The following is a 56,058-nucleotide window of genomic DNA, read 5'->3' on the forward strand; positions in this document are numbered from 1 at the left end:
CTCGCCGCCCGCGTTGGCGCCGAGCACGATCAGCACGGCGCCGATCGCGGTGGTCGCGGCACCGAGGGCGTTGCGCACGACGAGCGACTTGGCGTTCGGGGTGGCGTGGACGCTGTTCATGGCGGCGACCGGCGGGATCTTCGCGGCGCGGCGGCCGGGCAGCCAGGCGGCCAGCATGGTGATGACGACGCCGACGCCGAGGGAGGCCAGGACCGGGGTGGCGCCGAGGACCAGGTCGCCGTCCGGGACCTTCATCTCGAAGGCTGCCATGCCGGAGCGCAGGCCGATGGCGAGCCCGATGCCGAGGAGGTAGCCGACGGCGGAGGCGACGAGGCCGACGATGCCGGCCTCGGCCAGGACGGAGCGGGTGATCTGCTTGCGCGAGGCACCGACCGCGCGCATCAGGGCCAGTTCCTTGGTGCGCTGGGCGACCAGCATGGTGAAGGTGTTGGAGATCAGGAAGATCCCGACGAAGAGCGCGATGCCGGCGAAGCCGAGCAGCATCTGGTTGAGCGCGCCGAGGCCGGACTCGATCTGCCGGGCCTGCTCGTCGGCCAGGTCGGCGCCGGTCTGGGCGGTGGCGGCCTTCGGGACGACCTTCAGGACCGCGTCGCGGAGCTTGTCGGCGTCGGCGCCGGGGGCCGCGGAGACGTTGAGGTCGGTGTAGTAGCCCGGCTTGAGGAAGAGCTTCTGGGCGACCGGGGCCTGGAAGACGACGAGGCTGCCGCCGGCGTTGACGGCGCCGTCCTCGGTGGTGAAGACACCGGAGAGGGTGTACTCCTTCACCGGGCCGTTGGTGGCGACGCGGACCGGGTCGCCGACCTTGTACCCGCCCTTGTCGGCGGTCTCCTTGTCGAGGGCGATCTGACCCGCCGAGGCGGGGCCGGCGCCGGTGGTGAAGGCGAGGGCCGGGTCCTTGCCGTCGGGGCCGGGGGCGAAGTTCGTGCCCTTGTTGGACCAGCCGCTGCCGATCAGCTTGCCCTTCGCGTCCGGCACGCCGGCGAAGCCGTCGACGCGCGGCTGGACGCCGGTGACGCCGCCGAGCTTCGCGACCTGGTCGACGGTGGCCTGGGAGAGACCGGGGTTCTTCGCGGCCTCCTCCGGGGTCGGCCGCAGGCTGACGGCGACGGCCACGTCGTCGTAGCTCTTCGCGGACTGGTTGCGGAACGCCTGGGAGAGGGTGTCGGTGAAGACGAGGGTGCCGGAGACGAAGGCGACGCCGAGCATGACGGCGAGCACGGTCATCAGCAGCCGCGCCTTGTGCGCGAGGACGTTGCGCAGGGCGGTACGGAACATGGGTGAGGTCCTGGAGGAAGGCGGGACGGAGGTCGGATGCGGGGCCGGGGCCCCCGGAGCGTGCGGCGCGGCGCGCTCGCGTCAGCTCGTACGGCCCTTGGCGTCGAACGCCTTCATGCGGTCGAGGACGCCGTCGGCGGAGGGGCGCAGCATCTCGTCGACGATCCGGCCGTCGGCCAGGAAGATCACGCGGTCGGCGTAGGAGGCGGCGACGGGGTCGTGGGTGACCATGACGACGGTCTGGCCGAGCTCGCGGACCGAGTTGCGGAGGAAGCCGAGGACCTCGGCGCCGGAGCGCGAGTCCAGGTTTCCGGTGGGCTCGTCGCCGAAGATGATCTCGGGCTGGGAGGCGAGGGCGCGGGCGACGGCGACGCGCTGCTGCTGGCCGCCGGAGAGCTCGGTGGGGCGGTGCTTGAGGCGGCCGGAGAGGCCGAGCATGTCGATGACCTTCTGGACCCACGCCTGGTCGGGCTTGCGGCCGGCGATGTCCATGGGGAGCGTGATGTTCTCCATGGCGGTCAGGGTCGGCAGCAGGTTGAACGCCTGGAAGATGAAGCCGATCTTGTCCCGGCGGAGCTGGGTGAGCTGCTTGTCCTTGAGGGTGGACAGCTCGGTGTCGCCGATCCGGACGGAGCCGGAGGAGAAGGAGTCGAGGCCGGCGACGCAGTGCATGAGCGTCGACTTGCCGGAGCCGGAGGGGCCCATGATCGCGGTGAACTCGCCCTGGCGGAAGTCGACGCTGACCCGGTCGAGCGCGACCACCTGGGTCTCGCCCTCTCCGTAGACCTTCGTGAGCTCCGTGGCGCGGGCGGCCACCGCGGTGGTGCGGGGCACGGTGGGGGTGGTGGTCACGAGGGGACTCCTGTCACGACGGTCGAGCGGATGAGCGGCAACCCGGTGTTCCGGGAACCACTCCATCGTTTCGAACGTTCTCGTCCCGGTCGTCCGTCCACGTGCCCGTTCCCAGGGCCCTCTCGGGTCGGACCGCGGAGCCCGCGCCTCCTCCTCTGGTATGACGGCGACCCTGATGGCGGACGTGACACACCTGCGGCGAGATCTGGTCAATCCAGGGGTGACCGCTTTGCGCCTGCGACCCCGGTCACAGTTCGCGAAAACCCCGCTCACCTGGGCTGACGCACCCTCAGACGTCAATAAAATAAGACAACATCGGGCGCTCGTTCCGCTGAACGAGGGAAGGGCCCCGATAGGCTCCTGTGCCAACGCGGAGCTTCGCGGCAACGCCCGGATGGTGGAATAGCAGACACGGCGAGCTTAAACCTCGCTGGCCTTCGGGCCGTACCGGTTCAAGTCCGGTTCCGGGCACCACCCGGGCCCCAGGCGCACGCCTGCGGCCCGGCGGACCGCCCCTTCCTCCTCCTTGGCCACTTCTGCCCGCAAAAGATCCTCCCCGAGCACTAGAGAGTTTCTTTTGCCTACGCATTACCCTTGACGCAAGGCCGCGCAGTGCGGCCGTCCATGGAGGAGTGAGATGAGGAGCAGCAACCCGGTCTTCTCGCGACGGGGGTTCAGCCGCGACAACGGCTACGCGGGCTTCAACGCGCAGCAGCCGCAGGCCGGGGGCCCCGCCGTCGGAACGAACCCGTACGCGACCGGCAACCCGTACGCCGAGGGCGCCACGGCCAACCCGTACGCGACCAACCCCTACGCGCCGCAGGACGTCCAGGCGGGCGCCACGCAGCAGGCGCGCGGCAATGTGATGACGATCGACGACGTCGTGAGCCGTACGGCCATGACGCTCGGCACGGTCGTGCTCACCGCCGTCCTGTCCTGGCTGCTGCTGCCGGTCGACCCCGCGAACCTCGGCAAGTCGTACGGCATCGCCATCGGCGCCGCGCTGATCGCGCTCGTCCTGTCGCTCGTGCAGTCCTTCAAGCGCAAGGCGTCGCCGGCGCTGATCCTGGCCTACGCGGCCTTCGAGGGCGTCTTCCTCGGAGTGATCTCGGCCGCCGTCTCGACGTACATCGCCGACGGCGTGGTCATCCAGGCGGTGCTCGGCACGATGGCGGTCTTCGCCGGTGTGCTGACCGCCTACAAGATGGGCTGGATCCGGGTCAACCGCCGCTTCACCGGCTTCGTGATCGCCGCGGCCATGGGCTTCATGCTGCTCATGGTGGTGAACCTGCTCTTCGCGGTGTTCGCCGGCGGTGACGGCCTCGGCTTCCGCAGCGGTGGCCTCGGCATCCTCTTCGGTGTCATCGGCATCATCCTGGGCGCCTGCTTCCTGGCCCTCGACTTCAAGCAGGTCGAGGACGGCATCACCTACGGTGCGCCGCGCGAGGAGGCGTGGCTGGCGGCCTTCGGCCTCACCATGACCCTGGTGTGGATCTACCTGGAGATGCTGCGTCTGCTGTCGATCCTCCAGGGCGACGACTGACGCACCCCGTGACTCGGGGGAAGGGCCCGTCCGGCACTCGCCGGGCGGGCCCTTCCGCGTCCCTGCCCGGGGCCCCGGTAGGGTCGGCCGGGTGCTGGATACGAGTGAACTGACCGCCGCCGTGGAACGCTTCGCCGACCGATTGCGGGCGGCCCCGCAGAGCCGCCTCCAGCGGGGCGCGGCGGCCGAGGGCCTGGCCCTCGCGAGGGAGCTGGCGGTCCGCGCCCAGCGCGCCGAGACCCCCGACCGTGAACCGAGGACGATCCCCGACGCGGGCGTCTTCACCGTCGCCGACCAGCTCTCCGTGGCCGGCAACGACCTGGCCGAGATCCTGCGGACCTCCCCCACCGCCGCCCGGGAGCGGGAACTGACCGAAGCGGTGAGGCTGGTACGGGAGTCCCGCGACCGCGCGGGGCTGTAGGAGGGCTCTGCGCCGGGCCTGGGGCCCCGTACGGGCAACCCAGGTCTCCGAGGACGCCGGGCGGGCCTGAGAGGCGCGGAGCGGGCGCCGGGGGCGCGGGCCGGGAAGTCGTCACCGGCCAAAGGCGCCGAGGCCCCTGGGGGGCCTCGGGATGCGGGGTGCGTCGGGAGCTAGAGGGAGGCGATGACGCGGTCGGCGAGGATGTAGACGTTCTCCTCGTCGGACTCGCCGTAGGAGAAGGTCAGGGCGAAGGCGCCGGAGACGCCGGAGCCGCCGAGGAGGACCGGGGTGCGGCCGTCGCGGAGGGCTTCCGCCAGGCGCTCGGCGGTCTCGCGGTGGCCGGGGGTCATGCAGAGCGTGGTGCCGTCGGCGAAGACGTACACGTCCAGCGTGCCGAGCGGGCCGGGGCGGACGTCCGTCAGGGCCGTGGCCGTGTCGGCCAGCTCCTCCAGGCGCGCCACCGTGCGCTCGTGATCGGTGACCACCGGCGTCTGCACCGGCACGAAGTCCGGGTGCGAGGGGTGCCGGCGGCGGGCGGCGGCCAGCTCGGCCGAGTCCTCCGGGTACTCCGGGAAGTCGTCCACCGGGTCCATGACGCCGTCGAGCGCGGCCGCCTCGGCCTCCATGGCCTCCAGGGCCATCGCCTCCAGGCCCACGAAGTCCGTCTGGCGCGGCACGAAGAGCCCGGTGGACTCCTCGCCGCCCAGACCGCCGAGGAGGGCGGAGGGCGCGTCGGCGGCGTCCCGGGCCTCCTGCGCGGCCCAGAAGGCCCGCGCCTCGGCGAGCTCGCGCTCGCGCTCCTCGGCCAGGGCCTCCGCGACCGCGGCCCGTATCTCGGCGGCGGGCGTGGCACGGGCCGCGGGGACCGTCACGCCGCGACCGGCGGCGAGCTCGGTGCGCAGGGCGGTGACCTCCTTGCGGAGACCCCGCACGTGGTGCAGGGCAGCAGCGCCCACGGCCGTGGCAGCGGCCGTGGTCAGCAGCAGGGCAAGAGACATGGCGCTCACTGACGTACTCCCGATTCGAGTCGATCCCCCGACTTCCTACATCAGCTTGTCGCGGGCCGGGACCCCCTGTCAGTGCATTACGTCACGAAACGGACAGGTATTTCGGCTGGGTGTTTAGTCCCGGAACCACTCTGACCTGCGAAAACGAACTCCCCCGGGATGTATGTCACATCCTGGGGGAGATTCGGTCACGGCTTGGACGCGAGGAGGTTGACGCGCTCGGCGCATGGAGAGCGCGGCCCCTCCGCGGACTAGCTCAGGCGCTCGATGACCATCGCCATGCCCTGGCCGCCGCCGACGCACATGGTCTCCAGGCCGAACTGCTTGTCGTGGAACCGGAGGCTGTTGATCAGGGTGCCGGTGATGCGCGCGCCCGTCATGCCGAAGGGGTGGCCGACGGCGATGGCGCCACCGTTGACGTTCACCTTGTCCAGGTCCAGGCCCAGGTCCTGGTAGGACGGGATGACCTGCGCGGCGAACGCCTCGTTGATCTCCGCGAGGTCGATGTCGCCGATCGTCAGGCCGGCGCGCTTCAGCGCCTGCTTCGACGCCTCGACCGGGCCGAGGCCCATGATCTCGGGGGAGAGGCCGGAGACGCCGGTGGAGACGATCCGGGCGAGCGGGGTCAGGCCCAGCTCGCGGGCCTTGGTGTCGGACATGATGACGAGCGCGGCGGCGCCGTCGTTCAGCGGGCAGCAGTTGCCCGCGGTGACCAGGCCGTCGGGGCGGAAGACCGGCTTGAGGCCGGAGACGCCCTCCAGGGTGACGCCGGCGCGCGGGCCGTCGTCGGTGGAGACGACGGTGCCGTCCGGGAGCGTCACCGGGGTGATCTCGCGCTCCCAGAAGCCGTTCTTGATGGCCTGCTCGGCGAGGTTCTGCGAGCGGACGCCGAACTCGTCCATCTCCCGGCGGCTGATGCCCTTCCAGCGCGCCAGGTTCTCCGCGGTCTGGCCCATGGCGATGTACGCGTCGGGGACGAGGCCGTCCTCGCGCGGGTCGTGCCAGGCGGAGCCCTCGGACGCGGCGACCTCGGCGGTACGGGCCTCGGCGCCGGCGAAGTACGGGTTGTGCGTGTCCGGCAGCGAGTCCGAGTTGCCCTTCACGAAGGAGGAGACCATCTCGACACCGGCCGAGATGAAGACGTCGCCCTCGCCCGCCTTGATCGCGTGCAGCGCCATCCGGGAGGTCTGGAGCGAGGAGGAGCAGTAGCGGGTGACGGTGCAGCCGGGCAGGTGGTCCATGCCCATCTGCACGGCCACGATCCGGCCCAGGTTGTTGCCCTGCTCGCCGCCGGGGAGGCCGCAGCCCAGCATCAGGTCGTCGATGTCGCGCGGGTCGAGCTGGGGCACCTTGGCGAGCGCGGCCTGGATGATCGTGGCCGTGAGGTCGTCGGGGCGCAGGTCCTTCAGGGAGCCCTTGAAGGCCCGGCCGATGGGGGAACGGGCGGTCGAGACGATCACGGCTTCGGGCATCACGGCTCCAGGAGGGCTGGTGGGCGGTCGGACTCAAGGGGAAGTTACCTGCACGTACCGCACGGGGTCACCGGGATCGTCGTGTGATGCGGGCCTCTTTTCTAAGCGCTTGCTCAGGAGTGCGGGGAGTCGTGCGGCATCGGCTCCCCCCGCCCCTCGGGCGCCTCCACGACGGCCCCCGGCGCGGCTTCCTCCGACGTCCCTGGTCCGGGTCCCGGGGCGGGGCCGCTCCCGGACCCGCTTCCGTTGCCATTCCCGTTGCCGTTCCCCGTGCCCGCCTCCGCCGGTTCCGTCAGCCGCCGCCGGCGCCGGTGCTTGAGCAGCGCCCAGGGGGCCCGGGCCCCGGTCACCTCCGTGCCCGCCTGCTTCGCCGCCTCGGCCGCCGCCTTCGCCACCGGCAGCATGTCCTCCTCGCGGCCCGGCTCCAGCCGGTCCGGCTCCGGCCACACGCCGAGCGAGGCGCACAGCGTCGGCAGCACCGCCATCGCCGCCGTCGCGTACCCCTCCGCCGACGGGTGGAAGAGGTCCACCCCGAACATCTCCCGCGGGTTCGCCGCGAACTCGGGCCCCAGCAGGTCGCCCAGCGACACCGTCCGCCCGCCCTGCTCGACCACCACGATCGTCTGCGCCGCCGCGAGCTGCCGGGAGGCCCGGCGGGCCAGCCAGCGCAGCGGCTGGTAGACCGGCTCGATCGTGCCCAGGTCCGGGCAGGTGCCGACGACCACCTCCGCGCCGGCCGTCCGCAGCCGCCGCACCGCCGCGGCCAGGAGCCGTACCGACTCCGTCGCCGGCATCCGGTGCGTCACGTCGTTCGCGCCGATCATGATCACGCAGACGTCCGGCGGGCCGAGCGGCTGGGCGAGCAGCAGCGACACCTGCCGCTCCAGGTCGTCCGAGCGGGCCCCCGACAGCGCCACGTTCTTCAGCGCGACCGGGCGCTCCGCGACCGCCGCGAGCCCCGAGGCGAGCAGCGCGCCCGGCGTCTGACCCGCCCGGCGCACCCCCTGGCCCGCCGCCGTGGAATCACCCAGAAGGGCCAGCCGGAGCGGGTCCTCCGTGCCGAACGCCCTCCCGTACAGACCGTCCGTCGCCGGCGGCAGCGGAGCCGTCCCCGTGCCCACCGTCCGCTTCGCGAGCTGTGCCTCCGCCAGCAGCACCCCGACCGCGGCCACGCCGATCAGGCCGATGCTCCCGCCGCCGTACGCCGCTCCCGCCGCGATCCGGCGCGCCACCCTCGCCCTGGACATCGGGGGCGTCACCTCCTTCGAGCCGTACAGGTCCTTCAAGCCGTTCAGGGTCTAACTGCCCCGAAAGGCGTCCCGACTACGCATACGCTGGCCACACCATTACGGAGACCCCGGAGAACACGGTGCAATTCCACGACTCGATGATCAGCCTCGTCGGCAACACCCCGCTGGTGAAGCTCAACAACGTGACGGCAGGCATCCAGGCCACCGTCCTCGCCAAGGTGGAGTACTTCAACCCCGGCGGGTCGGTCAAGGACCGCATCGCCCTGCGCATGATCGAGGCGGCCGAGCAGAGCGGCGAGCTCAAGCCCGGCGGCACCATCGTCGAGCCGACCTCCGGGAACACCGGTGTCGGTCTGGCGATCGTGGCCCAGCAGAAGGGCTACAAGTGCATCTTCGTCTGCCCGGACAAGGTGTCCCTGGACAAGATCAACGTGCTGCGGGCCTACGGTGCCGAGGTCGTCGTCTGCCCGACCGCCGTCGACCCCGAGCACCCGGACTCGTACTACAACGTCTCCGACCGCCTCGTCCGCGAGACGCCCGGCGCCTGGAAGCCCGACCAGTACTCCAACCCCAACAACCCGCGCTCGCACTACGAGACCACCGGTCCCGAGCTGTGGGAGCAGACGGAGGGGCGGATCACCCACTTCGTCGCGGGCGTCGGCACCGGCGGCACCATCTCCGGCACGGGCAACTACCTCAAGGAGGCGAGCGACGGCCGGGTCAAGGTCATCGGCGCCGACCCCGAGGGCTCCGTCTACTCCGGCGGCTCCGGCCGTCCGTACCTGGTCGAGGGCGTCGGCGAGGACTTCTGGCCCACCGCCTACGACCGGAACGTCACGGACCGCATCGTCGCGGTCTCCGACAAGGACTCCTTCCAGATGACCCGCCGCCTCGCCAAGGAGGAGGGCCTCCTCGTCGGCGGCTCCTGCGGCATGGCCGTCGTCGCCGCCCTGGAGGTCGCCAAGGAGCTCGGCCCCGACGACGTCGTCGTCGTCCTGCTGCCGGACTCGGGCCGCGGCTACATGTCGAAGATCTTCAACGACGAGTGGATGGCGGACTACGGCTTCCTGGAGGACACCTCCACCGCCACCGTCGCCGACGTCCTGCGCCACAAGTCGGGCGGTCTGCCCTCCCTCGTCCACATGCACCCGGACGAGACGGTCGGCCAGGCCATCGAGGTGCTGCGCGAGTACGGCGTCTCCCAGATGCCGATCGTGAAGCCCGGCGCCGGCCACCCCGACGTGATGGCCGCCGAGGTCATCGGCTCGGTCGTCGAGCGGGAGCTCCTGGACCACCTCTTCACCCAGAAGGCGAAGCTGGAGGACCCGCTGGAGGACCACATGTCCTCGCCGCTGCCGCAGGTCGGCTCCGGCGAGCCGGTCGCCGACCTGATGTCGGTCCTCGGTGACGCCGACGCGGCGATCGTCCTCGTCGAGGGCAAGCCGACCGGTGTCGTCAGCCGCCAGGACCTGCTCGCCTTCCTGGCGAACGGCGGCGCGAAGTAGGACGCCTCCGGGTGCGGCGGGGGCCCGTGCGGGCGTTCGCGCAAACGGTACGAGCGCGTCACGTTCGCGCAGCACCCGCTTAACACGGGTCCGGCAGAGTGTTCCTCGTCGGCGTCACAGGACTTCCGGAGCGGCTCCCGGACCTCTGAAGACGCCGCGGACGCGGAGACCGGCCCTGAACCCGGGCCCGTGTCCCCCGCGGGGACCGCCGTCGTCCCGCCCCCCAGCGATGGGGGTGCGGCGGTCCCCGCGCCACTCTCCTCCCGGCTCAGAGCTGGGTGATCGGCCGCATCGCCAGGCCCTCGGTGCCCGCCCAGCCGTTGACGCGCGCGGCGTCGTCCACGGAGACGGTGTCGAGGCCGTCCGGCAGGTCGAAGATGAGCGTGCCGGCCAGTTCGGTGCCCTCGCCGGCGATCAGGGTGGCGGTGAAGCGGTCGGACTGGTCGTACACCGCCTCGCCTCCCTCGTCGTTCCCGAAGACGTACAGGCCGGCGTACGCCTTGCCGCCGCCCTCGACGACGACGGGCTCGGTGTCCGACTCGTCGAGGGACTCGACGATCGGGGCGTCGTTGCCGGCCTTGAGCCGCAGGATCGGCGCCTCGTTGAGGACGCACGGCGTCTTCGAGCCGTTGGTGACGGTCAGCAGGAAGCGGCGGGGGGTCTCCCCGGCGGGGTCCTGGAGCTCGACCGCGGTGGTGAGGCCGTCGGCCTCGCAGTCCTCGTACCGGGTGCCGTTGCCGCCGCCGGTCTCGCCGCTGTCCCCGGTCGCCGACGCCGAGGCCGACGGGGTGCTGCCGGTGCCGGAGTCGCCCGAGGAGGGCGAGGCGCTCTCCGGGGTGCCGCCCCCGGCCGAGGCGGAGCCCGAGGGCGCGGCCGACGACGGGGCGGGAGCGGTGGCGCTCGGCGGCGCGGCGACCTGGTCGTCGCCCTGGCAGGCGGTGGTCGTCAGCAGGGCCGCCGCCATGGCCGCCGTCAGGACGGTGCCGCGCAGGCCCCGACGCGCCGAACGGGCTCTCACAGTCTTCGCGTTCATGCCGTTCCCTCTTCCCCCGTGACCGACCCGAGGTCGGTCCGCATGTCAGTCGACAGGGTTATTGTCGCCACGCGTGCGAGCGGGTTCACGGGCGTCCCGGCTTTGTTACAGCCCTCGCACGAAGCAGACGCCATGGCGTGACCATGACGCCTCGGGCGGTCCTGCGCCGAGCGCTTCTGCATATCCTTATGCAGAACGGGTTCCGGATGAATGGGATGAAGGGGGACGGCATGAGCGACAGCCCGGCCGGGCGGCTCCAGGCGCTCTTCGAGGGGCACCGGCTCACGCCCACGCAGCGGCGGATCGCCCACTGCATGGTCCGGCGGGCCGCCGACGCGCCCTTCCTCTCCAGCGTCGAGCTCGCCGAGCTGGCCGGCGTCAGCCAGCCCTCCGTGACCCGCTTCGCGGTCGCCCTCGGCTTCGACGGCTACCCGGCGCTCCGCCGCCACCTGCGGGAGGTCGCGCCCCCCGAGCGGCCTGCGGCCGCGCCCGGGGAGGACGCCGGGCACAACGCGTACCAGCAGGCCGTCCTCGCCGAGATCGAGAACCTGCGGCACCTCGCCGGGCTGCTCGCCGACCCCGCGCCCGTGGAGCGCGCCGGACGGCTGCTCGCCGGCTCCCGCCCGCTGCTCGTCCTCGGCCTGCGCGCCGCCTCCTCGCAGGCCCGCGGCTTCGCCTACTTCGCCGCCAAGGTGCACCCGGACGTCCGGCTGCTCGACGAGGGCGGCTCGATGCTCACCGACCGGATCGACGCGGCCGTACGGGCCGGGGCCACCGCGCTGCTCTGCTTCGCGCTGCCCCGGCACCCGCGCGAGGTCGTCGAGGCGCTGGAGTACGCGAGGGCCGCCGGGCTCACGGTGGTGACCGTGGCCGAGTCGGCCTTCGCGCCCGTCGCCGCCCACTCCGACCTGCTCATCCCGGCCGCGGTCGGCACCGGGCTCGCCTTCGACACCGCCTGCGCGCCGATGCTCCTCGGCCGGGTCCTCCTGGAGGCCATGGCGGACGGGCTGCCGGACGCGCAGGCGCGCCTGGAGGAGTTCGACGCGAAGGCGGCGGAGCGGGGGCTCTTCGTGGAGTGAGGCGGGGACTCTTCGTGGAGTGACCCGGCGGGGCTCAGACCTCCAGCTCCGCCTCGATCTTCTTCAGCTGGTGGCGGGCCATCGCCAGGTTGGCCCGGTCCTTGGAGAGCGCCAGGTAGAGGAAGAGGCCGTTGCTGCCGCGCGACTTGAGCAGCCGGATGAGGTGGTACTGGGTGCCGAGGGTGATCAGGATGTCCTCGATGTCCTCCTGGAGGCCCAGCATCTCCATCGTCCGGAGCTTGGCGCGCACCACGTCGGTGTTGCCCGCGGCGGCGACGGTGAGGTCGAGCTCCTTGCTGCCGCCCATGGTGCCGAGGGCCATGCCGCTGGTGTAGTCGACGAGGGCCGCGCCGACCGCGCCCTCGATCGTGAGCGCTTCCTTGAGGGCGCCTTCGGTGTTCGCCATGGTGTGCACTTCCTTCCGTTCGGGTTCGGATTGCTTGCGGGGCCGGGTCAGAGGAGGTCCCGGCGCTCCAGCGCGCCGTCGACCAGTTCGCCGATGCGGACGCTGGAACGGCGGGCCTCCAGGTGGAGCCGGCCGACGTTGATGCGGGGTTCGGCGAGCAGGGTGAGGACGGCGGAGCCGCCGGCCGCGTAGGTGGCCACGTAGCCGGCCTCGCCGCGCACCAGCAGTTCGCGGAAGCCGCCCTGGCCGGTGGACTCGGTCAGCCGCCGGCCGACGCCGAGCGCGGCGGCCGTCAGCGCGGCCACGCTCTCCGAGGCGCCGTCCACGGTGTCGTGGGCGAGCACGAGGCCGTCGGCGCTGGCCGCGAGGGCACCGGTGAGCTGGGGCAGCCGGGCGCGCAGGCGTCTGAGCTCGCCGAGCACCTCGGCTTCGGCTGTCATCAACTGTCTCCTCTCGGCGCGCAGGCGCAGAGCACGCCTCATCACAGGTGTGCCTCCAGGGCGTCACGGAGCCGGCGCAGCAGGGCGATGTCGGGGTCGGCCACCGGGGGGACCGGGGAGAAGGCCGGGGAGGGTGGTGCGGGGGTGGCGTCGGGGGTGGCCTCGGGGGCCGCGTCGAGCGGGGTCTCGACGAGTCCGGCGGCGGCGAGCCTGCGGACGTCGAGGAGGGTGTGGAAGGCGGGGCGGCCGAGGATCCGGGCCAGCTCGGCGGGGGTGCGGACCCCGTCGGCGGCGGCGAGCAGGGCGCGGCGGCGGGCGCCGACGCCCTGGCCGGGGGCGGCCGGGCGGGGCACGACGGGGGCGGTGTCGACGGAGGCGTACGGCCAGACGGCGTCGAGGAGTTCGCGGCGGCGGAGGGTCTCGCGCTCGACGGCCTCGGCGGAGACCGGGCGGACGGTGCCGAACCAGTGGCCGACGCCGTACCGGAAGCGGGTGGGGCCGCTGGTGGGGGAGAGGGCGAAGAAGGCGGCGTCGAAGACGGCGCCGAGGTGGCATATCTCCAGCTCGCCGTCGCCCAGCCGGCCGCTGTCGACGAGGAAGCGGCCGACCGCGCGGTGGGCGCCGGCCCGGTCGACGGCCTCGTCCCAGTTCTCCCGGGGGAGCCGTCCGGCGGTGGTGAGCAGGACGTCCATGCCGGGGGCGGCGGGGCTCTCGGCGTGCACGACGCGCCCGTCGACGAGGTAGAGGGTGCCGTGGTCGCGGAGCAGGGCGCCGGTGGCGCGCTCCGCCGCGAGCCGGACGAGCATGGGGGAGACGCTCATCCCAGGACCAGGCGCTCGGCGAGGTCGCCGAGGCGTATGCGGGCGAGGGCGAGGTTGCCGGTCTCCCGGTCGAGCCAGAGGTGGAGGAAGACGCTGCTGTCGAAGGAGGTACGGACGAAGCGCAGGACGTGGTAGCCGGCGCGGGTGGTGACGATCAGGTCCTCGACGGGCGGCTGGCCCTCGGCCCCCGCAGCGGCCTCCGGTTCGTCGCCGGGGGCGGTGAAGGAGTCGAACTCGGCGGCCGCGCGGGCGAGTTCCGCGGTCTCGGCGGCCGTCGTCTCGTGGTCGCCGACGGGCGACTCGCCCGCGGTCCCGAGTGCGAGGCCGCTGTTCCAGTCGACCAGGGAGGCACCGCGAGCACCCGGCAGGGTCATGGCCTCCATCAGGCACTCGTCGATTCCGGGCACGCGGGTTCCCCTCCCGATACGGCGTGCGAGCAACGGCAGTGACGGTGACGTTACTGAACGGGGCGCTCCAGGGAGGGGGTTCTGGCATTTTCCATCGGAACATGCCCACGCGCGTCCGGATTTGGTCGAGGATGGAGGGTCGTCCCGCGCGCGGGAGGCCGGTATGGAGGTTGGTACAAGGGTCGGGCGGAGCTCAGTAGCGGCTCTCGACCGCCCTCGCGATGTCGTCCAGGTCCTTCGCGAGCGCCTTGGAGACGGCCTTCGCGCCGAAGCGGGCGAGGAGGCGGGAGAGCAGGTTCTGCCGGCGGCCCGGCGCCGGGCTCGCGGAGAAGCGCATCCGCAGCACGCTGGCGTCCGGCCCGTCGGCGTGCAGCGAGAGCTCGGAGACGTAGTGCATGCCGTGCGAGTCGGCGACCGTCACGTACCGGTCGGGCGGCTCGCACTCGGTCACGGTCATCTCCTCCGTGGCCTCCTTGCCCAGCATCTTCCGGGTCTCCCGCCAGCGGGTGCCCACGCCGAAGCCGCCCTCCGTGAGGACCTCGACCTTCTCGACGCCGGACAGCACCCGTGGCATGTCCGGCAGGTCGGTGATCGCCTCCCAGACGCGGCCGGGCGAGGCGGCGACCCGGCGCTCCACGACGACGGTAGTGGTGGTGGTCATGGCTCCATCGAAGTGGCTGTCCCGGCCCGCCGCTACCGGACGAGCGCGTCGGCGTGCGCGCCGCCCGCCTCGGCGACGATCTCCTCCGGGGTCTGCGCGGCGCGGACGGTGGCGAAGGCGACGGCGCCGTCGCCTCCGACGGTGAAGCCGTGCACGGCGGGCCGGGGCAGGCTGTTGTAGGCGTAGTGGTGGGCGAAGGCGTACGCGCCGGTGTCCGGGACCGCGACCACGTCGCCGGGGTGGAGCAGCGGCAGCGCGCGGCCGGTGGCGAGCAGGTCGCCCGCGAAGCAGGCGGGGCCCGCGACGTCCTGGACGACGGCCTCGCCGGCCCGGGGGCGGCCCTCGGAGTCGTACGGGAGGATCCGCAGCGGCCATGCCAAGGGGGCGTACACCGTGCGGGTGGCGAGCTGCACGCCGGCGTGGGTGACGGCGATCGGGCGGCCGCCGGAGGTCTTGGTGTACTCGACGCGGGTGAGGACCGTGCCGTGCTTGGCGAGCAGGGAGCGGCCGAACTCGGTGACGAGGCCGTAGCGCCCGTCGAGGAGGCCGGGGACGGTGGCGGCGAGCAGCCCGGCGTACGCGGCGTAGGTCGGGGTCTCCTCGTCGGAGGCGAAGTTCACCGGGAGGCCGCCGCCGATGTCGAGGGTGTCGATCTGGGGGCGGCCCGCCTTGGCGTTGATCTCCTCGGCCAGCTCGTACGCGGCGGCGACGCCTTCGGCCATCAGGGTGAGCGGGACGCCCTGGGAGCCGGTGTGGGTGTGCAGGCGGGTGAGCCAGGGGCGGTCGAGGTACGCCTGGACGACGGCCTCGCGGGCGCCCTCGTCGCGCAGCGCGACCCCGAACTTGGAGGTGGCGGTGGCGGTGGACAGGGCGCCGATGGCCCCGGCGCCGACCTGCGGGTTGACCCGGAGCCCGAGCGGCGAGGCGGTGGGGGCGGAGGCGACGAGGGCGTCGATCCGGGCCAGCTCCTGGAGGTTGTCGGCGTTGACGGCGATCCCGAGCGCGAGGGCCTCGCGCAGTTCGGCGGGCGTCTTGGCGGGCGAGTCGAGGACGGTACGGGACGGGGGCAGCCCGGCGGCGCGGGCGAGGGCCAGCTCCCCGGGGCTCGCCACCTCGGCGCCGATCCCCGCGTCGGCGAGGAGACGCAGGACGGGGACGAGCGGCGCGGCCTTCACGGCGAAGGCGTGCAGCACGTCGGCGCGGGTCACGGCGGCGAAGGCGCTGGTCAGGGCGGCGGCGGAGGCACGGATCCCGGCGGTGTCGAGCAGGGCGACGACCGGGGCGTCGGAGGTGAGGAGTCCTTGGGCGACGGCGGCTCGGACGGCGAGGTCACGGCGGTAGGAGGCCATGGGCCCCATCCTGGCGGGCCCGGAGCGGGCCGTCACGGGGGCCGTGCGCGGGGTGCACGCGGGCGCGTGCGGGGGTGCGGCGCGCGACGGGGAAGGCGTCCGGGTCCCGTACGTGTCCGCCGCGCCCTGTTGACTACAACTATTCATCAGGCCAGGATGTGAATATCTGAACGACATTCGAGGAGGCACGCCATGTCAGGACCCCGCCCCGTACGGGCCCCGCGCGGTACGGAACTGAGCGCCCTGGGATGGCAGCAGGAGGCCGCCCTCCGGATGCTCCAGAACAACCTGGACCCCGAGGTCGCCGAGCACCCCGACAAGCTCGTCGTCTACGGCGGCACCGGCAAGGCCGCCCGCGACTGGCGCTCCTTCGACGCCATGGTCCGTACCCTGCGCACCCTCAAGCAGGACGAGACCATGCTGGTCCAGTCCGGCCGCCCGGTCGGCGTCATGCAGACCCACGAGTGGGCGCCCCGCGTCCTCATCGCCAACTCCAACCTCGTCGGCGACTGGGCCAACTGGGAGGAGTTCCGGCGCCTGGAGGCCCTCGGCCTCACCATGTACGGCCAGATGACGGCCGGTTCCTGGATCTACATCGGCACCCAGGGCATCCTCCAGGGCACGTACGAGACCTTCGCCGCCGTCGCCGCGAAGAAGTTCGGCGGCACCCTGGCCGGCACCATCACCCTCACCGCCGGACTCGGCGGTATGGGCGGCGCCCAGCCCCTCGCCGTGACGATGAACGACGGCGTCGCGATCTGTATCGACGTCGACCCGCGCGCCATCGAGCGCCGCATCGAGCACCGCTACCTGGACGTGAAGGCGGACAGCCTCGCCCACGCCCTCCAGCTCGCCACCGAGGCCCGCGACGCCCGCCGCCCGCTCTCCATCGGCCTCCTCGGCAACGCCGCGGAGCTGGTGCCGCAGATGCTCGCCGAGGGCGCGCCGATCGACATCGTCACCGACCAGACCTCGGCCCACGACCCGCTGGCGTACCTCCCCGTCGGCATCGCCTTCGAGGACATGGCCGACGCCGCCGCCAAGGACCCGGCCGGCTTCACGACCCGCGCCCGCGAGTCGATGGCGCGGCACGTCGAGGCCATGGTCGGCTTCATGGACGCCGGCGCCGAGGTCTTCGACTACGGCAACTCGATCCGCGGCGAGGCCCAGCTGGCCGGCTACGACCGTGCCTTCGCCTTCCCCGGCTTCGTCCCGGCCTACATCCGCCCGCTGTTCTGCGAGGGCAAGGGCCCGTTCCGCTGGGCCGCGCTCTCCGGCGAGGCGTCCGACATCCACAAGACGGACAAGGCGATCCTCGACCTCTTCCCGGAGAACGAGTCCCTGCACCGCTGGATCAAGATGGCCGGCGAGCGCGTCCACTTCCAGGGCCTCCCGGCCCGCATCTGCTGGCTCGGCCAGGGCGAGCGCGACAAGGCCGGCGACATGTTCAACGACATGGTCGGCAACGGCACCCTCGCCGCCCCGCTCGCCATCGGCCGCGACCACCTCGACTGCGGCTCGGTGGCCTCCCCGTACCGCGAGACCGAGGCCATGCTCGACGGCTCCGACGCCATCGCCGACTGGCCGCTGCTCAACGCCATGGTCAACGTCGCCTCCGGCGCCTCCTGGGTCTCCCTCCACCACGGCGGCGGCGTCGGCATGGGCCGCTCCATCCACGCCGGACAGGTCTCGGTCGCCGACGGCACCAAGCTCGCCGGCGAGAAGATCCGCCGCGTCCTCACGAACGACCCGGGCATGGGCGTCATCCGGCACGTCGACGCCGGTTACGACATCGCCGAGCGCGTCGCCGACGAGAAGGGCGTCCGCGTCCCGATGCGCGAGGGCTCCGACGACGAGGCGTCCGCGTGAGCGAGACGTTCCACGCCATGTGGCGGTCGCTGCGGCCCCTCGGCCGCAGCGCCGCCTCGGGCGGCTACCGCCGCTTCGCCTGGACCGACGCGGACGCCGACTGCCGGCTCTGGTTCCGGATGCAGGCCGAGGCCCGCCGCCTGGACGTCGAGACCGACCGCAACGGCAACCAGTGGGCCTGGCTCGGCGACCCCACCGCGGGCGACGCCGTCGTCACCGGCTCCCACCTGGACTCCGTCCCCGACGGGGGCGCCTTCGACGGCCCCCTCGGCGTCGTCTCCGCCTTCGCCGCCCTCGACGAACTCCGCGCCCGCGGCGTCTCCTTCAAGCGCCCCCTCGCCATCGTCAACTTCGGCGACGAGGAGGGCGCCCGCTTCGGCCTCGCCTGCGTCGGCTCCCGCCTCACCTCCGGACAGCTGACCAAGGAGAAGGCGTACGAGCTCCGCGACGCCGACGGGATCTCCCTCCCGCGGGCCATGGAGGCCGCCGGGTACGACCCCGAGCGGATCGGCCCGGACCCGGAGCGGCTCGGCCGCGTCCGCGCCTTCGTCGAGCTCCACGTCGAGCAGGGCCGCGCCCTCGACCTCTCCGGCGACGCCGTCGGCATCGCCTCCGCCATCTGGCCGCACGGCCGCTGGCGCTACGACTTCGCGGGCGAGGCCAACCACGCAGGCACCACCCGGCTCGTCGACCGGCGCGACCCCATGCTGACGTACGCCGAGACCGTCCTCGCGGCCCGCCGCGAGGCCGAACTCGCGGGCGCCGTCGCCACCTTCGGCAAGATCTCCGTCGAGCCCAACGGCGTCAACGCCATCCCCTCGCTGGTGCGCGGCTGGCTCGACGCCCGCGCCGCCGACCAGGAGTCCCTGGACGCGGTCGTCACCGGCGTCGAGACCGCTGCCCGCGACTACGCGGCGAAGCACGGCATCGACCTCGCCGTCGTCCGCGAGTCCTTCACCCCGGTCGTCGACTTCTCACACGCGCTGCGGGACGAGCTGAGCCGCGTGCTCGGGGAGAAGACCCCCGTCCTCGGCACCGGCGCCGGACACGACGCGGGTATTTTGTCCGCTTCGATCCCGACCGCCATGCTGTTCGTACGGAACCCCACCGGCGTCTCGCACTCCCCGGCCGAGTCCGCCGGCGAGGACGACTGCGTGGCCGGGGTCCGCGCCCTCGCCGACGTACTGGAGGACCTGGCGTGCCGCTGACGACGACGTACTGGCTCGAACACGCCTGGCTCGGCAGCTACGCCGAGCCGGGCGTCGCCCTGGAGGTGAGCGACGGGCGGATCACCGCCGTGCGGACGGGTGTGGACGCGCCGCCGCCCGGCGCGGTCGTCCTGCGCGGCTTCACGATCCCGGGCCTCGCGAACGCCCACTCGCACGCCTTCCACCGGGCGCTTCGCGGCACCGTCCAGGTCGGCTCCGGCACGTTCTGGACCTGGCGCGAGGTCATGTACACCGTCGCCCAGCGGCTCACCCCGGACAGCTACTTCGCGCTCGCGCGGGCCGTGTACGCCGAGATGGCGCTGGCCGGCATCACGGCGGTGGGGGAGTTCCACTACCTCCACCACGCCCCCGGCGGCGCCCCCTACGCCGACCCCAACGCCATGGGCGAGGCGCTCGTCGCGGCGGCCCGCGAGGCCGGCATCCGGATCACCCTCCTCGACACCGCCTACCTCTCCGCGGGCTTCGGCGCCGCCCCCGAGCACCACCAGCTCCGCTTCTCCGACGGCACCGCCGAGGCGTGGGCCGAGCGCGTCTCGGGCCTGAAGGACCGGGACGGCGTACGCGTCGGCGCGGCGATCCACTCCGTCCGGGCCGTCCCCGCCGACCAGCTGGCGACGGTCGCCCGCTGGGCCGAGGAGCGCCGGGCGCCCCTCCACGTCCACCTCTCCGAGCAGACCGCCGAGAACGAGGCGTGCCACGCCGCGCACGGCGTCACCCCCACCCGGCTCCTCGCCGAGCACGGCGTCCTCGGCCCCCGGACCACCGGCGTCCACAACACCCACATGACGGACGCCGACATCGCCCTCATCGGCTCCACCTCCACCGGCACCTGCATGTGCCCCACCACCGAACGCGACCTCGCCGACGGCATCGGCCCCGCCGTCGCCCTCCAGAAGGCCGGCTCCCCGCTCTCCCTCGGAAGCGACAGCCACGCCGTCATCGACCTCCTGGAGGAGGCCCGCGCGATGGAGCTGAACGAGCGCCTGCGCACCCACATCCGCGGCCACTGGACGGCCGCCGCCCTGCTCCGCGCCGCCTCCGCCGACGGCCACGCGGCCCTCGGCTGGGCCGACGCGGGCGCCCTGGAGCCGGGAGCCCTCGCCGACTTCACCACGATCGCCCTGGACTCGGTCCGCACGGCCGGCCCGGTGCCGCGCCTCGCCCCGGAGACGGCCGTCTTCGCGGCGACGGCGGCCGACGTCCGCTACGTCGTGGTCGGCGGCCGCACGATCGTCCGGGACGGCGCCCACGTCTCCGTACCGGACGCGGCGGGCTCCCTGGCCGCCGCGATCGCCGCACTGAGGGACTGATGGAACAGCCACCCCCCACCGGAGAGCACCCATGACGACCACGGTCATCACGCACATCGGCAGCCTGGTCACCAACGACCCGGCCCTCGGCGAAGGCCCCCTCGGCCTGATCCAGGACGCCGCCCTCGTCCTGGACGGCGACCGGGTCGCCTGGGCGGGCCCCGCGGCCCACGCCCCGGACGCGGACGCCCGGGTCGACGCGGAGGGCCGCGCCGTCCTCCCCGGCTTCGTCGACTCCCACTCGCACCTCGTCTTCGCCGGCGACCGCACCGCCGAGTTCAACGCCCGCATGTCCGGGCAGCCCTACAAGGCGGGCGGCATCCGCACCACGGTCGCAGCGACCCGGGCCGCGAGCGACGCCGAACTCTCGGCGAACGTGGCCCGCTTCCTGCGCGAGGCCCTGCGCCAGGGCACCACCACCTTCGAGACCAAGTCCGGCTACGGCCTGACGGTCGAGGACGAGGCCCGCGCGCTGCGCATCGCCGCCGAGCACACCGACGAGGTGACCTACCTCGGCGCGCACATCGTCTCCCCGGATCTCGCCGACGACCCGGCGGCCTACGTCGACCTGGTCACCGGCGAGATGCTCGACGCCTGCGCCCCGTACGCCCGCTGGATCGACGTCTTCTGCGAGAAGGGCGCCTTCGACGGCGACCAGGCCCGCGCGATCCTCACCGCGGGCGCGGCGAAGGGCCTCCTCCCGAGGATCCACGCCAACCAGCTCTCGTACGGCCCCGGCGTCCAGCTCGCGGTCGAACTGGACGCGGCCAGCGCCGACCACTGCACCCACCTCACGGACGCGGACGTCGACGCGCTGGCCTCCGGGAACACGGTCGCCACCCTGCTCCCGGGCGCCGAGTTCTCCACCCGCGCCGCCTGGCCCGACGCCCGCCGCCTCCTCGACGCGGGCGTCACCGTGGCCCTCTCCACGGACTGCAACCCCGGCTCCTCCTTCACCTCCTCCGTCCCCTTCTGCATCGCCCTCGCCGTCCGCGACATGGGCATGACCCCCGACGAGGCCGTCTGGTCCGCCACCGCCGGCGGCGCCGCGGCCCTCCGCCGCACCGACATCGGCCGCCTGTCCGCCGGCGCCCGAGCCGACCTCACGCTCCTGGACGCCCCCTCCCACGTCCACCTCGCCTACCGCCCGGGCGTGCCCCTGGTGGCCGAGGTGTGGCGCGCGGGCGTCCGGACGGTCTGACGGTCTGACGGCAGGTCACGGCAGGGGGCGCGTACTCCCGTCGATCACAGGGAGCGTTGAGTACGGGTACTCATGTGGGCGGGACCCGGCCGCTCGCATGATGCCCGTATGCGAAAGACACAGCGCCTCACCAAGTCCGTCCTGGCCGTCACGCTCGGCAGCGCCCTTGCTCTGACCCTCTGCGCCACCGGTTCCGCGAGCGCCGCCACGCCCGTCGGCAAGGCCGCGCCCGTCGGCAAGACCGCGACCGGGTTGGATCCGGTCCCGGTGCCTGAGGACCCCGGGCCGGAGATGGACTTCCAGGTGTGGGCGGGGAACGTCCTCGAATCGTGCCTGCCGGTCCCGCCGTCGGGTGCGGGCGCGCGGACCGCCGCCGCCCGGGCCGCGGCCGCGAAGAGGGCGGCCGTGGCCTCCTCGGTCGTGAAGAAGGTGACCGTGGCTCCCGGCGCGAGCGTCGGCGAGGTGCGGCTGAGCGAGGTCGGGCGGTGCGTCGGAGCCGTCCACCAGCAGCGCATCACCGGCGCCTTCGCCGAGGGCCCGGCCGACTACCGGCAGCTGCGCGCCCAGCTGATCGCGCTCGGCTACCCGTCGGCGCGCATCCACCGGATGCAGGAGCACCACGGGCAGCCCATGGCCCGGATCGACCTGCGCCTCGGGCGGAGCGACGGCAACGTGGCCGTCGACGTGACGGCCTACCGGTACGTGGTGACCGCCTCGCCGTTCGGGGTCCCCGCGTCACCGCAGGTGGACGTGACCAAGGTGCGGAGGAAGCTCGTCCTGTCCAGGACGATGTCCTGACCCCTCCCTCACCCCGCCAGCGTCCGTACCAGCTCCTCCGCGCCGTCGAGCGCGGCGAGCTCCGCGTCCGTCAGATTCGGGTCGTCCGCGCGGAGGCGGCGGGCCTCCGGGAGGAGGAGGGCGGGGGAGTCCGCCAGGAGGGCGGCCAGACCGGCCCGGGCACCCTCGGCGTACGGGGCCGGGGAGACGGCCACCTCGGCGAGGAGCAGCGCCGACATCGCGCGGTCCAGAGCCGGGTCGGCGCCCTCCCTCGCCGTGCTCCAGTCGATGACGACCGGGCCCCGGTCCTCGGTCAGCACCACGTTCCCGGGGTGCAGGTCCAGATGGACCAGGCCGCCCGGCAGCGCGTGCAGGCGGTCGAGGAGCCCGGCGATCAGCCGCCCGGCCGGCTCCGGCGCGTACGTCCCGGCCAGTAGCGCGTCCAGCAGCGAAGGCCCCCGCAGCCGCTCCAGCACCAGATCGCGCCCGGCCGCCTCCCGTACCGCCGGGACCGGATAGCCCGCCCCGGCGAGCCGGCTCATCAGACGCGCCTCCCGGGCGGTATCCCGGTCGGCGCGGTAGCGGCGCAGAACCCAGGCCCCGTCCTCGCCGAGCGCGTACACGTCCGCGGAACGCCCCTGCCCCACACGTATCTTGCTCACCCTCGTCCCCTCCGTGATCCAAAGGGCGAGTATGCCTGCCGGGGAGGGGTTCGGGCCGGTACCGTCCTGTCCTGGCAGTGCGCAGGGGGATGGGCCGGGGGACGACCGGGGGGTCACTAGGTGGGTGCTTGGCGTGTGCGGATCGTGCGGCCCGGGGAGCTGGGCGAGCGCGAGATCGAGGCGTGGCGGGAACTGAGGGCCAAGTCCGGCGCGCCCGCGAACCCCTTCATGGAACCGGAGTTCACCCTCGCCGTCGGAGCCGTACGGCCCCGCTCGCGGGTCGCGGTCTGGTGGGAGGACGGCGAGCCCGTCGGCTTCTTCCCGTACGAGAAGGGCCCGCTGGGGCGCGGCAGGGCCATCGGCTTCGGCGTCTCCGACAGCCAGGGCGGCGTCTTCCGCCCCGGACTGCGGCCCGGCGCCCGGGCGTTGCTGCGGGCCTGCGGGCTCGTCTTCTGGGAGTACGACAACCTGGAGACCGGGCAGCCCGTCTTCGAGGGCGCCGCCGACGAGTCCTTCGCCTCGCCCGTCATCGACGTCGGCGAGGGATACGAGGCGTACGAGGCGCTGCTGCGCGTCCAGTCCCCGAAGTTCCTCAAGACCACCCTCGCCAAGGACCGCAAGCTGGCCCGGCAGGCCGGCGGCGAGGTCCGCTTCGTCTTCGACGAGCGCGACCCGGCCGCCCTGCGCACCCTCATGGAGTGGAAGTCCGCGCAGTACCGCAGGACCGGCCGCGGCGACCGCTTCGCCCAGGAGTGGATCAGCGCCCTCGTCCGCCGCCTCCACGAGCAGCGCACGCCGGGCTGCTCCGGCGTCCTGTCCGTGCTGTACGTCGGCGACCGCCCGATCGCCGCCCACTTCGGGCTGCGCTCGGCGACCGTGCTGTCCTGCTGGTTCCCCGCCTACGACCCCGAGTTCGCCAAGTACTCGCCCGGCCTCGTCCTGCATCTGCGGATGGCGGGCGGCGCGGCGGAGGCCGGGATCGGGATGCTCGACCTCGGGCGGGGCGCGGCCGAGTACAAGGACTCCCTGAAGACCGGCGAACTCACCGTGTACGAGGGCGCCGTCACCCGGCCCGACCCGCGCACCGCCCTCCACTGGCTGCGCCGCGAGCCCGCCCGCGCGGCCCACGCCTACGTCCGGAGCCGTCCGGCCCTGGCGGCCCGCGCCCGCGAGGCCCTGAACACGGTGGCCCGCCTCCGCGGCGACCGCTAGCCGCGCGCGTACGTCTCTTGGGGAAGAACGAAACCGATGAACCAGCAGCAGCAGACAGAAGAACAGCAGCGGCGGGAACGGGAAGCTTCCATCGCCGTCGCCGAGCTGGAGCTCGACGCGGCCGGCGCCGCCGTGGAGCTCCGGCCCGCCCCCGGCGCCCCGGCGGTCGTGCCTGGTGACGTCTACGCCCTCGTCCGGGTCGACGGGCGTCCCGTCGCCACCGTCCTCGGCCGGTACGCGGAGGGCGAGGACCCCGCCGGGGTGCTGGCCGCCCTCGCGGCGGAGCGGCTGATGGAGAGCGGCACTTTCCACGCGGACGCCGAACGGCTCGCGGCGGCGGAGGAACAGATACCGCCACTCCCCATACCGGGCCCAGCCCCCCGCCCCGCCCCGCCCCGCGCCTCCGTCGTCGTCGCCACCCGGGAGCGCCCCGCCTCCCTCGCCCGCGCGCTCGACTCGCTGCTCGCCCAGGACCACCCGGACCACGAGCTGATCGTCGTCGACAACGCGCCCCGCACCGCCGACACGTACGAGCTGGTCACGAAGGAGTACGCGGGCCGGGTCCGGTACGTGCGGGAGGACCGGCCGGGTCTGGCCGCCGCGCACAACGCGGGGGTCGCCGCGGCGGGCGGCGAGGTCCTCGCCTTCACCGACGACGACGTGATCGCCGACCCGCGCTGGCTGAGCGCGCTCGCCGCGCCCTTCGCCACCGACCCGGGGCTCGGCTGCGTCACCGGGCTCATCCTGCCCGCCCGGCTCTCCACGCCCGCGCAGATCCTCCTGGAGTCCCACGGCGGCTTCGCCAAGGGGTTCGCGCCCCGCCTGTACGACCCGGCCCGGCCGCCCGCCGACGAGCCGCTGTTCCCGTTCACCGCCGGCAGCTTCGGCTCCGGGGCCAACATGGCCTTCCGGGCCTCCGCGCTCCGCCGCGCGGGCGGCTTCGACCCGGCGACCGGCACGGGGACGGCCGCGCGGGGCGGTGACGACCTGTACGCCTTCGTCGCCGTCCTCGCCGCCGGTCACCGGCTCCGCTACACGCCCGACGCCCTCGTCTGGCACCACCACCGCGAGACCTGGCAGGACCTGAGGAACCAGGCGTACGGCTACGGCGCCGGGCTCACCGCGTACCTCACCGCGACGCTGGTCCGCCGCCCCGCCCTGCTGCCCGCGCTCCTCGCCCGGCTGCCGCGCGGCCTCGCGCACGCGCGGACGATGACCGCCGAACGGGGCGGCGGGAGCGACGGCGTGCCCGGCGAGCACGGCACGCAGAGCCACCCGTGGCCCGCCTCGCTCTCCCGGCTGGAGCGGCGGGGGATGCTGTACGGCCCGGTGGGCTACCTCAAGGCGCGGCTGAAGGGGGCCTCCCGATGAGCGGCGCCCCCGTGCCCACCCGCATCCCGGTCCTCCTCTACCACCCGGTGATGGACGACCCGCCCGCCTGGATCGCCGAGTTCACGGTCACGCCCCGGCAGTTCGCGGCGCACCTCGACGTGATCACCGGCAGCGGCCGCACTCCGCTGACCGTCGGCGCGCTCGTCGGGCACCTCGCCGCGGGGACGCCGCTGCCGCCGCGGCCGGTCGTCCTCACCTTCGACGACGGCTTCGCCGACCTCGTGGGGCCGACGGCGGAGGCGCTCGCCGCCCGGTCGCTGCCCGCCACCGCGTACCTCACCACCGGCGCCCTCACCCCCGGCCGGCCGTGCCTCCTGCCGCCCGCGCCGATGATGAGGCTGGCGCAGGCGCCGCGCCTGGAGGAGTACGGGATGGAGGTCGGCGGACACACCGTCAGCCACCCGCAGCTCGACACGCTCCGGCCGGGCGTGCTCCGCAGCGAACTGCGGGACTCCAAGGCGGAGCTGGAGGACGTCCTCGGCCACGAGGTGCGGCACCTCGCCTACCCGCACGGCTACAACAGCCGCGCGGTGCGGCGCGCCGCCGAGGCCGCCGGATACGCCTCCGCCGTCGCCGTCCGGCACGCCCTCAGCTCCCCGTCCGACGAGCTGTTCCGCATCGCGCGCCTCATCGTCCGCCGCGACCACACCGCCGCCGACGTGGAGACCTGGATGACCGGCCGCGGCGCCCGCTCCGCCCCGTACCCCGACTCCCTCCCCACCCTCGGCTGGCGGCTCTACCGCAGGACCCGGGCGCTGGCGAAGGGCCCGGAGTTCGCGGGCTGAACAAAACCGACAAGATCGACAAACCCCGTGCGTGAGACGGGAGTTGTGTACCGGGACAGAACCGCAGTACGTTCCCTTGCTTCGTCCAGGGGGATGGTGAGGGGAGAAGGCGTCGTGCGACAGCACCACCAGGAGCCGGCACCGGTGAGCGAGCCGGCACCCGCGAGCGAGGGGACGGTACCGGCGCAGCCCGCCGCCCCCGCCGCGGAGGGCGGCGGCGGCGCGCGGGGCCGCGCGCCGGGCCCGCGGCGCACCGCCGTCCCCGCCCTCACCTGGCTTCCCCCGGCGCTGCTGGTGCTCGGCCTCGGCCTGTGGGGGATCTCGCTGCCGCTGGTCGACTTCCGCTCCATGGAGGACTACGGGCTCCTGGACCGGCTGCCGGTCCTCTTCTACGTCTCCCTCGCGGTGCTCACCGCCGGGTTCCTGGTGGCGCTGCGCCGGGCCGGGACCTCGCCGGGCTGGCCGCTCGTCTACTGCGTCGGACTGCTCGTCGCCCTCAAGGCGGCGCCCGCCGTGCTCTACGACTCGGTGCGCTACCCGTGGGCGTCCAAGCACGACGCCGTCGTCAACACCATCCTCGGCGCCGGTGAACTCCGCCCGCACGCCGCCCTGTCCGGCAACATGTCGGCCTACGACCAGTGGCCCGGCTTCTTCACCCTCAACGCCGCGCTCGTCCGCGCCTTCGGCGTCGAGTCCACCGCCGTCTACCTCAACTGGGCGCCCATCGTCCTCGGTCTGATCCTCCTCCCGGTGCTCGTGCTCCTCTACCGCATCTTCACCGAGGACTGGCGGCTCGTGTGGACCGCCGTCTGGATCTTCCAGCTCGCCAACTGGGTCGGCCAGGACTACCTCGCCCCGCAGGGCCTCGCGTACGTCCTCCACCTGACCGTGCTCGCCGTCGTCCTGCGCCACTTCGTCCGCCCCGGGAGCGCCGGGCGGCTGCGCGACCAGACCGTGCTCGATCCGGCCGCCGCCGCCGTGCCGCCGTCCACGAGCACCCGGCAGCGGGCCGTCGGGGTGCTGATCCTGTCCCCGCTGATCCTGGGGATCAACGCGGTCCACCAGCTCACCCCGGTCATGCTCTGCGTCGTCCTGGCCGCCCTCTGCCTCACCCGCCGCTACCGCAACCTCGGCCTGCTCGCCGCCACCGGCCTGATCATGCTGGCCTGGAACCTCACCATGGGACGCCCGCTCTTCCTGGAGACCCTGGGCACCCTCAAGGACTCCCTCGGCCGGCTCACCCAGAACTCCCGCGCCGGATACACCGGGCAGCTCACCGGCCCCGGGCCCGAACTCGCCGGCCAGGCCGGCATCGCCATGGCCCTCGCCGTCGTCCTCTTCGCGGGCATCGCCGTCCTCGCCCGCCGCCGGCTCACCCGCGGCGCCCTCCCGCTGCTGCTCGCCTCGGCCGCCCCGCTGCCGCTCTTCGCCGTCAACGACTACGGCGGCGAGATGCTCTTCCGCGTCTACCTCTTCGGACTGCCCGGCGCCGCGTTCTTCGCCGCCGCCGCGCTGGTGCCCGCCGCCGGAGGCGCCCGCCGCAGCCGCGCCGCCGTCGTCCGCCGCCGGGTCGCCGCCGTCGCCCTGCCGTCCGTCCTCCTCGTCCTGACCGCCGGCTTCCTGCCCGCCTACTACGGCAAGGACGCCATGTACTACACCCCGCCCGCCGAGTCCGCGCTGGTCACCCGCGCCATCGACCGGATGCCGGCCGGCGGGCTGCTCCTCGCCACCTCCGGCTCCTTCCCGCAGGCCCTGCACCGCTACGACGAGGTCGAGCACTGGTGGTTCTGCGAGCAGGAACCCACCGAGAACGAGAAGATGCTCGCCGACCCGGCCCGCTACCTCGCCGACCGCATCCCGCGCGGTGTCACCGCACACGTCGTCCTCACCCGCACCCAGGACATCTACACCGCGGGCGAGGGCCTGCTGCCGGCCGGCGGCTTCACCCTCCTGCGCGACCGGCTCAAGGGCTCCCCGCTCTTCGAGACCGTCGAGGAGACCCCGTACGGGATCGTCCTCGCCTACACCCCGTCGACCACCACCTCAGGCGGTGCCTCGTGACCACGCCCCCGAACCGGGTCAGGGCGGTCGTCGCCGCCTCCGGCTGGCTCGCCCTCGCGGCGACCCTGCTCCCCGACGGCTTCGCGCTCCGCTGGCCGCCCGTCCTCCTCTTCGTCTGCCTCGGACCCGGCCTCGCCCTGCTCCACCCGCAGCCGCGCGGGCTGCGCCCCGGCGCCCGCCTGGAGGCGTTCGCGCTCGCCGCCCCGCTCAGCCTCGCGCTCGCCGCGCTCACCGCCACGTTCCTCTTCCTGATCGGAGGTTTCTCCGTGCCCGCCTTCCTCGTCCCGCTCGCCGCCTTCACCACGGTCGCCGCCTTCCTGCCCGGCCTTCCGCTGCCCGCCGCCACCAGAGGCGCCGTCGAGCGCGACGGGGCCGAGTCCTTCCTCTCCCGTGAACGCGGGCCCGGTGGGGGCCGGTGAACGGGCGGCACACCCGGGGCACCCCCGCCGGACGGCTCGCGGTGGCCCTCGCCGCCGTCGGCGCGCTGACCGCCGGGATAGGGGTGTGGGCCACCGTCGCCGAGGGCGGCGACCGCTGCGTCCCCGACACCCGGCTCGTCGCCCCCTGCGGCGCCTGGTGGGGCGCGTACATCCCCTACGACCAGGACAGTTCGCTCACCCGGCCGGTGTACGCCTTCGAGCGGAAGATCGGCCGCAAGCTGGACCTCGTGTACACGTACCACGACATGTCGGGCAACGCGCTCGACGGGACCCTCCTCACCGACGACGAACGCGAACTCGGCCGCGACCGGCTGCTGATGCTCGCCTGGGAGTCCACCGTCTGGAAGGAACCCCACCACGCCGGCTGGACCGAGACGCAGCTCGGCTGGAAGAACATCGCCTCCGGGCAGTACGACGCCGAGATCATCGACCCGCAGATCCGCCGCGTGAAGTCCTACGGCAAGCGGGTCTTCCTCTCCTTCGACCAGGAGGTCGACGCCCGGATCAAGGAGGGCGCCGGCACCCCCGCCGAGTACGTCGCCGCCTACCGGCACCTCCACGACCGCTTCCGGAGGCTCGGCGCCGACAACGTCGTCTGGGTGTGGACGGTCTCCGGCTACCTCGGCATGGCCGACGAGATGAAGCGGCTCTACCCCGGCGACCGGTACGTCGGCTGGATCGGCATGGACCAGTACAACTACTACCTCTGCCACGGCACCGACACCTGGCGGGACTTCGAGGACAGCCAGCGCCCCACCTACGACTGGCTCCGCGAGAACATCACCGACACCAAGCCGGTCATGCTCGCCGAGTTCGCCACCGCCCCCGACCCCGACCGCCCCGACCGCCAGCGCGACTGGTACGCGCGGATTCCCGAGGTCGCGCCCAGCCTGCCCGAGGCGAAGGCGTATGTGCACTGGAACCGGGCCGTGCCGGGGCCGGGGTGTGATCTGACCGTCGACGCGGGGGCGGGGCTGGAGGGGTATCGGGTGGCGGGGCGGGATCCCTACTTCCGGCAGCCGTTGCCCCGGGGGTGAGGGGGTAAGGGGGGTCAGGCGCGGAGGCCGCGGATCGCGTAGGCGGCCATCGTGATGCCGGCGAGGCCCAGGAGGGGCGGGAGGGGGGCGGTGGCGAGGAACTGCTGGCCCGCCCAGCCCGCCCACACCAGCACCCACAGGGCGCCGGCCGTGATCCGTCCGCTGGTGCCCAGGACCCGCAGCAGCGCTCCGGCGATCAGCAGGCACAGGGCCTGGGCCACCACCGGGGCCACCCACGTCGCCGGGCCCGTGCCCAGCAGCTCCGAGCCCGGGCCCGCGGCGGCCGGCGGGAGCAGGCCGAGCAGCGGGGGCGCGGTGTGCAGGGCCAGGAAGGTGGCCAGCAGCACGGCCGAGGCGTAACCGCCGCGGAAGACGCGCCGGCCCACCGCCGCGCCCTGGAGCGCGACCAGCACCAGACCCGCCGCCAGGGCCGGCATCGGCAGCGCGGCCAGCAGGCCCGTACCGGAGAGCCGGGCCACGTCGAGCGGGTCGGCGAACCCCAGCGGCGGCCAGAACGCCACCGCCGCCACCCCGAGCAGCGCCCAGAGGACGGGCCCGTGGCGGTCCGGTACGGGGGGAGGCGGGGCAGGGGCCCGGCGCACTGGGGGCGGAGCGGGATAGGGGCGCTGCGCCGGCACGTAGACCGGGATGCCGAACGCGGGCGTCACCGTGTCGTGCGCCGCCGTGCCCCGCAGATACGCGGACTGGCGCGCCCAGTTGGTGCCGTAGTCGTCGTCGACGGCGGCGGCGCTCGCGGCGGGCGTCCGCGCGGGCACCGGCGGCTCCACGGCCACCCGCTCCGGCTCCCGCCCCTTGAGCACCGCCCGCAGCCCCGGCACGCACACCAGGCCCATCACGGTCATGCCGCCGAGCACCGCCATCCCGGCGCCGCTGATGCCGTACGGGCCGAGCAGCACCGCCGCGCTGCCCAGCACCAGGACGCACATGCCGCCCTGGACCGCCGCGAGCATCCCGGTACGGCCCTGGACGCGCAGCACCCCGATGTACAGCTCGACCGCGACCCGGGGGAGCGCCCCGGCGGCGAGCAGCCGCAGCACCGTGGAGCCGTTGTCGGTGTAGCTCTGGCCGAAGGGGGAGAGGATCAGCGGCGCGAACAGGACGAGGACGAGGACGACGGGGACGAGCAGCAGCACCATCCGGCGCAGCGCGCCCCGGACGCCCTCGGCGAGCGACTCGGGGCTGTGGGAGGCGTGCGCGGTGAGGGAGGAGGCCATGTTGATGGCCATGAACTCCATGGTGCCGCCGACGGTGTACGCCGTGTAGAAGAAGGCGTTGTGCGCGGCGTCGAAGCGGACCGCGACCATGACCGGCAGCAGGCTGATCATGAGGAGGCTGAAGCAGGCGCCCACCGCGTCCCCGGCGACGAAGCGCCCGATCTCGCGGTACGTGGGCGGCTCGCGGTCCTTGTCGGCGCGGGCCTGCCGCGGGATGAGCCGGCGGAAGACCAGCCAGGCCAGCGGGATCGTGGAGAACGCGATCGCCGCCGCCCAGGAGACGAAGACGCCGAGGACGGGCAGGGCGGCGGCGAGGACGACGAGCAGGACGAGCTTGCCGACGGAGAAGACCGCGTTGCCGATCGGCACCCAGAAGGCTTGCCGCAGGCCGGTGAGGACCCCGTCCTGGAGGCTGAGCAGCGCCCAGCCGACCGAGGAGAGGGTGAAGAAGATCCCGGCGGAGAGGGTGCCGAGGGGGGCGTACGAGGGTCCCCACCAGTCCAGGGTGAGCAGGAAGATCCCGGAGGCGGCGGCCACCACGACCGTGCTGAGGAGGTAGAGGCGCAGCACGAGCGGGCCGGTGGCGCGGCCGGCCCGGGGGACGTAGCGGACGATCGCGCCGGCGAGGGTGGTCGCCGTGATGGAGGCGAGCATCCGCTGGGCGGCGATGGCGGCGGAGCCCTGCCCGACGGCCTCCTCCGTGTAGTAGCGGGCGGCGACCAGCCAGAAGCCGAGGCCGAGGGCGGCGGAGACGCCGGTGGAGAGCATGAGGGCGTAGGCGTTGCGGAAGAGCGAGTCCTCGCCGTGGGAGTCCTGGCCGTGGGAGTCCTGGCCGTGGGAGTCCGCGCCGCCGCCCTTGGCCTCGGTGGCTCCGGTGCCGGGCGTGCCGGGGGCGTCGGGTTCGGCGCCCGGCGCCCGTACGGTGTCGGTCATCGGGCGCCGCCGAGGGCGGGCGAGGGCACGGCGGGGCGGGCGCCGGAGGCGCGCAGCGCGGCGAGGGCCTCGTCGGCGCGGCGCGGGTCCACGGGCAGGGCGTGCCGGGCGAACCAGGCGGCGGGGCCGGGCGCGGGGGAGGGGTCGGTGAAGCGTTCCCCGGCGTAGGTGTCGAGCGGCGGGTCGTAGAGGTAGCCGACGGTGATGCGGCGGCGGGCGAGCGCGGCGACGGCGGCGTCCCGGTCCTCGACGAGGAGCGGCACCCGGAAGAGCGGCGGGACCTCGCCGTCGGCGGGCAGGCCCTGGGCGGAGTACTCGCTCGCGAGGAGGCGTGCGGTGCCGGCCCGGTGGGCGTCGAGGACGGTGTCGAGGGCGGCGAGCCTGCGGCGGGTGCGGCCCAGCCTGCGGGCGCCGGGGCGGAGCCGGTAGTCGTGCATGTCGACGCGTATCCAGGAGTGGAAGGGATCGAGGGCGGGGGCGGCGCCGAGGGCCCGCTGGAGCTCGTCGGGGCGCAACGGCATCCGGATCCCGGGCCGTTCGTGGAGCCGGAGGGCGCGCAGGGTGGCGTGCGCGGGCCTGGCGAGGCGCAGGCCGCGGGCGGCGGACTCGGCGTACGGGCGGAGCGCGTAGGCGAGTTCCTTGGCGAGCCTGGCCGGTCGGAGCATCGCGTCCCGCTCGGCGGCGAGTCCGTCGCGCAGCCGGGGGTCGGCGACGGCGAGGAAGCCGCCGGTCTTGGCGCCAGTGTGCTTGGAGAGGCTGAAGACGGAGGCGTCGCCCCAGGCGCCGACCGGGCGGCCGCCGACGGTGGTGCCGATGGCGTGGGCGGCGTCCTCCAGGAGGGGGATGCCGAGCCGGTCGCAGCGGGTGCGCAGGGCGGGTGCCGGGTCGGGGTTTCCGTACAGGTTGGTGGTGAGGACGGCGGAGAGTCCGGCCCATACGGAATCGGGCACGGCGGTCGCGTCGAGGGAGCCGTCGCGCGGGTCGAGCGGTGCCTGCACGGGCCGGAGTCCGGCGGCGAGCACCACGAAGAAGATCACGTCGTCGTTGACCGGGGACATGAGGACGCGGCCGCCGGGCGCGCACCAGCGGCGCAGCGCGAGGTAGAGGCCGAAGCGGCACGACGGCACGTAGAGGCACTCCCGGCCCCCGAGCCGCGCACGCATGCCTGCCTCCAGGTCCGCGTACGCAGAAACCATGACAGATTCCCCCCTGGATCCACGGGCTCAATGTCGCCCATTTCCGGACGGCCCGTCAACAACGGTCCGTCCGGCAGCCCGCCCCGGTCGCGCGGAAGGGCCCGTTCGGGTCGAAGACCGTGAACGGGCCCTTTCCGTCGCCATCTTGGCGGCTCGCGGGGGCCGGTGGAGGTCATTCCACCGGAGTGGACGTCATTCCACCGGGGTGGGACGTCGTTCCGCCGCAGCGGGGCGTCATTCCTCCAGGGTGAGTCCGCGCCGCAGCCGGGCGAGGGTGCGGGAGAGGAGCCGGGAGACGTGCATCTGGGAGATGCCGAGCTCGGCGCCGATCTCCGACTGGGTGAGTCCGGTGACGAAGCGGAGGGAGAGGATGAGCCGTTCGCGCTCGGGGAGCGAGGCGATCATCGGCTTGAGGGACGCGACGTACTCGATGCCGGTGAGTCCGTGGTCCTCGTAGCCGAGCCGGTCGGCGAGGGCCGTCTCGCTCTGTCCGTGGTCGTCGTCCTCGGTCTGGGCGTCGAGCGAGGCGGCCGTGTAGGCGTTGCTGGCGGCCATGCCCTCGACGATCTCGTCCTCGGTGCGGCCGAGTTCGGCGGCGAGTTCGGCGACGGTGGGCGAGCGGTCGAGGCGCTGGGAGAGCGCGTCGCCGGCCCGGGCCAGGTCGAGCCGGAGTTCCTGGAGCCGCCGGGGGACGTGCACGGACCAGGAGGTGTCGCGGAAGAAGCGCTTGATCTCGCCGATGATGGTCGGCATCGCGAAGGTGGGGAACTCGACGCCGCGCGCGAGCTCGAAGCGGTCGATGGCCTTGATGAGGCCGATCGTGCCGACCTGGACGATGTCCTCCATCGGTTCGCTGCGCGTGCCGAAGCGGGCGGCGGCGAAGCGGACCAGGGCCAGGTTGAGCTCGACGAGGGTGTTGCGGACGTACGCGTACTCGTGGGTGCCCTCCTCCAGCTCGGCGAGCCGGGCGAAGAGCTCCTTGGAGAGGGCCCTGGCGTCCGCGGGGGCGACGCGGTCGAGGGGCCCGTCGAGCGCCGGGGACAGCGCGGGTGTGGGTTCGGCAGGACGGGGAAGGGCTGGTGTCGACGGCGCGGTGGGGGTGCGCGGGGCGTCGAGCCGGGGTGACATGAGTCTCCTCCTGGTTGGTGTCCGGGTGCGGTTTGCGGCGCCTCCAAGCCGGCTGGATCGGGTGTTCCTTACTAGCCCTACCTGTTCGGCGGCGATCGTTGCAAGTGGCAATAATCCGTTTTGGGTGGTTATGTGGTGGGCTTGTGTGCGCGGGAAGGGGCCCCGCTAGTAGGGTTCGGCGAAGTCGAGCGAGGAGGTGCCCCGTCATGGACCGCCAGCACATCGGCAGCGCGCAGCCCGCGCGGCTGCGGGTCGAGGCAAGCGTGGTGGACGGCGGTGGCGCCGAACTCCTCGTACCGGTGGGTGAGCTCGATCACCACACCGCCGAACTGCTGCGCGCCCCGCTCGACGCCGCCCTCGACGCCGGCCGCGTCCGCCTCGTCGTCGACTGCGCCCGACTGGGCTTCTGCGACTCCACCGGTCTCAACGTGCTCCTCGGGGCACGCCTGCGCGCCGAGGCCGCCGGCGGCGCGGTCCATCTGGTGGCCATGCGGCCCGCCGTGGCCCGGGTCTTCCGGATCACCGGCGCGGACGCCGTCTTCACCGTGCACGACACCCTCGCGACCGCGCTGCCCCGTTCCGGCTGACGTCCGCCGAACCTCCGCGCCGCCCCTTCCCGCCCCTGCCCCTGCTGACTCGTCGACCGGTGAGGTGAAGTGCTGATGGACCACGCTTCCGACGTCCGTACGCTCGCGCTCGGCGAGACCAGCGGCACCGTCCCGCTCGCCCGCGACTTCACCCGTACGGCCCTGACCGAGTGGGGCTGGCTGCCCGCCGCGGGCGCCGACCACAGAGCCGCCGCCGAGGACGTCCTGCTCGTCGTCTCCGAACTCGTCACCAACGCCTGCCTGCACGCCGAGGGCCCCGAGCGGCTCCGCGTGGTCCGCCTCGACAAGGCCGTCCGCCTGGAGGTCACCGACCGGGGCGCGGGCCAGCCCGCGCCCCGCACCCCGCACCGGGCCGGACGCCCCGGCGGGCACGGCATGTTCATCGTGCAGCGGCTCTGCCTCGACTGGGGCATCCAGCGGGTGCCGGGCGCCCCCGGCAAGACGGTCTGGGCCGAACTCGCCTCGCCCGCCTGACGCTTGCCCGCAGGACTTTCACCGTCACTCTTCTTCCCTCCGTACGGCCCCAGGCGTACCTTGACGCCCAATCTGATGGCGCGTCAGGAAAATGCGGTGAGGGGTCACGGGTGTCCAAGAAGCCGAACCGGAGGAGGACGGCCGCCGTGTTCACGGCCGCCGTCGCGGTCTGGGTCCCGGCCGGCCTCGCCGCCGCGCCCGCCGCCCACGCCGAGGTCGTCGACGTCACGTACGAGTGCGTCACCAAGATCGGCGACCGCAGCGCCGTCTCGCCCGTGGACATCACGGCCGAGAGGAAGGGCGACGCCTACGCGATCACCATGACCTTCGACAAGGGCGTCTCGGACAGCCCCGTCGAACTCCCCAAGGGCGTCATGACCCCGCGCGCCGACCTCGTCCTCGGCGGCGACGACCAGGGCACCGTCAGGGTCAAGGGCAGCCCCAACACCGCCGCCGTCCCCGCCTTCACCCCCATCAGGATCGGCACCCTCACCGGCACCTACACGCCGAAGAAGAACGGCACGGTCACCTTCACCGCCGGAGTGCTCACCGTCCACGCCCTCGGCATGGACGCCGCCGTCTGCACCCCCGCGAACGCGCCGAAGCCGTCGCTGAGCCTCACCGTCACCGGCCTCCCGGAGGAGGAACCGGAAGCCCCGGCCGAGTCCGCGGGCTCCGACGGGTCCGACGGGGCCGACGAGTCCGCCGAGGAGGACGAGGCCGACGGTCTGCCCGGCGGCGAACTCCCCAGGACCGGCGGCCTCTCCACCACCACCGCCCTCGGCACCCTCGGCGGCACCGTCCTCCTCGGCGGCGTCGGCGGACTCCTCTGGCTCACCCGCCGACCCCGCCCGGCCCGCCCATGACCAGGACCCGGTACGCGCTCCTCGCCGCCGGCGCCGTCCTCGGCACGCTCGCCGCCGCGCCCCCGGCCGCGCCCCCGGCCACCTCCGCCTGGACCGCCGCGCCCGCCGCCGGACGGCCGTACGCCTACCTCGAAGGGCCCGCGGGCAGCGTCCTGGAGGACGCCCTCTCCGTCACCAACCCCGGCCCCCGGCCGCTCACCGTCACCCTCACCGGCGACGGGCCCGCCGCCGTCGCCTTCGCCGCCCGCACCGTCACCGTGCCCGCCCGCACCCGCGCCGACGTGCCCTTCGCCGTCACCGTCGCCGCGGGCACCCCGCCCGGCGAACACCGGGGCACGGTACGGGCCTCGGCCGGCGACCGGCGCACCACGGTCGACCTGCGGCTGAAGGTCAGCGGCCCCGAACTCGCCGCCCTCACCGTCGAGGACGCCCGCGTCGACCGCGCCACCGGCACCCTCCACTACACGCTGGTCAACCGCGGCAGCACCGTCCTCGACCGGCCCCGCCTCGCCGTCCGCGCCGAAGGACTCCTCGGCACCGTCCTCGACCGCCCGGACCGCGCCCTGCCGCTCAGCCTCCGCCCCGGCGAGCGCGCCGACCGCACCGAACCCTGGCCCGACCCGCCCGCCCTCGACTCCGTCACCGTCCGGCTCACCGCCACCGCGCCCGGGGCCACCCCCGCCACCGCCGCCACCGGCACCGTCTTCGCCTCCGCGCCCGCCCTCGCCGCCGGCTCCGCGCTGCTGCTCGCGGCGGCGGGCGGCACGGCCCACGCGGTACGGCGCCGGCGCCGGGCCCGCACGAAGGGAGCCCCCGCATGAGACCGGCCGCCCGTGCCCGTACGGCCCTGGCCGCGCTGCTCACGGCCCTCGCCCTCGCCCTGCTCCCGGCCGTGCCCGCGCAGGCGGCGCCCGCCGCCGGGGACCCCGCCGTGGCCGTCTCGGGGAACGAGGCGCCCAAGGGCGGCGAGATCACCGTCAGCGGCACCGGCTGGAAGGCCGGGGCGCTGCTGATGGTCCTGCTCTGCGGCCAGGGCACCCCGGAGAAGGGCGTCGTCGGCGGCACCAACTCCTGCGCCAACACCGACGGCCGGGCGGCCACCGTCGACCCGCGCGGCGCCTTCAGCGTCAAACTGCCGGTCGCCGCCCCGCCCAAGCCCTGCCCCTGCGTCGTCCACGTCGCGGGCGTCACCGGGCAGCAGGACGTCGTCGACGCCGCCTTCACGGTCGGCGGCCACCCCACGGCCCCGCTGCCGGAAGCCTCCGGCGACGGGCGCCTCGCCGTCCTCACCGCCGCCCGCCTCGACGGCTCCAGCGGCGTGCTGACCTGGTTCGGGGCGCCCCCGGGCCGCACCCTCGTCCTCACCGTCGGGAACCTCGGCACGGCGCCCGTCCGCGACCCGGTCTTCCTCGTCGGCACCGCCCGCGGCGTCCTCGCCCCGCGCGACGAGGAGCACCAGTGGCGCGGCACCATCAAGCCCGGCCAGAAGGCCCAGGTCGAGCTGGACGTCGAGCTCTCCGCCGGCGCCCACGGCGACTACCGGGTCTCCGTCTCCTACGGCGGGAAGGTCCTGGCCGAGCGGCCCTGGCAGGTGGGCCGCCCCTGGGGCGTGGTCCTCTTCTGGGCCCTGCTCGCCGTGGTCGTGCCCGCCGCCCTCTTCCGGATCGGCATGGTCCTCGTCGACCGGGCCGGCGGCCGGAACCGCGACTCCGTCCCCGTCCCCGTACCGGCGGACGCGGACGGCCCCGGGACGACCGCGGTACTCCCGTGGTTCCTCCCCGACTCCGCACCGTCCGAGAACAGCCCGACGACGAAGGGACATTCGTGAGCACGCAACGGAGGATGAGCGCGGCCGGGATCGCGCTGATGCTCGGCGGCGCGGGGATCCTGCTTTCCGCCGGTCCCGCCCAGGCCGCCCAGATCTCGTTCAAGACGGAGTGCGTCCCGCCGGCGATCTCCGGCCTCCCGCCGGTCCAGGGCACCACCACGGTGCTGGTCACCGCGCCCGCGACCGCCAAGGTCGGCGACACCGTCGAGGTCAGCTGGAAGACCGTGAAGCCGGCCTCCAACAACCCGGGTTTCATCGACCTGAAGCCGAACACCGTCAAGCCGACCGGCACCATGAAGGTCGGCGGGGCGCAGTCCGGCACGGTGGCCATGGCGGGTCTCCGGCAGAACCCGCCGATCCCCAAGAACTCCGAGATGAAGCTGTCGGTGATGAAGGGTTCGCTGAAGCTGACCAAGGCGGGCGACGTCACGCTGACGCCCGACGCGTACGCGATCAACGTGTCCGAGCCGGTGCCCACGGACACCAAGTGCACCCCGAAGGAGCAGGTCCCCGTCGGCGCCACGATCAAGGTGAGCGCGGGCGGCGGAGGCGGCTCCGGCGGCGGTTCTGACAGTGGTGGCTCGGACAGCGGCGGCTCCGACAGCGGCGGTTCGGACAGCGGCGGGGGCTCCGACAGCGGGGGCTCCGGCGGTGGCCAGACCGACTTCACGGGCAAGAACGTCGACGTCGCCTTCTCCTGCACCGGCCCCGGCGCACCGCCCTCCATCACCACCAAGGTGCAGATCGACGCCAAGAAGAACGGCAGCGGGTACGACCTGACGGTCAAGACCGCCAAGAACGTGATGCCGACCCCGGCGCCGCTGCCCGCGAAGGCCCTCACGCCCACCATGGACATCAAGATCGGCGGGGCCGACAGCGGCACCGTCAAGGTCACCGGCGCGCCCAACCCGACCGCGCTCAAGATGAACGACCCGGTGAGCCTCACCGACATGAAGGGCACCTACAAGCCCGGCGCGACCGGCAAGGCGACGCTCTCCCCGAGCGCGCTGACCATCTCGGTCGTCCTCGCCCCGGGCGCCGAGCCGATCAAGATCCCGTGCCAGGTGAAGGGCGCGGTCGAGGCGTCGCTCACCCTGGACACCACCAAGCAGTCCGGCGGCGCCAACGGCTCCGGCGACAACGGCGGCTCGGACGACGGCGGCTCGGACAACGGCGGCTCCGACGACGGCGGCGCCGGCAACGGCGGCTCCGACGACGGGGGCAGCGGCAACGGCTCCGGCGACGGCTCCGGCGACGGCGGGAACCTCGCCGAGACCGGCGCCGAGTCCGACGGCGCGCTCCGCGCCCTCGGCCTGGTGGCCGGTACGGCGATCCTCCTCGGCGGCGCCGTCTTCACCTTCACGCCGTGGCGCAGGCTGGCCCGGCGCGACCGCTGACCCGTTGATCCGCTGACCATTTGATCCGCTGATCCGCGGCGGACAGGCGAAAGGCCCGGCACCTGGAGCAGGTGCCGGGCCTTTCACCCGTGAGGTGGAGGACGCCCTACTCGCCGGCGTCCATCAGCGCGTTGACCTTCTTGCGGTACATGAAGATCGCGACACCGGCGAGCACGGCGGCGAGCGCCTCGAAGAGGACCACGCCGACGCCGTCCATCTTCACGCCCGCCAGACCCAGCAGACCCGTGACGCAGTCACCGGCGGTGACGGCCAGGAACCAGACACCCATCATCTGGGAGGCGTACTTCCGCGGCGCCATCTTCGTCGTGACCGACAGGCCGACCGGGGAGAGGCACAGCTCGGCGACGGTGTGCATCAGGAAGATGAGCACCAGCCACCACATGGTGACCTTGGTGTCCGTACCGGCCGTCTGGTTCAGCGGGATCGCGAAGACGAAGAACGAGGCACCGACGATGACCAGGCCGATCGAGAACTTCACGATCGTGCTGGGCTCACGGCGGCGGCGCGCCAGCGCCAGCCACAGCCAGGCGAAGAACGGCGCCAGGATGACCACGAAGAGCGGGTTCAGCGACTGGAAGAGCACGTTCGGCATGTCCCAGCCGAACAGGCTGCGCTCGGAGTTCTCGCTGCCGAAGAGCGACAGCGTGGAGCCGCCCTGGTCGTAGATCATCCAGAAGACGGCGGCGGCCACGAAGAACCAGATGTACGCGTTCATCCGGGTCTGCTCGCCGGCGGTGAGGTCCTTGTCGCGCTTGATGCGCGTGAGGACGGCGACCGGGATGATCAGACCGGCGATCGTGATCGGGTACAGCGCCCACTTGATGGTGAACATGTCGAGCGCGACCACGGTGCCGTAGAAGACGGCGGTGACGACGACGGCGACGATCGCCTTGGTGAGGATGCTGTTGCGCTCGGCGGCGGAGAGCGGGTTCGGGACCTCGCTGCTCTTCGGGTTCAGCGTGCGGCCGAAGATCAGGAAGACGGCCAGGCCCAGACCCATGCCGACGGCGGCGAGGAAGAAGCCCAGGTGCCAGTTGACCGTCTCGCCGACGATGCCGATGGCGATCGGGGCGAGGAAGGCGCCGAGGTTGATGCCGATGTAGAAGACGGTGAAGCCACTGTCCCGGCGGGCGTCGGCCGAGCCCTGGTACAGGTGGCCGACCATCGTCGAGATGTTGGCCTTCAGCAGACCGGAGCCGACCGCGACCAGCAGCAGACCGATGAAGAACGCGATCTGACCCGGCAGCGCGAGCGACACGTGACCGAGCATGATCACGGTGCCGGCGATGGCGACGGTCTTCCGGGCGCCCCAGACGCGGTCGCCGAACCAGCCGCCGGGCAGGGCCATCAGGTAGACCATGGCCACGTAGACGGAGTAGATCGCCGTGGCGGTCGCCGCCTTGTACCCGAGTCCACCGCCCTGGCTGCCGACCGCGGCGTCCGTGCCACCGGACACCAGGTACAGAACGAGCAACGCGCGCATGCCGTAGTAGGAGAACCGCTCCCACATCTCGGTCATGAACAGCGTGGCCAGGCCAACGGGGTGGCCGAGGAAGGTCTTCTCGTGAGCCGGGCTCGGCGAGTCCTTCGTCAGGCTGGAAGCCATGGGTCGATCCTTGCTAGCTCGGGACGCGACGCCTCGTGAGCGTGGTGCGCCCGGTGGGGGGTGACCGGCACCGGCCGGGACGTCTGCGCCCCGTCCGGGATCCACGCCCCGCCGCGCGTCTTCGCGCCGCGGGACCCGGCCCACAGGTCGTTCACCGTCCGAGGGTGGCGGAGCCGACCCTGCGCAGAAAAGAGGACCCTGGCTGACGAAGCAGGCCAAAGGTCCCCGTTTACCGCTACAGACGTCTCGCCACCATACGACACGACACTGCCGGATATGAAAGGACTTGAGAGATGGATCACAGGTGACGGAGGAACCAACGGGCGTCAATCCAAGGTGATGTAGAGGTTACGCGCCCTGCTTCGCAGGCCCGGGCCGGTGCCTCGTGATCCCGCCCCGGCCCGGCACCCGTGCGGACTACCATCACCCCATGACCCGTGTACTGCTCGCCGAGGACGACGCATCCATCTCGGAACCGCTGGCCCGCGCCCTGCGGAGAGAGGGGTACGAGGTCGAGGTCCGCGAGGACGGGCCCACCGCGCTGGACACCGGCCTCCAGGGCGGCGTCGACCTGGTCGTGCTCGATCTGGGCCTGCCCGGCATGGACGGCCTGGAGGTCGCCCGCCGGCTGCGCGCCGACGGCCACACGGTCCCGATCCTCGTCCTGACCGCCCGGGCGGACGAGGTCGACACCGTCGTCGGGCTCGACGCGGGCGCCGACGACTACGTCACCAAGCCCTTCCGCCTCGCCGAGCTCCTCGCCCGCGTCCGGGCCCTCCTCCGGCGCGGCGCCACCGAGCCCGCGCCCGCGCCCGCCACCCACGGCGTCCGCATCGACGTCGAGTCGCACCGGGCCTGGATGGGCGACGAGGAGCTCCAGCTCACGGCGAAGGAGTTCGACCTGCTGCGCGTCCTCGTCCGCGACGCGGGGCGGGTCGTCACCCGCGACCAGCTGATGCGCGAGGTCTGGGACACCACCTGGTGGTCCTCCACCAAGACCCTCGACATGCACATCTCCTGGCTCCGCAAGAAGCTCGGCGACGACGCGGCCAACCCCCGCTACATCGCCACAGTAAGAGGCGTAGGCTTCCGCTTCGAAAAAAGCTGACCCCCGCTGCCCCCACCCCCGCGCGGCCCCCCGCCCCGCACCCCCCACCCACCCCCGCGCGGGCACCCGCCCGCCACCCGCCACCCCCACCCACCCCCGTGTGGGCAGCCGCCCGCCACCCGCCACCCCCACCCACCCCCCCCCCCGTGTGGGCAGGCGTCCCGCAGGGCGGGACGGGTGGGCACACGGGACGGCGCCCTAGGCGGGCGCCCCCGCTCCAGCCCGCACCCGCACCCCGAGGCCGCCGCACCAACGGGGCCGCCCCGCAACCCAGCGCCCTCAACTCAGCGCCCGCAACCCGCCCCGCGCCCCGCAACCCGCGCCGAGACCCCCGTACCCCCGCCCGGGAGGGCAAGTGCGCCGCCGCCTCATCACCTCCACCCTCGCCGTCGTCCTCGTCGTCCTCGTCGTCTTCGGCGTCTCCCTCGTCCTCGTCGAGACCCGCACGATCACCAGCAGCGTCCAGGAGAGCGTGGACACCGAGGCCCTGCGGATCGTGTCGATCGTCGACAGCCGCCTGATCGGCGGCGAACCGGTCAACCCGGACATCCTGGCCGAGCAGAGCGGCGCCAAGCGGTACGCCCTGATCACCATCCCCGGCCGCTCCCCGATCGAGATCGGCACCCGCCCCACCGGCAGCGTCATCCGCGGCGACGCCGAGGGCGAGCGCGGCGAGACCGTGATCGTCGAGGAGTCCCGCTCCGCCGTCACCTCCGAGGTCGCCAGCACCGCCCTCATCATCGGCGCCGTCGCCGGCCTCGCCGTCATCGCCGCCGTCCTCCTCGCCGTACGCCAGGCGAACCGCCTCGCCTCCCCGCTCACCGACCTCGCCGAGACCGCCGAACGCCTCGGCTCCGGCGACCCCCGCCCCCGCCACAAGCGGTACGGCGTCCCCGAGCTCGACCGCGTCGCGGACGTCCTCGACGCCTCCGCCGAGCGGATCGCGCGCATGCTCACCGCCGAGCGCCGCCTCGCCGCCGATGCCTCCCACCAGCTCCGTACGCCCCTGACCGCGCTCTCCATGCGCCTGGAGGAGGTCGCCCTCGCCGACGACCTGGACACGGTCAAGGAGGAGGCGACGATCGCGCTGACCCAGGTCGAGCGGCTCACGGACGTCGTCGAGCGGCTGCTCACCAACTCCCGGGACCCCCGCTCGGGCTCCGCCGTCGCCTTCGACATCGACGAGGTCGTCAAGCAGCAGATCGAGGAGTGGCGCCCCGCCTACCGCAGCGCGGGCCGCGCCATCGTCCGCTCCGGCAAGCAGGGCATGCGCGCGATCGGCACCCCGGGCGCCGTCGCCCAGGTCCTCGCCGCGCTTATCGAGAACTCGCTCATGCACGGTGGCGGCACGGTCGCGCTGCGCACCCGGGTCATCGGCAACCAGTCCGTGATCGAGGTCACGGACGAGGGCCCCGGCGTCCCCGCCGACCTGGGCGCCCGGATCTTCGAGCGGGCGGTCAGCGGACGCAGCTCCACCGGCATCGGCCTCGCGGTCGCCCGGGACCTCGCGGAGGCGGACGGCGGGCGCCTGGAACTGCTCCAGCAGCAGCCGCCCGTCTTCGCGCTCTTCCTCAGCCGTGAGGCCCGCCGCGTCGGCGACGAGCCTCAGGAGCGCCCCGTACGGTAATCAGGGCTTGATCGGGAAGAAGCGGGGACGGGAAGAGAAGGGCAGCTCAGACGTGGTCGGGCTGCCGGCGGCGGGCCTGCCGCGGCGTGGCCGGCTCGGTCTGCTCCGCCTGCTCCAGGAATGACTCCGCCGTCTGCACCGCCTCCTTCGCGGGCAGCGCCCGGAAGACCCACGTGCGGTAGGACCAGAAGCGGAAGAGGGTGCCCACGCCGATGCCGAAGAACTTGAAGAAGTTGGCGGCCAGCGAGGAGTTCCAGCCGAGGCCGTAGGTCGCCGCGTAGAGGATCCCGTTCTCGATGACCAGCCCGACGAGGCTGAACAGCAGGAAGAGGGTCATCTCCTTGGTGCGGCCCGACTTGTCGCGGTCGCGGTACGTGAAGTAACGGAACCCCACGTAGTTGAAGGCGATGGCGACGATGGTCGCGATCAGGCTGGCCCGGACGACCGGAAGCTCCGTGGTGTGCCTGACCAGGTTGAAAACGGCCAGGTTGACCAGGACTCCGAGGCCGCCGACCACTCCGAACTTGGCGACCTCGCGGCCGAGCAGGGCGAGTCGCATGCGCAGCGCGCCGGGTTCGCTCATGGTGGGGTCGGTCCGTCCGTCGGGTGACGTCCGGGTGACGTCAACCCACTCATGCTAACCAGCCTCTCGTGTCACCCGCCTGGGTAGCCGCGAAACCTGTGGAAAACCAGGCCCTACCCCGTCACCCCTTGTGTCAATCCACAGCCGGAAACGTGTTCAGCGATGGTGCGGATACCCTAAGAGGGTGACGTTCCCGGTAGTAGGCATGGTCGGCGGCGGTCAGCTCGCCCGTATGACCCACGAGGCGGGCATCCCCCTCGGCATCAAGTTCAAGCTCCTCAGTGACACCCCGCAGGACTCGGCGGCGCAGGTGGCCGGCGAGGTCGTCATCGGCGACTACCGCGACCTGGACACGCTCCGCGCGTTCGCCCGCGGCTGCGACGTGATCACCTTCGACCACGAGCACGTGCCCACCGAGCACCTGCGCGCCCTGGAGGCCGACGGCATCCCCGTCCGCCCCGGGCCGGACGCGCTCGTGCACGCGCAGGACAAGGGGGTGATGCGGGCGAAGCTCGACGAGATCGGCGCGCCCAGCCCCCGCCACCGCATCGTGGCCGACCCGGCGGACGCGGTCGCCTTCGCCGAGGAGGCGGGCGGCTTCCCGATCATCCTCAAGACCGTGCGCGGCGGCTACGACGGCAAGGGCGTCTGGTTCGTGCGCTCCGCCGAGGACGCGCGCGACCCGTTCCTCGCCGGTGTGCCCGTGCTCGCCGAGGAGAAGGTCGACTTCGTCCGCGAGCTCGCGGCGAACATCGTCCGCTCCCCGCACGGCCAGGCCGTCGCGTACCCGGTGGTCGAGTCCCGGCAGGTCGACGGCGTCTGCGACACCGTGATCGCGCCCGCCCCCGACCTCGACGAGTCGCTGGCCGGTCAGGCCCAGGAGCTGGCGCTGCGGATCGCCAAGGAGCTCGGCGTCGTCGGCCACCTCGCGGTGGAGCTGTTCCAGACCACCGACGGCCGGATCCTCGTGAACGAGCTGGCGATGCGCCCGCACAACTCCGGCCACTGGACGATGGACGGCGCGATCACCAGCCAGTTCGCCAACCACGTCCGCGCCGTCCTCGACCTGCCGCTCGGCGACCCCCGCCCGCGCGCGCGGTGGACCGTGATGTGCAACGTCCTCGGCGGCGACTACCCGGACATGTACCAGGGCTACCTGCACTGCATGGCCCGGGACCCGCAGCTCAAGATCCACATGTACGGCAAGGACGTGAAGCCCGGACGTAAGGTCGGTCACGTCAACACCTACGGCGACGACCTGGACGAGGTGCTGGAGCGCGCCCGCCACGCCGCCGACTACCTGCGAGGGACGATCGTTGAGTAACCAGGCGAGCAACCCGCTCATCGGCATCGCCATGGGGTCCGACTCCGACTGGTCGGTCATGGAGGCCGCCGCCCAGGCGCTGGACGAGTTCGAGATCCCGTACGAGGTGAACGTCGTCTCCGCGCACCGGATGCCGCGCGAGATGATCGCGTACGGCGAGCAGGCCGCCGGCCGCGGCCTCAGGGCGATCATCGCCGGCGCGGGCGGCGCCGCCCACCTCCCGGGCATGCTCGCCTCCGTCACCCCGCTCCCGGTCGTCGGCGTCCCCGTGCCGCTGAAGTACCTCGACGGCATGGACTCGCTGCTCTCCATCGTGCAGATGCCGGCCGGCATCCCGGTCGCCACGGTCTCCGTCGCCGGCGCGCGGAACGCGGGCCTCCTCGCCGTCCGGATCCTCGCCGCCTCCGACCCGGAGCTCCGGACCCGCATGGAGGACTTCCTCCAGGACCTCAACGCGCAGGCCACCGAGAAGGGCAAGCGCCTGCGGGCCAAGGTCGAGGGCACCGAGTCCTTCGGGTTCGCCCGGTGAGCGCGGCCGAGCGGCTCGCCGAGGCCCGCGCCCTCCTCGCGGAGGCGCCCGTCGTCGACGGGCACAACGACCTCCCGTGGGCGCTGCGCAAGCAGTGCGGCTACGACCTCGACCAGCTCGACATCGCGGGCGACCGCTCGGCCACCCTCCACACCGACCTCGCCCGGCTCCGCGCCGGCGGGGTCGGTGCCCAGTTCTGGTCGGTCTACGTGCCGGGCAGCCTCGCCGGCGACCACGCCGTCAGCGCCACCCTGGAGCAGATCGACGCCGTCGACCGGCTCGTCGAGCGGTACGCGGCCGACCTCGCGCCCGCCCGTACGGCCGACGACCTCGTCAGGGCCCGTGGGGAGGGCCGGATCGCCTCCCTCAAGGGAGCCGAGGGCGGCCACTCCATCGACAACTCCCTCGCCACCCTGCGCGCCTTCCACACCCTCGGCGTGCGGTACATGACCCTCACGCACAACGAGAACAACGACTGGGCCGACTCCGCCACCGACGAGCCCCGGCACGGCGGTCTCACCGCCTTCGGCCGCGCCGTCGTCCGCGAGATGAACCGCTGCGGCATGCTCGTCGACCTCTCGCACGTCGCCGCCACCACCATGCGCGACGCCCTGGACACCAGTACCGCGCCGGTGATCTTCTCGCACTCCTCCTCGCGCGCGGTCTGCGACCACCCGAGGAACGTCCCGGACGACGTCCTGGAGCGGCTGCCCGCCAACGGCGGCGTGGCCATGGCGACCTTCGTCCCGAAGTTCATCCTCCCGGCGGCCGTCGAGTGGACCCTGCGCGCCGACGCCAACCTGCGCGCCCACGGGCTGCACCACCTCGACACCACCCCGCGCGCGAAGGAGATCCACGCCGCCTTCGCGGCGGGGGACCCGCGCCCGATCGCCACCGCCGCCACGGTCGCCGACCACCTCGACCACATGCGCGAGGTCGCCGGCGTCGACCACATCGGCATCGGCGGCGACTACGACGGCACCGCCTTCACCCCGGCCGGTCTCGACGACGTCGCCGGCTACCCGAACCTCATCGCGGAGCTGCTGCACCGCGGCTGGTCCCGCGCCGACCTGACCAAGCTGACCTGGTCGAACGCGGTCCGCGTGCTCGGCGACGCGGAGGCCGTCTCCCGGGACCTGACCGCCCGCACCCCCGCCTCCCACGCGACGATCACCCAGCTCGACGGCGCCTGACCACACCGGCGCCCGCGCCCCGGGGCGCCCTCCAGCCCCTCCGGTTCAGGACTTCCTGAACCGGATGGTGCCCCGGTCGCGCTCCGTCCCGCCGCCGTCGAACCGCGAGCGGTCGACCACGGGCCGGGGCGCGGGACGGCCCGCCTGGAGCCTGATCGTCGCCCGGCCGGAGAGCGCGGTACGCCACTCCCCGAGGCCGGGCCGGGAGCCGTACGGCCCGTCCGCCAGCTCCCACAGCCGCCCCACGGCGTCGAGGCGCCGCTCGTCCAGCACCCCCGGCAGCACCGCCAGCGGCCGCCCCGGCGCCACGTACGGGTCCTGCGCGAGGATCCGGCCGAGCATCAGGGCCGCCTTGTAGCGGTCGCTGTCGACGCTCACCGACCCGGGCGGGGCCTGCGGGTCGTGCCAGTCCGGGGTGTCGGCCTGGGCGAGGACCGGCCGGCGGCCGGTGATCCGGATGCCGTCGCAGTCGATCAGATGGAGGGCGGGCTCCGGGTCGAGCGACCACAGCACGTTCGCCTGCGACAGGTCGCCCACCACCAGCCCCATCAGGTGCAGCCGGTCCACCAGCTCCACCAGCACCACGGTCAGCGCCAGCCGCTCCTCCGGAGTGGGCTGCCGCAGGGTCCGGGTGGCCGCCTTCGGCGCCCGCAGCAGGAACTGGAGCTCGGTGAGCCGCCGGTCGCCCTTGGCCGTCGCCCACGTCATCGTGTCGGGCGCCCGGCGCATCAGGAAGCCCACGACCCGCCCGCCGTCCGTCACCCGGCACAGCGGCCAGGCCGCCTCCCGGTCGAGCCGCAGCCGCTCCTCCGGGACGAGCCCGAGCCGCAGCGCGACGAGCGCGGCCAGCGCCGAGCCGTCCGCCTTGTGCGGCTCCAGGTACCGCTTGAAGAGCAGGTCCCCGGGGCCGCCGACCAGGTGCACCTCGCCCTGGCCGCCCGCCGTGAGCTTCCCCGCGAGCGGCAGCAGCGCCTGCTCGACGTCGGCGCCGTCGTCCGCCGTCACCGCCGTCCCTCCCACAGCACGGCCGCGGTGCGGTCGTCGTCGTACGACTTCACCCGGTACTGGAACTGCCAGAGGAAGTCGGCCGGTTCGGGCGCGCCGCCGCCCCACGCGCCAGTGAGGAACGCCCGCATCTCCGGCTCCCCGGCCAGCGGCGAGGAGAAGCCGTCGGTGGAGACCACCAGGACGTCCCCGGGCAGGGTCTCGACCAGCCGGGCCGTGGCGGTACGGGCCAGCGGCAGCGCGGCGGTCCGGGTGTCGATCATCCGGTCCCCGTCCGCCTCCCGCCCGTCCTCGCCGGGCGCCAGGTCCCACGCCCCGTCGCGGAGCAGGGCCGTACCGCCGTCCCCGACGGTGAGCAGCCCGCGGGTGCGGACGGCCGGGTCGAGCGGGACGAGGAGGACCCGGAGGGTGGTGGAGTAGACGACCGGGTCCAGGTCCTTGCGCGAGGCCCGGTCCGCCAGCCATTCGGCGATGTGCCCGGTCACCCCGTCCGCCAGCTCCGCGAACCGGTCCTCACGGCCGGCGGCCAGCGCCTCGTACACCTCCTGGGCGTGCACGCCCAGGAGGCACAGCGCGGTCCGGCAGGCGTGGTGCGACCCGAGGTGCGAGAGCGGCTGCGAGCCGACCCCGTCCGCCACGGCCACCGCCAGCAGCTCCCCGGAGCCCTTCTCGCCCAGGTGGGCGGTCATCACCGAGTCCTGCCGGGCCTCGCCGAGGTACCGGTGGGAGTCCCCGCGCACCGACGCCGCCCGCAGGGTCAGCGCCCCGTGCGCCGCCCCGTCGAGCACGATGTCCGGCACGACGGCGGCGGCGAGCGTGTCGTCCGTCATCCGCGGCCGCCCCTGCGGCACCGGCGGATAGCTGGGCGCCCGCCGCCCCGCATGCGCCGGCGACCCGAGCACCGGAGCGGAGGGCGCGGGCGGATCGGCGGGGACGGGCGGGGCCGGGACCGGGGGAGCGGCGGGAGCGGCCGGCGGGGCCGCCGGCGCGGGCTCCACCGTTACGGGTTCCACCTGTACGGGTTCCACCGTTACGGGCTCCGCCGCCGGGGCGGGCGGTGCCTCGGGCGGTGCATCCTTCTCCAGGCGTACGCGGGGCGGGGGCTCCCAGGGGCGCGGGGGTTCCGGCCGGCTCATGTGGTCCATCTCGGCGTCCTCAGAGCTTGTCGAGCGAGACGGTCGCGAAGCCGGGCACGGTCTCCTCGACGACGAGCGAGAAGTCCGAGGTGCCGTCGGAGGCGATCGTGGTGGCGGACCGGACGATGGAGCGGGTCAGGCTGGAGGCGAACTCGCGCAGCGCGGCGGCCGGGGAGACGTTCTGGTCCTGCTGTATGAAGGCCCGGAAGTTCGCCACCTGCGCGATGGTGGACTCCTCCGCGTCCCCGACGCCGAAGGCGATGATCTTCGGGCAGAAGCGGGACCCGGTCAGCTCCTTGTACGCCTGCGGCCAGTCGTCGTCCGTCGGGATGCCGTCGGACATGAAGAAGGCGACCGGCCGGTAGACCTCGTGCCCCTCCGCCTTCAGCGCGGCCACGTCCGTCTCGATGCAGCGCAGCAGCGTGCGGAAGGCGTTGCCGAAGGAGGTGAGGCCGCCGGCCGAGAGCGCGGGGACCTCCTCGATGTCGCTGAGGTCGGCCAGCGGCTGGAGCACCTGCGCGTCGGTGGAGAACCCGATGAGGCTGAACCGGGTCTTGTCGGCCACCGTCGGGTTGGTGCTGATCTCGGTGTGGAGCTCCACCAGCGCGGTGTTGAGCGCGTCGACGCTGTCGCCCGCCATCGAGCCCGACTCGTCGCACAGCAGGTAGAACGGAAGAATCTGCATGGTTCGCTTCCCTCCGGTGGGGCGGCCTGGCGCCCCTCAGTACGTGTAGAAGTAGATCTCGATGTCGGCGTGCCCTCCCGAGGCGCCGCCCTTCCAGAAGTCCCGTGTGGTGGTTCCCTTGAACATGTCCGGACGGGCCTTCGCCAGCTGGGAGTTGACCTCGCTCGCGTAGGTGCCGCCGGCGCCGGGGTCGGGGTGCCGGCCGAAGGTGAGGACGAACGCCGCCTGGCGTCCCGCGTACTTCGCGGTCACCTCCCGCAGCCGCTTCCGCATCGCCTCCCGGTCGCCCGGGCCCGCGTCGATCGACACCTTCACGGGGGTACGGACCACGGCCCGGGGCCCCTTGGGCTTCGGCGGCTTCGTCGCACCCGGCTTGGGGCTCGCCGAGGTGCCGGGCCGGGCCTCGGCGGCCAGCGGGTCGCCCCGGTCGCCCATCGCGACGAGGGCGAGGACGAGCAGCATGTCCGCGAAGAGCCACCCGGCCAGGTGCAGCGGGTTGAACCGCGGCGCCCTCACCGCGACCCGTCCCCGTCCGGCCCCTCACGGCCCGGCGCGCCGGGCGGCAGCGCGGGCGGCACCCCCGCCCCGCCGTCCCGCGCGAGCGGCACGGCAGGGCGCGACGCACCCGCCGCGCCGGTTCTACGGCTCGCGCCGGAGTCATCGGTCGCGCCGGTTCTACGGCTCGCGCCGGAGTCATCGGTCGCGCCGGTTCTACGGCTCGCGCCGGTTGCACCGCCCGCGCCGGTTCCACCGGCCGCACCGGAGCCACCGCCCACGCCGGACCCACTGCCCCCGCCGGACCCACCGCCCGCGCCGGATCCATCGTCCGGATCCCGCCCGTGGTCCCGGCCCGAGCCCCCGCCCTTGCTGAGGCTCAGCACCCCGTCCCGGCCGCCGTCCCGCCCCGCGCCCCGACGCCCGCGCTCCCGACCACCGCTCCCACTCCCAGCAGCGTCGCGCGCGAGCGCCGTCGCGAGGGTGTCGGCGGCCTGGCCGAGGCGGTCGGCGACGTGGGTCAGCGCGTCCGCCTGGTCGGCGAGGCGGCCGAGCAGGGCCTGGGCGTCGGCCCGGTCCTGCGCGGCGGTCTCGACGATCGTGGCGAGCCGCCCGAGCACCTGCCCGGAGAGGTCACCGGAGACCTCGATACCGGTGGTGAAGGAGCGCTGCGCCGCCGCCAGCGTCATGACGGAGTCCTCGACCCGCGTGCCGGCCTTCTCCAGGACGTCCCTGACCTCGCCGTTCGTCCCGCGCACGTCCTCCAGGGCCTGGCGCACCAGCACCCCGCCGCCGTTCACGGCCTCCTCGATGCGGGTCGCGGCGGTCTCCAGCGGCTTCACGGCGCCGTCCACCCCGGCGAGCCGCTCCTGGGCCCGGTCGAGGGACTCGCCGACGGCGCCCGCGGCCTGGGCGAGGAGTCCCTGGGTCTTGGAGGCCCGCTCGCCGAGCCGGGTCAGCGTGCCGGCCGACTTCGTCAGCTCCTCCGCGAAGCGGACGGGGGAGGAGAGCCGGTGCCGGTGGAGGCACAGCTGCGCCCGGGTCAGCACCGGCACCATCCGCCGCAGCAGTGCCTCCGCCCGCCGCTCCGCCGCCTTCTCCCGCTGCTCCGAGCGGGCCCGGCGCCAGCCGTGCAGCACCGCCAGGACCAGGAGGAGGACGATCGCGCCGGTCGCCGTCCCGGCCACGTGCCCGAAGGTGAAGAAGCCGGTGAGGTGGCCCTCGAAGCCGGACTGCCACAGCTGGAGGAAGGGCCGGGTGGCGGCCTTGGGGTTCGCCCCGGTCAGCGCCCCGTACGCGCTCGACGCCTGCGTGAGCCCGTACCAGGTCAGCGCGAGCGGGACGAAGACGAGCCCGCCGAGCGCCGTCTCCAGCCAGCCCCAGGCGGCGTGTTCGCGGGGCGGCGCCCCGGGGTCCACGCTCTCCGGGCGTGCGTAGGCGGCGACCAGGTCCAGCTCCGTCCACGGGTCGAGCTGCCCGGAGTCGGAGGACCGCAGGGCCTTCGCCAGCGACCGCAATTCGTCGGCGCGCGGTGACAGTTGGGGCTCCATGCTCAACTGCTCGATATCCCGGGCCACTTGCTGACGATCCGTCGAGAGACCGACGGTCATGCCCACCCCCACGGACGTGACGAGAAAGGGGGTTCCGTCCTCGGCGCCGTGCGCTCCCCAGCGCATCCGATCCCCGCCCGCCGTCCCCCGGTTGGGAGCAGATCGTAGCCCACTCGCCGATACTGTGCGGATCGCGGATCCGATACGTCCGGGGGGAAATGACATGGCATCAGACCGTGAGCGCGGGGTCATCAGGCTCAAGCCCAAGGCGCCCGGGGAGAGCGCCCCGCCGGCCCGCGCCGACCGGGCGGCGCGCGGCACGCGCGAGGTCCTGCTGACCAAGGCGACCCCGCTCGGTCTCGTCTCCGGCCGGGGCGTCCTCCAGGCCAACCTGAACTGGTCCGCGGGGAGCGGCGCCGATCTCGACCTCGGCTGCCTGGTCGAGCTCACCGACGGCTCGATGCACGTCGTCCAGGCGCTCGGCGACGTCTTCGGCTCGCTGGAGGCGCCCCCGTACTCGCTCCTCGACCAGGACGACAGGACCGGCGCCTCCTCGGACGGCGAGACCCTGCGCACGAACCTGGAGTACCGGGCGAGGATCCGCCGGATGCTCGTCTACACCTTCGTCTACGAGGGCGCCGTCGACTTCCGCAGCCTCGGCGCGACCGTGACGGTCACCGCCCCCTCCGGGAACCTGCGCATCCAACTCGACGACGCCCCCGCCGGGGCGACCGCCTGCGCCATCGCCCTCGTCACCGCCGCCGAGGGCGGCATGGACGTCCGGCGCGAGGTCCGCTGGTTCACCGCGACCGGCCAGGAGAGCAACCAGCAACTCATCGACCGCGCCTACGGCTTCGGCTTCGAGTGGGTCTGGACGACGAAGGACTGAGACAGGACAGCCCCGGGCCGGGCGGCCGTCACCCGGACGGCGCAGCCCGGCGGGCCCCCGGCCGGAGCCGCTGGCACGGTGGAACGTACTGCCCCGCCCCTTCGGCGGGGTAGTACTGCATCACCGAGTTCGGAAGTGTGAGTAGTGCGATGGCAGATCTCGACGATCATCCCCCCTTCTCTGCCGCCTCCGGCGCCGTCGGCGCGCTGGAATCCCCGGAGCCCCCACCCCCGCCGCTCGACGAGACCACCCGCGCCCGGGCGATCCTGGCCGCCCAGCCCGTCATCGAGGGCCACGCCGAGCTGCCCGCGCTCCTCGATCCCGAGGACCTGCCGCCCGCCCGGGCGCAGGAGGCCGGTGCCCAGTTCTGGTCGCTGCGCGTGGACTCCGACGACGTCGTCGGCACCCTGCGCCGCCTCGACGCGATCCGCGGGCTCGTCGCCGCCTGTCCCGAGGACCTGCGCCTGGCGTACACCACGGCGGAGATGGTCCACGCCCGCAACTGCGGCCGGGTCGCCGCCCTCCTCGGGCCGGTGAGCTGGACCGCCGTCGGGGGCTCGGCCGCCACCCTGCGGGCGTACCACGCCCTCGGCGTCCGGGCGGTGAACCTCACCCGCTTCGACCGCTTCGCCCGCGAGGCGGTCCGCGAGATGAACCGCATCGGCCTGGCGGTGGACCTCAGCGGCGCGGACCAGGACACCCTCCGCAAGGTCCTCGCCGTCACCCGTGCCCCGGCCCTGCTCAATCGGGCCGCCCCGGAGGCCCTGCCGGACGACGTGCTGCGGCTGCTCGGCGAGAACGGCGCGGTCTGCATGGTGCCCGTCGGCGAGGACCCGGCCGCCACGGCCGACCTGCTCGACCGGGTACGCGACGGGGCGGGGCCCGCGTCCACGGGCCTGTCCCACCTGGCGGAGCCGGGCGCCGGTTACGTCGCGCTCTTCGCGGAGCTGCTGCGGCGCGACTGGCCGGCCCGGGACCTGGTGGGCCTGGCCCACGGCAACACGACCCGGGCCCTGCGCGAGACCGAGTTCCTGTCCCGTACGAACCGGATCAGGCCCGTCGCCGCCTGACCCTCCCAGGTACGAAAAAGGGGGCGCCCTGTCCACACAGGGCGCCCCTTCCCCCTACCGTCACGCGCGCGGGCGGCCCATCGCCCGGTACGTCCAGCCGGCCGCCCGCCACCGCTCGCCGTCCAGGGCGTTGCGCCCGTCGAGGAGCACCGGCGAGGAGACGGCCGCGGCCAGCTCCGCCGGGTCGAGCTCGCGGAACTCGCGCCACTCCGTCAGGTGCAGGACCACGTCCGCGCCCCGGACGGCCGCCAGGGCCGAGTCCGCGTAGCCGAGGGTCGGGAAGACCTTGCGGGCGTTGTCCATGCCCTTGGGGTCGTAGACGGTGACCTGGCCGCCCTGGAGGTGTATCTGGCCGGCCACGTTGAGCGCGGGGGAGTCGCGGACGTCGTCCGAGTCCGGCTTGAAGGTGGCGCCGAGGACGGCGACCCGGCGGCCCAGGAAGGAGTTCCCGCCGAGCGCCTCGCGGGCCATCTCGACCATCTGGCCGCGCCGCCGCATGTTGATGGAGTCGATCTCGCGGAGGAAGGTCAGCGCCTGGTCGACGCCGAGCTCGCCCGCGCGGGCCATGAAGGCCCGGATGTCCTTGGGCAGGCAGCCGCCGCCGAAGCCGACGCCGGCCCGCAGGAACTTGTTCCCGATCCGCTCGTCGTGGCCGATCGCCTCGGCCAGCTTGGCGACGTCGCCGCCGGCCGCCTCGCAGATCTCGGCCATCGCGTTGATGAAGGAGATCTTGGTGGCGAGGAAGGAGTTCGCGGCCGTCTTGACCAGCTCGGCGGTCGGGAAGTCGGTGACGACGAAGGGCGAGCCCTCGGCGACGGGGACCGCGTACACCTCGCGGAGCAGCTTCTCGGCCCGCTCGCCGCCCTCGCCCTGGACGCCGACGACGATCCGGTCCGGGCGCAGGGTGTCCTGGACGGCGAAGCCCTCGCGCAGGAACTCGGGGTTCCAGGCCAGCGTCACGCCCTCCGGGAGCACGGAGGCCAGCCGCTCGGCGGAGCCGACCGGGACGGTCGACTTGCCGACGGCGAGCGAGCCGGAGCGGGCGACGGTGGCGAGGGAGGCGAAGGCGGCGTCGACGTAGCTCATGTCGCAGCCGTACTCGCCGTGCTTCTGCGGGGTGTTCACGCAGACGAAGTGGACGTCGCCGAAGGCGCCCACCTCCTCCCAGGAGGTGGTGAAGCGCAGCCGCCCGGTGGAGCCCTCGATCCCGGCGACGTGCTTGGCGAGCAGCTCCTCGAGACCGGGCTCGTACATCGGCACGCGGCCGGAGGCCAGCAGCTCGATCTTCTCGGGCACGACGTCGAGGCCGAGGACCTCGAAGCCCATCTCCGCCATGGCCGCGGCGTGGGTGGCTCCGAGGTATCCGGTGCCGATCACGGTGATCTTCAGGGCCATGCGGAAACTCCAGGGACGTCGGGCGAAACTGCCTGCCCGAGCATAGTCGTGCCCTGACAGACCCCCTGTTCACGGCCTACCCTTTGGGTTACTTAACGGTAGTTAGCGAGCGTGGGAGTGTGTGAGCGTGGCGGGATCGGCTGATTTCGACCTGTACCGGACCTCCGAGGAGCACGAGATGCTCCGGGAGTCGGTGCGTGCGCTGGCGGAGGCGAAGATCGCTCCGTTCGCGGCGGCGGTGGACGAGGAGGGGCGTTTCCCGCAGGAGGCCCTGGACGCGCTGGTCGCGAACGACCTGCACGCGGTGCACGTCCCGGAGACCTACGGCGGTGCGGGCGCGGACGCGCTGGCGACGGTGATCGTGATCGAGGAGGTCGCCCGCGTCTGCGGCAGCTCGTCCCTGATCCCGGCGGTGAACAAGCTGGGCTCGCTCCCGGTGATCCTGTCCGGCTCCGAGGAGCTGAAGGCCAAGTACCTCGCCCCGCTCGCCGCCGGCGACGCGATGTTCTCCTACGCGCTGTCGGAGCCGGACGCCGGTTCGGACGCGGCGGGGATGAAGACCCGCGCCGTGCGCGACGGCGACTTCTGGGTGCTCAACGGTGTGAAGCGGTGGATCACCAACGCCGGCGTCTCCGAGTACTACACGGTGATGGCCGTCAC

The 56,058-nt window shown here is 73.6% G+C and carries 53 protein-coding genes and 1 tRNA gene (2 of these 54 cut by a window edge); 30 read left to right on the plus strand and 24 right to left on the minus strand.

Annotated elements, in window-relative coordinates; genetic code table 11:
• Both ACFXMG_RS27710 and ACFXMG_RS27715 read right to left on the minus strand, forming a co-directional pair.
• Positions 1-1,296 carry the 5' portion of an ABC transporter permease gene (locus ACFXMG_RS27710; RefSeq protein WP_383817524.1) on the minus strand. The gene continues 1,236 nt to the left of window position 1, outside the view, so only the first 1,296 of its 2,532 coding nucleotides appear in the window; its start codon is at positions 1,294-1,296; the stop codon falls past the left edge of the window.
• 81 nt (positions 1,297-1,377) lie between these two features.
• Positions 1,378-2,148 carry an ABC transporter ATP-binding protein gene (locus tag ACFXMG_RS27715; protein WP_383817522.1) on the minus strand — a complete coding sequence of 257 codons (771 nt, stop codon included), beginning with the start codon at positions 2,146-2,148 and terminating at the stop codon, positions 1,378-1,380.
• 388 nt (positions 2,149-2,536) lie between these two features.
• On the opposite strand from ACFXMG_RS27715, the gene ACFXMG_RS27720 reads away from it, so the two are divergent.
• The 3 genes from ACFXMG_RS27720 to ACFXMG_RS27730 all read left to right on the plus strand — a co-directional run bounded on the left by ACFXMG_RS27720 (position 2,537) and on the right by ACFXMG_RS27730 (position 4,112).
• Positions 2,537-2,622 (plus strand) — tRNA-Leu (locus ACFXMG_RS27720).
• Positions 2,623-2,785: 163 nt separating this feature from the next.
• Positions 2,786-3,691 (plus strand): Bax inhibitor-1/YccA family protein, encoded by a 906-nt coding sequence (locus ACFXMG_RS27725; RefSeq protein ID WP_383817519.1) that lies wholly within the window; start codon positions 2,786-2,788, stop codon positions 3,689-3,691.
• Between the two features lie 91 nt (positions 3,692-3,782).
• A complete protein-coding gene (locus ACFXMG_RS27730) occupies positions 3,783-4,112 on the plus strand; it encodes a hypothetical protein (RefSeq protein WP_383817516.1) in 330 nt (109 codons plus the stop codon).
• A 170-nt stretch (positions 4,113-4,282) separates the two neighbouring features.
• Here the strand turns inward: ACFXMG_RS27730 and ACFXMG_RS27735 are convergent, their stop codons facing one another.
• The 3 genes from ACFXMG_RS27735 to ACFXMG_RS27745 form a co-directional block, all read right to left on the minus strand.
• Positions 4,283-5,119 carry a hypothetical protein gene (locus tag ACFXMG_RS27735; RefSeq protein WP_383817513.1) on the minus strand — a complete coding sequence of 279 codons (837 nt, stop codon included), beginning with the start codon at positions 5,117-5,119 and terminating at the stop codon, positions 4,283-4,285.
• A gap of 251 nt (positions 5,120-5,370) precedes the next feature.
• Complete coding sequence (locus ACFXMG_RS27740) at positions 5,371-6,591, minus strand: acetyl-CoA C-acetyltransferase (protein WP_383817510.1); 1,221 nt, start codon at positions 6,589-6,591, stop codon at positions 5,371-5,373.
• 113 nt (positions 6,592-6,704) lie between these two features.
• The gene (locus ACFXMG_RS27745) at positions 6,705-7,838 is read right to left on the minus strand and encodes an SGNH/GDSL hydrolase family protein (protein WP_383817508.1); all 1,134 of its coding nucleotides are present in this window, start codon (positions 7,836-7,838) and stop codon (positions 6,705-6,707) included.
• Positions 7,839-7,960: 122 nt separating this feature from the next.
• Between ACFXMG_RS27745 and ACFXMG_RS27750 the strand changes: the two genes are divergently transcribed.
• A complete protein-coding gene (locus tag ACFXMG_RS27750) occupies positions 7,961-9,346 on the plus strand; it encodes a cystathionine beta-synthase (RefSeq protein WP_383817505.1) in 1,386 nt (461 codons plus the stop codon).
• A gap of 268 nt (positions 9,347-9,614) precedes the next feature.
• On the opposite strand, the gene ACFXMG_RS27755 is transcribed toward ACFXMG_RS27750, so the two are convergent.
• Positions 9,615-10,379 (minus strand): DUF4232 domain-containing protein, encoded by a 765-nt coding sequence (locus ACFXMG_RS27755; protein ID WP_383817504.1) that lies wholly within the window; start codon positions 10,377-10,379, stop codon positions 9,615-9,617.
• A gap of 230 nt (positions 10,380-10,609) precedes the next feature.
• On the opposite strand from ACFXMG_RS27755, the gene ACFXMG_RS27760 reads away from it, so the two are divergent.
• Complete coding sequence (locus ACFXMG_RS27760; RefSeq protein ID WP_383817501.1) at positions 10,610-11,458, plus strand: MurR/RpiR family transcriptional regulator; 849 nt, start codon at positions 10,610-10,612, stop codon at positions 11,456-11,458.
• Between the two features lie 34 nt (positions 11,459-11,492).
• Here the strand turns inward: ACFXMG_RS27760 and ACFXMG_RS27765 are convergent, their stop codons facing one another.
• The 6 genes from ACFXMG_RS27765 to ACFXMG_RS27790 form a co-directional block, all read right to left on the minus strand.
• Positions 11,493-11,864, minus strand: coding sequence for a hypothetical protein (locus ACFXMG_RS27765; protein WP_383817499.1), 372 nt, complete (start codon positions 11,862-11,864; stop codon positions 11,493-11,495).
• Between the two features lie 47 nt (positions 11,865-11,911).
• A complete protein-coding gene (locus ACFXMG_RS27770; protein ID WP_383817496.1) occupies positions 11,912-12,346 on the minus strand; it encodes a roadblock/LC7 domain-containing protein in 435 nt (144 codons plus the stop codon).
• Entirely contained in the window at positions 12,346-13,125 is a 780-nt protein-coding gene (locus tag ACFXMG_RS27775) for a transcriptional regulator (RefSeq protein ID WP_383817493.1), read from the minus strand. Before ACFXMG_RS27775 ends, ACFXMG_RS27770 begins: the two co-directional genes overlap by 1 nt.
• Positions 13,122-13,532, minus strand: a complete 411-nt coding sequence (locus tag ACFXMG_RS27780) for a hypothetical protein (RefSeq protein ID WP_383817491.1) — start codon at positions 13,530-13,532, stop codon at positions 13,122-13,124. The genes ACFXMG_RS27775 and ACFXMG_RS27780 overlap by 4 nt, the downstream gene beginning before the upstream one ends.
• 193 nt (positions 13,533-13,725) lie before the next feature.
• Complete coding sequence (locus ACFXMG_RS27785) at positions 13,726-14,193, minus strand: SRPBCC family protein (RefSeq protein ID WP_383817488.1); 468 nt, start codon at positions 14,191-14,193, stop codon at positions 13,726-13,728.
• A gap of 32 nt (positions 14,194-14,225) precedes the next feature.
• Positions 14,226-15,551, minus strand: a complete 1,326-nt coding sequence (locus ACFXMG_RS27790) for a diaminopimelate decarboxylase (RefSeq protein WP_383817679.1) — start codon at positions 15,549-15,551, stop codon at positions 14,226-14,228.
• Between the two features lie 183 nt (positions 15,552-15,734).
• Between ACFXMG_RS27790 and hutU the strand changes: the two genes are divergently transcribed.
• The 5 genes from hutU (at position 15,735) to ACFXMG_RS27815 (ending at position 21,949) form a co-directional block, all read left to right on the plus strand.
• Positions 15,735-17,411, plus strand: a complete 1,677-nt coding sequence (gene hutU / locus ACFXMG_RS27795) for a urocanate hydratase (RefSeq protein WP_383817485.1) — start codon at positions 15,735-15,737, stop codon at positions 17,409-17,411.
• 17 nt (positions 17,412-17,428) lie between these two features.
• On the plus strand, positions 17,429-18,619 hold the full coding sequence (locus tag ACFXMG_RS27800) for an allantoate amidohydrolase (protein WP_383817677.1): 1,191 nt from the start codon (positions 17,429-17,431) through the stop codon (positions 18,617-18,619).
• Positions 18,610-19,950: a formimidoylglutamate deiminase gene (locus ACFXMG_RS27805; protein WP_383817483.1), complete on the plus strand. Its 1,341-nt coding sequence runs from the start codon at positions 18,610-18,612 to the stop codon at positions 19,948-19,950. The genes ACFXMG_RS27800 and ACFXMG_RS27805 overlap by 10 nt, the downstream gene beginning before the upstream one ends.
• 31 nt (positions 19,951-19,981) lie before the next feature.
• Positions 19,982-21,151: an imidazolonepropionase gene (hutI, locus tag ACFXMG_RS27810; RefSeq protein ID WP_383817480.1), complete on the plus strand. Its 1,170-nt coding sequence runs from the start codon at positions 19,982-19,984 to the stop codon at positions 21,149-21,151.
• 108 nt (positions 21,152-21,259) lie between these two features.
• Complete coding sequence (locus ACFXMG_RS27815; protein ID WP_383817478.1) at positions 21,260-21,949, plus strand: hypothetical protein; 690 nt, start codon at positions 21,260-21,262, stop codon at positions 21,947-21,949.
• A gap of 8 nt (positions 21,950-21,957) precedes the next feature.
• Here the strand turns inward: ACFXMG_RS27815 and ACFXMG_RS27820 are convergent, their stop codons facing one another.
• Positions 21,958-22,590 (minus strand): phosphotransferase, encoded by a 633-nt coding sequence (locus ACFXMG_RS27820; protein WP_383817475.1) that lies wholly within the window; start codon positions 22,588-22,590, stop codon positions 21,958-21,960.
• A 120-nt stretch (positions 22,591-22,710) separates the two neighbouring features.
• On the opposite strand from ACFXMG_RS27820, the gene ACFXMG_RS27825 reads away from it, so the two are divergent.
• The 6 genes from ACFXMG_RS27825 (at position 22,711) to ACFXMG_RS27850 (ending at position 29,517) form a co-directional block, all read left to right on the plus strand.
• Entirely contained in the window at positions 22,711-23,802 is a 1,092-nt protein-coding gene (locus ACFXMG_RS27825; RefSeq protein WP_383817472.1) for a GNAT family N-acetyltransferase, read from the plus strand.
• A gap of 36 nt (positions 23,803-23,838) precedes the next feature.
• The gene (locus ACFXMG_RS27830) at positions 23,839-25,173 is read left to right on the plus strand and encodes a glycosyltransferase (RefSeq protein ID WP_383817470.1); all 1,335 of its coding nucleotides are present in this window, start codon (positions 23,839-23,841) and stop codon (positions 25,171-25,173) included.
• Positions 25,170-25,979, plus strand: a complete 810-nt coding sequence (locus ACFXMG_RS27835) for a polysaccharide deacetylase family protein (RefSeq protein WP_383817468.1) — start codon at positions 25,170-25,172, stop codon at positions 25,977-25,979. The genes ACFXMG_RS27830 and ACFXMG_RS27835 overlap by 4 nt, the downstream gene beginning before the upstream one ends.
• A gap of 144 nt (positions 25,980-26,123) precedes the next feature.
• The gene (locus tag ACFXMG_RS27840; RefSeq protein WP_383817466.1) at positions 26,124-28,040 is read left to right on the plus strand and encodes a hypothetical protein; all 1,917 of its coding nucleotides are present in this window, start codon (positions 26,124-26,126) and stop codon (positions 28,038-28,040) included.
• Positions 28,037-28,459: a hypothetical protein gene (locus ACFXMG_RS27845; RefSeq protein WP_383817464.1), complete on the plus strand. Its 423-nt coding sequence runs from the start codon at positions 28,037-28,039 to the stop codon at positions 28,457-28,459. Before ACFXMG_RS27840 ends, ACFXMG_RS27845 begins: the two co-directional genes overlap by 4 nt.
• A gap of 41 nt (positions 28,460-28,500) precedes the next feature.
• The gene (locus tag ACFXMG_RS27850; RefSeq protein ID WP_383817675.1) at positions 28,501-29,517 is read left to right on the plus strand and encodes a glycoside hydrolase family 26 protein; all 1,017 of its coding nucleotides are present in this window, start codon (positions 28,501-28,503) and stop codon (positions 29,515-29,517) included.
• Positions 29,518-29,531: 14 nt separating this feature from the next.
• Here the strand turns inward: ACFXMG_RS27850 and ACFXMG_RS27855 are convergent, their stop codons facing one another.
• The 3 genes from ACFXMG_RS27855 to ACFXMG_RS27865 all read right to left on the minus strand — a co-directional run bounded on the left by ACFXMG_RS27855 (position 29,532) and on the right by ACFXMG_RS27865 (position 34,009).
• Positions 29,532-31,685 (minus strand): lipopolysaccharide biosynthesis protein, encoded by a 2,154-nt coding sequence (locus tag ACFXMG_RS27855; RefSeq protein ID WP_383817461.1) that lies wholly within the window; start codon positions 31,683-31,685, stop codon positions 29,532-29,534.
• Positions 31,682-32,881 (minus strand): DegT/DnrJ/EryC1/StrS family aminotransferase, encoded by a 1,200-nt coding sequence (locus ACFXMG_RS27860; protein WP_383817458.1) that lies wholly within the window; start codon positions 32,879-32,881, stop codon positions 31,682-31,684. Before ACFXMG_RS27860 ends, ACFXMG_RS27855 begins: the two co-directional genes overlap by 4 nt.
• A gap of 234 nt (positions 32,882-33,115) precedes the next feature.
• Positions 33,116-34,009: an RNA polymerase sigma factor SigF gene (locus tag ACFXMG_RS27865; protein WP_383817455.1), complete on the minus strand. Its 894-nt coding sequence runs from the start codon at positions 34,007-34,009 to the stop codon at positions 33,116-33,118.
• A gap of 206 nt (positions 34,010-34,215) precedes the next feature.
• Here ACFXMG_RS27865 and ACFXMG_RS27870 point away from each other — a divergent pair, with 206 nt between their 5' ends.
• The 6 genes from ACFXMG_RS27870 to ACFXMG_RS27895 all read left to right on the plus strand — a co-directional run bounded on the left by ACFXMG_RS27870 (position 34,216) and on the right by ACFXMG_RS27895 (position 39,182).
• Positions 34,216-34,596, plus strand: coding sequence for an STAS domain-containing protein (locus ACFXMG_RS27870; RefSeq protein WP_383817452.1), 381 nt, complete (start codon positions 34,216-34,218; stop codon positions 34,594-34,596).
• A 75-nt stretch (positions 34,597-34,671) separates the two neighbouring features.
• The gene (locus tag ACFXMG_RS27875; RefSeq protein WP_383817449.1) at positions 34,672-35,091 is read left to right on the plus strand and encodes an ATP-binding protein; all 420 of its coding nucleotides are present in this window, start codon (positions 34,672-34,674) and stop codon (positions 35,089-35,091) included.
• Positions 35,092-35,237: 146 nt separating this feature from the next.
• Entirely contained in the window at positions 35,238-35,957 is a 720-nt protein-coding gene (locus ACFXMG_RS27880) for a peptidase (protein ID WP_383817446.1), read from the plus strand.
• The gene (locus ACFXMG_RS27885; RefSeq protein ID WP_383817443.1) at positions 35,954-36,778 is read left to right on the plus strand and encodes a hypothetical protein; all 825 of its coding nucleotides are present in this window, start codon (positions 35,954-35,956) and stop codon (positions 36,776-36,778) included. Before ACFXMG_RS27880 ends, ACFXMG_RS27885 begins: the two co-directional genes overlap by 4 nt.
• Positions 36,775-37,785, plus strand: coding sequence for a hypothetical protein (locus ACFXMG_RS27890; protein WP_383817441.1), 1,011 nt, complete (start codon positions 36,775-36,777; stop codon positions 37,783-37,785). The genes ACFXMG_RS27885 and ACFXMG_RS27890 overlap by 4 nt, the downstream gene beginning before the upstream one ends.
• A 14-nt stretch (positions 37,786-37,799) precedes the next feature.
• A complete protein-coding gene (locus ACFXMG_RS27895) occupies positions 37,800-39,182 on the plus strand; it encodes a hypothetical protein (RefSeq protein WP_383817673.1) in 1,383 nt (460 codons plus the stop codon).
• A 106-nt stretch (positions 39,183-39,288) separates the two neighbouring features.
• Here the strand turns inward: ACFXMG_RS27895 and ACFXMG_RS27900 are convergent, their stop codons facing one another.
• On the minus strand, positions 39,289-40,809 hold the full coding sequence (locus ACFXMG_RS27900) for a peptide MFS transporter (RefSeq protein ID WP_383817438.1): 1,521 nt from the start codon (positions 40,807-40,809) through the stop codon (positions 39,289-39,291).
• 430 nt (positions 40,810-41,239) lie between these two features.
• Between ACFXMG_RS27900 and ACFXMG_RS27905 the strand changes: the two genes are divergently transcribed.
• Together ACFXMG_RS27905 and ACFXMG_RS27910 are read left to right on the plus strand one after the other, a co-directional pair.
• Positions 41,240-41,917, plus strand: coding sequence for a response regulator transcription factor (locus tag ACFXMG_RS27905; protein WP_030754842.1), 678 nt, complete (start codon positions 41,240-41,242; stop codon positions 41,915-41,917).
• Between the two features lie 355 nt (positions 41,918-42,272).
• Positions 42,273-43,544, plus strand: coding sequence for an ATP-binding protein (locus tag ACFXMG_RS27910; RefSeq protein WP_383817436.1), 1,272 nt, complete (start codon positions 42,273-42,275; stop codon positions 43,542-43,544).
• Positions 43,545-43,590: 46 nt separating this feature from the next.
• On the opposite strand, the gene ACFXMG_RS27915 is transcribed toward ACFXMG_RS27910, so the two are convergent.
• The gene (locus tag ACFXMG_RS27915) at positions 43,591-44,127 is read right to left on the minus strand and encodes a GtrA family protein (RefSeq protein WP_383817434.1); all 537 of its coding nucleotides are present in this window, start codon (positions 44,125-44,127) and stop codon (positions 43,591-43,593) included.
• 184 nt (positions 44,128-44,311) lie between these two features.
• Here ACFXMG_RS27915 and ACFXMG_RS27920 point away from each other — a divergent pair, with 184 nt between their 5' ends.
• From ACFXMG_RS27920 to ACFXMG_RS27930, 3 genes are read left to right on the plus strand one after another with little or no spacing between them, the layout of a single operon-like run.
• Entirely contained in the window at positions 44,312-45,451 is a 1,140-nt protein-coding gene (locus ACFXMG_RS27920) for a 5-(carboxyamino)imidazole ribonucleotide synthase (protein WP_383817432.1), read from the plus strand.
• Positions 45,452-45,482: 31 nt separating this feature from the next.
• Positions 45,483-45,980 carry a 5-(carboxyamino)imidazole ribonucleotide mutase gene (gene purE, locus ACFXMG_RS27925; protein WP_383817671.1) on the plus strand — a complete coding sequence of 166 codons (498 nt, stop codon included), beginning with the start codon at positions 45,483-45,485 and terminating at the stop codon, positions 45,978-45,980.
• The gene (locus ACFXMG_RS27930; protein ID WP_383817429.1) at positions 45,977-47,173 is read left to right on the plus strand and encodes a dipeptidase; all 1,197 of its coding nucleotides are present in this window, start codon (positions 45,977-45,979) and stop codon (positions 47,171-47,173) included. Before purE ends, ACFXMG_RS27930 begins: the two co-directional genes overlap by 4 nt.
• Before the next feature lie 45 nt (positions 47,174-47,218).
• On the opposite strand, the gene ACFXMG_RS27935 is transcribed toward ACFXMG_RS27930, so the two are convergent.
• From ACFXMG_RS27935 to ACFXMG_RS27955, 5 genes are all read right to left on the minus strand, one after another.
• Positions 47,219-48,178, minus strand: a complete 960-nt coding sequence (locus ACFXMG_RS27935) for a hypothetical protein (protein WP_383817427.1) — start codon at positions 48,176-48,178, stop codon at positions 47,219-47,221.
• Complete coding sequence (locus tag ACFXMG_RS27940; RefSeq protein ID WP_383817425.1) at positions 48,175-49,008, minus strand: protein phosphatase 2C domain-containing protein; 834 nt, start codon at positions 49,006-49,008, stop codon at positions 48,175-48,177. Before ACFXMG_RS27940 ends, ACFXMG_RS27935 begins: the two co-directional genes overlap by 4 nt.
• 325 nt (positions 49,009-49,333) lie before the next feature.
• Positions 49,334-49,999 carry a VWA domain-containing protein gene (locus tag ACFXMG_RS27945; protein WP_383817422.1) on the minus strand — a complete coding sequence of 222 codons (666 nt, stop codon included), beginning with the start codon at positions 49,997-49,999 and terminating at the stop codon, positions 49,334-49,336.
• 36 nt (positions 50,000-50,035) lie between these two features.
• Positions 50,036-50,515 (minus strand): hypothetical protein, encoded by a 480-nt coding sequence (locus tag ACFXMG_RS27950; protein WP_383817419.1) that lies wholly within the window; start codon positions 50,513-50,515, stop codon positions 50,036-50,038.
• Positions 50,512-52,071 (minus strand): methyl-accepting chemotaxis protein, encoded by a 1,560-nt coding sequence (locus tag ACFXMG_RS27955; protein ID WP_383817416.1) that lies wholly within the window; start codon positions 52,069-52,071, stop codon positions 50,512-50,514. Before ACFXMG_RS27955 ends, ACFXMG_RS27950 begins: the two co-directional genes overlap by 4 nt.
• A 196-nt stretch (positions 52,072-52,267) precedes the next feature.
• Between ACFXMG_RS27955 and ACFXMG_RS27960 the strand changes: the two genes are divergently transcribed.
• On the plus strand, positions 52,268-52,933 hold the full coding sequence (locus tag ACFXMG_RS27960; RefSeq protein ID WP_383817414.1) for a tellurium resistance protein: 666 nt from the start codon (positions 52,268-52,270) through the stop codon (positions 52,931-52,933).
• Between the two features lie 149 nt (positions 52,934-53,082).
• A complete protein-coding gene (locus tag ACFXMG_RS27965; protein WP_383817411.1) occupies positions 53,083-54,003 on the plus strand; it encodes a membrane dipeptidase in 921 nt (306 codons plus the stop codon).
• A 60-nt stretch (positions 54,004-54,063) separates the two neighbouring features.
• On the opposite strand, the gene ACFXMG_RS27970 is transcribed toward ACFXMG_RS27965, so the two are convergent.
• On the minus strand, positions 54,064-55,398 hold the full coding sequence (locus ACFXMG_RS27970; RefSeq protein WP_383817408.1) for a UDP-glucose dehydrogenase family protein: 1,335 nt from the start codon (positions 55,396-55,398) through the stop codon (positions 54,064-54,066).
• 127 nt (positions 55,399-55,525) lie between these two features.
• Between ACFXMG_RS27970 and ACFXMG_RS27975 the strand changes: the two genes are divergently transcribed.
• Positions 55,526-56,058 carry the 5' portion of an acyl-CoA dehydrogenase family protein gene (locus tag ACFXMG_RS27975; protein ID WP_384120145.1) on the plus strand. 625 nt of this gene lie beyond the right edge of the window, so only the first 533 of its 1,158 coding nucleotides appear in the window; its start codon is at positions 55,526-55,528; the stop codon falls past the right edge of the window.

Source organism: Streptomyces sp. NPDC059201 (assembly GCF_042754585.1).
Taxonomy (GTDB): domain Bacteria; phylum Actinomycetota; class Actinomycetes; order Streptomycetales; family Streptomycetaceae; genus Streptomyces.

Bases quoted from the DNA above. Each gene is read 5' to 3' on its own strand.
- ACFXMG_RS27965 (WP_383817411.1), top strand. From the start codon at position 53,083: ATGGCAGATCTCGACGATCATCCCCCCTTCTCTGCCGCCTCCGGCGCC.
- ACFXMG_RS27960 (WP_383817414.1), top strand. From the start codon at position 52,268: ATGGCATCAGACCGTGAGCGCGGGGTCATCAGGCTCAAGCCCAAGGCG.
- ACFXMG_RS27725 (WP_383817519.1), top strand. From the start codon at position 2,786: ATGAGGAGCAGCAACCCGGTCTTCTCGCGACGGGGGTTCAGCCGCGAC.
- ACFXMG_RS27970 (WP_383817408.1), bottom strand. From the start codon at position 55,398: ATGGCCCTGAAGATCACCGTGATCGGCACCGGATACCTCGGAGCCACC.
- ACFXMG_RS27865 (WP_383817455.1), bottom strand. From the start codon at position 34,009: ATGTCACCCCGGCTCGACGCCCCGCGCACCCCCACCGCGCCGTCGACA.
- ACFXMG_RS27885 (WP_383817443.1), top strand. From the start codon at position 35,954: ATGACCAGGACCCGGTACGCGCTCCTCGCCGCCGGCGCCGTCCTCGGC.
- hutU (WP_383817485.1), top strand. From the start codon at position 15,735: ATGTCAGGACCCCGCCCCGTACGGGCCCCGCGCGGTACGGAACTGAGC.
- ACFXMG_RS27870 (WP_383817452.1), top strand. From the start codon at position 34,216: ATGGACCGCCAGCACATCGGCAGCGCGCAGCCCGCGCGGCTGCGGGTC.
- ACFXMG_RS27860 (WP_383817458.1), bottom strand. From the start codon at position 32,881: ATGGTTTCTGCGTACGCGGACCTGGAGGCAGGCATGCGTGCGCGGCTC.
- ACFXMG_RS27740 (WP_383817510.1), bottom strand. From the start codon at position 6,591: ATGCCCGAAGCCGTGATCGTCTCGACCGCCCGTTCCCCCATCGGCCGG.
- ACFXMG_RS27755 (WP_383817504.1), bottom strand. From the start codon at position 10,379: ATGAACGCGAAGACTGTGAGAGCCCGTTCGGCGCGTCGGGGCCTGCGC.
- ACFXMG_RS27835 (WP_383817468.1), top strand. From the start codon at position 25,170: ATGAGCGGCGCCCCCGTGCCCACCCGCATCCCGGTCCTCCTCTACCAC.
- ACFXMG_RS27765 (WP_383817499.1), bottom strand. From the start codon at position 11,864: ATGGCGAACACCGAAGGCGCCCTCAAGGAAGCGCTCACGATCGAGGGC.
- ACFXMG_RS27790 (WP_383817679.1), bottom strand. From the start codon at position 15,551: ATGGGGCCCATGGCCTCCTACCGCCGTGACCTCGCCGTCCGAGCCGCC.
- ACFXMG_RS27855 (WP_383817461.1), bottom strand. From the start codon at position 31,685: ATGACCGACACCGTACGGGCGCCGGGCGCCGAACCCGACGCCCCCGGC.
- ACFXMG_RS27900 (WP_383817438.1), bottom strand. From the start codon at position 40,809: ATGGCTTCCAGCCTGACGAAGGACTCGCCGAGCCCGGCTCACGAGAAG.
- ACFXMG_RS27770 (WP_383817496.1), bottom strand. From the start codon at position 12,346: ATGAGGCGTGCTCTGCGCCTGCGCGCCGAGAGGAGACAGTTGATGACA.
- ACFXMG_RS27745 (WP_383817508.1), bottom strand. From the start codon at position 7,838: ATGTCCAGGGCGAGGGTGGCGCGCCGGATCGCGGCGGGAGCGGCGTAC.
- ACFXMG_RS27875 (WP_383817449.1), top strand. From the start codon at position 34,672: ATGGACCACGCTTCCGACGTCCGTACGCTCGCGCTCGGCGAGACCAGC.
- ACFXMG_RS27800 (WP_383817677.1), top strand. From the start codon at position 17,429: ATGTGGCGGTCGCTGCGGCCCCTCGGCCGCAGCGCCGCCTCGGGCGGC.
- ACFXMG_RS27785 (WP_383817488.1), bottom strand. From the start codon at position 14,193: ATGACCACCACCACTACCGTCGTCGTGGAGCGCCGGGTCGCCGCCTCG.
- ACFXMG_RS27775 (WP_383817493.1), bottom strand. From the start codon at position 13,125: ATGAGCGTCTCCCCCATGCTCGTCCGGCTCGCGGCGGAGCGCGCCACC.
- ACFXMG_RS27945 (WP_383817422.1), bottom strand. From the start codon at position 49,999: ATGCAGATTCTTCCGTTCTACCTGCTGTGCGACGAGTCGGGCTCGATG.
- ACFXMG_RS27915 (WP_383817434.1), bottom strand. From the start codon at position 44,127: ATGAGCGAACCCGGCGCGCTGCGCATGCGACTCGCCCTGCTCGGCCGC.
- hutI (WP_383817480.1), top strand. From the start codon at position 19,982: ATGACGACCACGGTCATCACGCACATCGGCAGCCTGGTCACCAACGAC.
- ACFXMG_RS27895 (WP_383817673.1), top strand. From the start codon at position 37,800: ATGAGCGCGGCCGGGATCGCGCTGATGCTCGGCGGCGCGGGGATCCTG.
- ACFXMG_RS27760 (WP_383817501.1), top strand. From the start codon at position 10,610: ATGAGCGACAGCCCGGCCGGGCGGCTCCAGGCGCTCTTCGAGGGGCAC.
- purE (WP_383817671.1), top strand. From the start codon at position 45,483: ATGGGGTCCGACTCCGACTGGTCGGTCATGGAGGCCGCCGCCCAGGCG.
- ACFXMG_RS27890 (WP_383817441.1), top strand. From the start codon at position 36,775: ATGAGACCGGCCGCCCGTGCCCGTACGGCCCTGGCCGCGCTGCTCACG.
- ACFXMG_RS27940 (WP_383817425.1), bottom strand. From the start codon at position 49,008: ATGACGGACGACACGCTCGCCGCCGCCGTCGTGCCGGACATCGTGCTC.
- ACFXMG_RS27815 (WP_383817478.1), top strand. From the start codon at position 21,260: ATGCGAAAGACACAGCGCCTCACCAAGTCCGTCCTGGCCGTCACGCTC.
- ACFXMG_RS27905 (WP_030754842.1), top strand. From the start codon at position 41,240: ATGACCCGTGTACTGCTCGCCGAGGACGACGCATCCATCTCGGAACCG.
- ACFXMG_RS27830 (WP_383817470.1), top strand. From the start codon at position 23,839: ATGAACCAGCAGCAGCAGACAGAAGAACAGCAGCGGCGGGAACGGGAA.